At 57.3% G+C, this 57,671-nt stretch carries 52 protein-coding genes and 1 pseudogene (1 of these 53 running past the window's edge); 52 read left to right on the top strand and 1 reads right to left on the bottom strand.

The window, feature by feature from the left end; translation table 11 throughout:
- The 10 genes and pseudogenes from rsmA to ACFFSY_RS00220 form a co-directional block, all read left to right on the top strand.
- Nucleotides 1-655, top strand: partial view of a 16S rRNA (adenine(1518)-N(6)/adenine(1519)-N(6))-dimethyltransferase RsmA gene (gene rsmA / locus ACFFSY_RS00265; RefSeq protein WP_377488162.1) — the 3' portion only. Its footprint begins 224 nt before the window's first position; the window shows 655 of its 879 coding nt (coding positions 225-879); the start codon falls outside the window, past its left edge; its stop codon occupies nt 653-655.
- 812 nt (nt 656-1,467) lie between these two features.
- A complete protein-coding gene (yabG, locus tag ACFFSY_RS00260; protein ID WP_377488159.1) occupies nt 1,468-2,352 on the top strand; it encodes a sporulation peptidase YabG in 885 nt (294 codons plus the stop codon).
- Nucleotides 2,353-2,502: 150 nt separating this feature from the next.
- Entirely contained in the window at nt 2,503-2,775 is a 273-nt protein-coding gene (veg, locus tag ACFFSY_RS00255; protein ID WP_377488156.1) for a biofilm formation stimulator Veg, read from the top strand.
- A 214-nt stretch (nt 2,776-2,989) separates the two neighbouring features.
- Nucleotides 2,990-3,163: pseudogene (locus ACFFSY_RS00250) on the top strand (small, acid-soluble spore protein, alpha/beta type); the annotation flags it as partial.
- Between the two features lie 611 nt (nt 3,164-3,774).
- A complete protein-coding gene (ispE, locus tag ACFFSY_RS00245; RefSeq protein ID WP_377488153.1) occupies nt 3,775-4,629 on the top strand; it encodes a 4-(cytidine 5'-diphospho)-2-C-methyl-D-erythritol kinase in 855 nt (284 codons plus the stop codon).
- 95 nt (nt 4,630-4,724) lie between these two features.
- Nucleotides 4,725-5,570: a pur operon repressor gene (gene purR / locus ACFFSY_RS00240; protein WP_377488150.1), complete on the top strand. Its 846-nt coding sequence runs from the start codon at nt 4,725-4,727 to the stop codon at nt 5,568-5,570.
- A 168-nt stretch (nt 5,571-5,738) separates the two neighbouring features.
- Nucleotides 5,739-6,131, top strand: coding sequence for a RidA family protein (locus tag ACFFSY_RS00235; protein WP_377488147.1), 393 nt, complete (start codon nt 5,739-5,741; stop codon nt 6,129-6,131).
- A gap of 129 nt (nt 6,132-6,260) precedes the next feature.
- Entirely contained in the window at nt 6,261-6,545 is a 285-nt protein-coding gene (spoVG, locus tag ACFFSY_RS00230) for a septation regulator SpoVG (RefSeq protein ID WP_018759486.1), read from the top strand.
- Between the two features lie 252 nt (nt 6,546-6,797).
- Nucleotides 6,798-8,198 carry a bifunctional UDP-N-acetylglucosamine diphosphorylase/glucosamine-1-phosphate N-acetyltransferase GlmU gene (gene glmU / locus ACFFSY_RS00225; RefSeq protein ID WP_377488142.1) on the top strand — a complete coding sequence of 467 codons (1,401 nt, stop codon included), beginning with the start codon at nt 6,798-6,800 and terminating at the stop codon, nt 8,196-8,198.
- Between the two features lie 234 nt (nt 8,199-8,432).
- On the top strand, nt 8,433-9,086 hold the full coding sequence (locus ACFFSY_RS00220; protein WP_377488139.1) for a 50S ribosomal protein L25/general stress protein Ctc: 654 nt from the start codon (nt 8,433-8,435) through the stop codon (nt 9,084-9,086).
- 130 nt (nt 9,087-9,216) lie between these two features.
- Here ACFFSY_RS00220 and ACFFSY_RS00215 read toward each other — a convergent pair whose 3' ends face one another.
- Complete coding sequence (locus ACFFSY_RS00215; protein ID WP_148933547.1) at nt 9,217-9,417, bottom strand: hypothetical protein; 201 nt, start codon at nt 9,415-9,417, stop codon at nt 9,217-9,219.
- Between the two features lie 175 nt (nt 9,418-9,592).
- On the opposite strand from ACFFSY_RS00215, the gene pth reads away from it, so the two are divergent.
- The 42 genes from pth (at nt 9,593) to lysS (ending at nt 57,353) form a co-directional block, all read left to right on the top strand.
- A complete protein-coding gene (gene pth / locus ACFFSY_RS00210; protein ID WP_377488136.1) occupies nt 9,593-10,153 on the top strand; it encodes an aminoacyl-tRNA hydrolase in 561 nt (186 codons plus the stop codon).
- A gap of 77 nt (nt 10,154-10,230) precedes the next feature.
- Nucleotides 10,231-10,461: an anti-sigma-F factor Fin gene (gene fin / locus ACFFSY_RS00205; protein ID WP_377488133.1), complete on the top strand. Its 231-nt coding sequence runs from the start codon at nt 10,231-10,233 to the stop codon at nt 10,459-10,461.
- Nucleotides 10,462-10,714: 253 nt separating this feature from the next.
- Entirely contained in the window at nt 10,715-14,239 is a 3,525-nt protein-coding gene (mfd, locus tag ACFFSY_RS00200) for a transcription-repair coupling factor (RefSeq protein ID WP_377488130.1), read from the top strand.
- Nucleotides 14,226-15,368, top strand: a complete 1,143-nt coding sequence (locus ACFFSY_RS00195; protein ID WP_377488127.1) for a peptidylprolyl isomerase — start codon at nt 14,226-14,228, stop codon at nt 15,366-15,368. Before mfd ends, ACFFSY_RS00195 begins: the two co-directional genes overlap by 14 nt.
- A gap of 123 nt (nt 15,369-15,491) precedes the next feature.
- Nucleotides 15,492-16,547: a lactonase family protein gene (locus tag ACFFSY_RS00190; RefSeq protein ID WP_377488124.1), complete on the top strand. Its 1,056-nt coding sequence runs from the start codon at nt 15,492-15,494 to the stop codon at nt 16,545-16,547.
- 444 nt (nt 16,548-16,991) lie between these two features.
- Nucleotides 16,992-17,534 carry a stage V sporulation protein T gene (gene spoVT, locus ACFFSY_RS00185; protein ID WP_377488121.1) on the top strand — a complete coding sequence of 181 codons (543 nt, stop codon included), beginning with the start codon at nt 16,992-16,994 and terminating at the stop codon, nt 17,532-17,534.
- A 147-nt stretch (nt 17,535-17,681) separates the two neighbouring features.
- Complete coding sequence (locus ACFFSY_RS00180; RefSeq protein WP_377488118.1) at nt 17,682-19,508, top strand: oligosaccharide flippase family protein; 1,827 nt, start codon at nt 17,682-17,684, stop codon at nt 19,506-19,508.
- Nucleotides 19,509-20,015: 507 nt separating this feature from the next.
- The gene (locus ACFFSY_RS00175; RefSeq protein WP_377488115.1) at nt 20,016-21,500 is read left to right on the top strand and encodes a serine hydrolase domain-containing protein; all 1,485 of its coding nucleotides are present in this window, start codon (nt 20,016-20,018) and stop codon (nt 21,498-21,500) included.
- Between the two features lie 59 nt (nt 21,501-21,559).
- Nucleotides 21,560-23,050, top strand: a complete 1,491-nt coding sequence (yabN, locus tag ACFFSY_RS00170) for a bifunctional methyltransferase/pyrophosphohydrolase YabN (protein WP_377488112.1) — start codon at nt 21,560-21,562, stop codon at nt 23,048-23,050.
- Between the two features lie 168 nt (nt 23,051-23,218).
- Entirely contained in the window at nt 23,219-23,491 is a 273-nt protein-coding gene (locus ACFFSY_RS00165; RefSeq protein ID WP_148933556.1) for an HU family DNA-binding protein, read from the top strand.
- Nucleotides 23,492-23,494: 3 nt separating this feature from the next.
- A complete protein-coding gene (locus tag ACFFSY_RS00160; protein WP_377488109.1) occupies nt 23,495-23,773 on the top strand; it encodes an RNA-binding S4 domain-containing protein in 279 nt (92 codons plus the stop codon).
- Nucleotides 23,774-24,020: 247 nt separating this feature from the next.
- Nucleotides 24,021-24,308, top strand: coding sequence for a sporulation protein YabP (yabP, locus tag ACFFSY_RS00155; RefSeq protein ID WP_377488106.1), 288 nt, complete (start codon nt 24,021-24,023; stop codon nt 24,306-24,308).
- A complete protein-coding gene (gene yabQ / locus ACFFSY_RS00150) occupies nt 24,305-24,937 on the top strand; it encodes a spore cortex biosynthesis protein YabQ (RefSeq protein ID WP_377488103.1) in 633 nt (210 codons plus the stop codon). Before yabP ends, yabQ begins: the two co-directional genes overlap by 4 nt.
- Before the next feature lie 45 nt (nt 24,938-24,982).
- Nucleotides 24,983-25,291: an FtsB family cell division protein gene (locus ACFFSY_RS00145; RefSeq protein ID WP_377488100.1), complete on the top strand. Its 309-nt coding sequence runs from the start codon at nt 24,983-24,985 to the stop codon at nt 25,289-25,291.
- Nucleotides 25,292-25,463: 172 nt separating this feature from the next.
- The gene (locus ACFFSY_RS00140; protein WP_377488097.1) at nt 25,464-26,021 is read left to right on the top strand and encodes a S1 domain-containing RNA-binding protein; all 558 of its coding nucleotides are present in this window, start codon (nt 25,464-25,466) and stop codon (nt 26,019-26,021) included.
- A 1,019-nt stretch (nt 26,022-27,040) separates the two neighbouring features.
- A complete protein-coding gene (gene spoIIE, locus ACFFSY_RS00135; protein WP_377488094.1) occupies nt 27,041-29,536 on the top strand; it encodes a stage II sporulation protein E in 2,496 nt (831 codons plus the stop codon).
- A gap of 345 nt (nt 29,537-29,881) precedes the next feature.
- Nucleotides 29,882-30,610 (top strand): hypothetical protein, encoded by a 729-nt coding sequence (locus ACFFSY_RS00130; protein ID WP_377488091.1) that lies wholly within the window; start codon nt 29,882-29,884, stop codon nt 30,608-30,610.
- Complete coding sequence (locus ACFFSY_RS00125) at nt 30,594-31,520, top strand: protein kinase domain-containing protein (protein ID WP_377488088.1); 927 nt, start codon at nt 30,594-30,596, stop codon at nt 31,518-31,520. The genes ACFFSY_RS00130 and ACFFSY_RS00125 overlap by 17 nt, the downstream gene beginning before the upstream one ends.
- A gap of 45 nt (nt 31,521-31,565) precedes the next feature.
- Nucleotides 31,566-32,984 (top strand): tRNA lysidine(34) synthetase TilS, encoded by a 1,419-nt coding sequence (gene tilS / locus ACFFSY_RS00120; RefSeq protein WP_377488085.1) that lies wholly within the window; start codon nt 31,566-31,568, stop codon nt 32,982-32,984.
- 69 nt (nt 32,985-33,053) lie between these two features.
- A complete protein-coding gene (hpt, locus tag ACFFSY_RS00115) occupies nt 33,054-33,593 on the top strand; it encodes a hypoxanthine phosphoribosyltransferase (protein ID WP_377488082.1) in 540 nt (179 codons plus the stop codon).
- Between the two features lie 143 nt (nt 33,594-33,736).
- Nucleotides 33,737-35,737 carry an ATP-dependent zinc metalloprotease FtsH gene (ftsH, locus tag ACFFSY_RS00110; protein WP_377488079.1) on the top strand — a complete coding sequence of 667 codons (2,001 nt, stop codon included), beginning with the start codon at nt 33,737-33,739 and terminating at the stop codon, nt 35,735-35,737.
- A gap of 382 nt (nt 35,738-36,119) precedes the next feature.
- Complete coding sequence (locus ACFFSY_RS00105) at nt 36,120-37,208, top strand: BMP family lipoprotein (protein ID WP_377488076.1); 1,089 nt, start codon at nt 36,120-36,122, stop codon at nt 37,206-37,208.
- A gap of 197 nt (nt 37,209-37,405) precedes the next feature.
- On the top strand, nt 37,406-38,926 hold the full coding sequence (locus tag ACFFSY_RS00100; protein ID WP_377488073.1) for an ABC transporter ATP-binding protein: 1,521 nt from the start codon (nt 37,406-37,408) through the stop codon (nt 38,924-38,926).
- 12 nt (nt 38,927-38,938) lie between these two features.
- Complete coding sequence (locus ACFFSY_RS00095) at nt 38,939-40,069, top strand: ABC transporter permease (RefSeq protein ID WP_377488070.1); 1,131 nt, start codon at nt 38,939-38,941, stop codon at nt 40,067-40,069.
- Complete coding sequence (locus ACFFSY_RS00090; protein WP_377488067.1) at nt 40,066-41,028, top strand: ABC transporter permease; 963 nt, start codon at nt 40,066-40,068, stop codon at nt 41,026-41,028. The genes ACFFSY_RS00095 and ACFFSY_RS00090 overlap by 4 nt, the downstream gene beginning before the upstream one ends.
- Nucleotides 41,029-41,272: 244 nt before the next feature.
- Complete coding sequence (nadA, locus tag ACFFSY_RS00085) at nt 41,273-42,211, top strand: quinolinate synthase NadA (RefSeq protein ID WP_377488064.1); 939 nt, start codon at nt 41,273-41,275, stop codon at nt 42,209-42,211.
- Between the two features lie 42 nt (nt 42,212-42,253).
- Complete coding sequence (nadB, locus tag ACFFSY_RS00080) at nt 42,254-43,876, top strand: L-aspartate oxidase (protein ID WP_377488061.1); 1,623 nt, start codon at nt 42,254-42,256, stop codon at nt 43,874-43,876.
- The gene (nadC, locus tag ACFFSY_RS00075) at nt 43,866-44,756 is read left to right on the top strand and encodes a carboxylating nicotinate-nucleotide diphosphorylase (RefSeq protein ID WP_377488058.1); all 891 of its coding nucleotides are present in this window, start codon (nt 43,866-43,868) and stop codon (nt 44,754-44,756) included. The genes nadB and nadC overlap by 11 nt, the downstream gene beginning before the upstream one ends.
- Nucleotides 44,756-45,523 (top strand): type III pantothenate kinase, encoded by a 768-nt coding sequence (locus ACFFSY_RS00070; protein WP_377488056.1) that lies wholly within the window; start codon nt 44,756-44,758, stop codon nt 45,521-45,523. Before nadC ends, ACFFSY_RS00070 begins: the two co-directional genes overlap by 1 nt.
- Before the next feature lie 12 nt (nt 45,524-45,535).
- Entirely contained in the window at nt 45,536-46,432 is an 897-nt protein-coding gene (hslO, locus tag ACFFSY_RS00065; protein WP_377488053.1) for an Hsp33 family molecular chaperone HslO, read from the top strand.
- 15 nt (nt 46,433-46,447) lie between these two features.
- A complete protein-coding gene (locus tag ACFFSY_RS00060; RefSeq protein WP_377488050.1) occupies nt 46,448-47,428 on the top strand; it encodes a peptidylprolyl isomerase in 981 nt (326 codons plus the stop codon).
- A gap of 140 nt (nt 47,429-47,568) precedes the next feature.
- Nucleotides 47,569-48,507, top strand: coding sequence for a cysteine synthase A (gene cysK, locus ACFFSY_RS00055; RefSeq protein WP_377488047.1), 939 nt, complete (start codon nt 47,569-47,571; stop codon nt 48,505-48,507).
- 182 nt (nt 48,508-48,689) lie between these two features.
- On the top strand, nt 48,690-50,282 hold the full coding sequence (locus tag ACFFSY_RS00050) for an anthranilate synthase component I family protein (protein WP_377488044.1): 1,593 nt from the start codon (nt 48,690-48,692) through the stop codon (nt 50,280-50,282).
- An 84-nt stretch (nt 50,283-50,366) separates the two neighbouring features.
- Nucleotides 50,367-50,948: an aminodeoxychorismate/anthranilate synthase component II gene (gene pabA, locus ACFFSY_RS00045; protein WP_377488041.1), complete on the top strand. Its 582-nt coding sequence runs from the start codon at nt 50,367-50,369 to the stop codon at nt 50,946-50,948.
- On the top strand, nt 50,945-51,820 hold the full coding sequence (locus ACFFSY_RS00040) for an aminotransferase class IV (protein ID WP_377488038.1): 876 nt from the start codon (nt 50,945-50,947) through the stop codon (nt 51,818-51,820). Before pabA ends, ACFFSY_RS00040 begins: the two co-directional genes overlap by 4 nt.
- Nucleotides 51,821-51,878: 58 nt before the next feature.
- Complete coding sequence (folP, locus tag ACFFSY_RS00035; protein WP_377488205.1) at nt 51,879-52,724, top strand: dihydropteroate synthase; 846 nt, start codon at nt 51,879-51,881, stop codon at nt 52,722-52,724.
- A 2-nt stretch (nt 52,725-52,726) separates the two neighbouring features.
- A complete protein-coding gene (gene folB / locus ACFFSY_RS00030; protein WP_377488035.1) occupies nt 52,727-53,092 on the top strand; it encodes a dihydroneopterin aldolase in 366 nt (121 codons plus the stop codon).
- On the top strand, nt 53,092-53,643 hold the full coding sequence (gene folK / locus ACFFSY_RS00025; RefSeq protein WP_377488032.1) for a 2-amino-4-hydroxy-6-hydroxymethyldihydropteridine diphosphokinase: 552 nt from the start codon (nt 53,092-53,094) through the stop codon (nt 53,641-53,643). Before folB ends, folK begins: the two co-directional genes overlap by 1 nt.
- Nucleotides 53,595-53,798, top strand: coding sequence for a helix-turn-helix domain-containing protein (locus ACFFSY_RS00020; protein WP_148933582.1), 204 nt, complete (start codon nt 53,595-53,597; stop codon nt 53,796-53,798). The genes folK and ACFFSY_RS00020 overlap by 49 nt, the downstream gene beginning before the upstream one ends.
- 82 nt (nt 53,799-53,880) lie before the next feature.
- A complete protein-coding gene (gene dusB / locus ACFFSY_RS00015; protein WP_377488029.1) occupies nt 53,881-54,915 on the top strand; it encodes a tRNA dihydrouridine synthase DusB in 1,035 nt (344 codons plus the stop codon).
- 326 nt (nt 54,916-55,241) lie between these two features.
- A complete protein-coding gene (greA, locus tag ACFFSY_RS00010) occupies nt 55,242-55,721 on the top strand; it encodes a transcription elongation factor GreA (protein ID WP_377488026.1) in 480 nt (159 codons plus the stop codon).
- A 126-nt stretch (nt 55,722-55,847) separates the two neighbouring features.
- Nucleotides 55,848-57,353 (top strand): lysine--tRNA ligase, encoded by a 1,506-nt coding sequence (gene lysS, locus ACFFSY_RS00005; protein WP_377488023.1) that lies wholly within the window; start codon nt 55,848-55,850, stop codon nt 57,351-57,353.
- The last annotated feature ends 318 nt before the right edge of the window (nt 57,354-57,671 follow it).

The raw sequence follows: 57,671 nt of genomic DNA, 5'->3' as shown, positions 1-57,671 counted from the left end.
GACAGCCATTGAGATTGACGATCGCTTAATCCCGATCCTGGGCGATATTTTCGCGGATACGGATAACGTGCATATCGAGCATGGCGACGTGTTGAAGCTGAACTTGAGCGAGCTCATGGCACGGCAGTTCGAAGGGCTGAGCGGCGTCAGCGTCGTGGCCAATTTGCCGTATTACGTGACCACGCCGATTCTCATGAAGCTGCTCGAGGAGAAGCTGCCGCTCGAGAACATCGTCGTTATGATCCAGAAGGAAGTGGCTGAGCGGATGGCGGCCAAGCCGGGCGGTAAGGAGTATGGGAGCCTCAGCGTCGCCGTACAGTATTACTGCGAAGCAGAGCTTGTCTGCATCGTGCCGCATACGGTCTTCATCCCGCAGCCGAACGTCGACTCCGCGGTGATTAAGTTAGCCGTGCGCAAGCAACCGCCGGTACAGGTAGAGGACGAGGGACATTTCTTCCGCACCGTTCAGGCCTGCTTCGCGCAGCGCCGCAAGACGCTAGCCAACAACCTGACCGCCTACGTGGGCAAAGCCAACCGGGAGCAGCTCGGCCCGATTCTCGCCTCTATCGGCATCGATCCGTCCCGCCGGGGCGAGACGCTCTCGCTGGAGGAGTTCGCCGCGCTCAGCCGGGCGTTGATCGCCGCGGGGTTTTAGGGAGCTCCAGAGTTAGCTGCAAGGTAACCGTGCCGAACAGGCACGGTTTTTTGGCGTTTCAAGACGCAAGAGAGCGGCGACTTCCGGAAGTCGACTAAGGCCAGCCGAAAGGGAGGAGGGCAGCGCCCTTGGAGCCCCTGGCGGAGGGGGAATGCTGTCAGGTTAAGGAAAAACGACCGATGAAGCCATAATGTCTTAGGATGGCCTTCAAGACCCACTGAAGCTTTGTCCGACAGGACAAAGGCGTGCCCGCTCGAAGCAACCCGCCGCTCACGAGCCATAGTGGCTGCACGAAGAAGGGAGTCCAGAGGGCGAAGTCCTATGGTTCCCCTCAGCTGAGGGGGAAGGGCAATGCTGTTAGGTTAAGGAAAAACGCCGGTTGAAGCACCAACGGCCTATAGTCGACAGACTTAGGCTTTCGAACTAACATCAAAACCAACTGAAGCCTTGTCCGCGAGGACAAAAGCGTGCCACGTTCGAACCCACCCGCCACCCGCGAACAAACGTGTCAGCACGAAAAAGGGAGTCCAGAGGGCGAAGTCCTCTGGTTCCCCTCGGCGGAGGGGGAAGGGGCGAGGGGCAACAAAAGCGGGGTCAAAGGGGCGGAGCCCTTCTTAACCTGACAGCATCGGGGGGAAGGGGGAGGGGGCAACAAAAGTGGGGTCAAAGGGGCGGAGCCCCTTTTAACCTAACAGCATTGCGGCGGAGGGGGTGGGGGGAGGGAAGCAGGGCAGCCGCCCTCGAAATAGGCCTATGGCAGGGGCACCAAACGCCCCCCCTTCCCATACGATAGACGAAGAGGTGATTTGCCCATGAAGCAAGGGGACCTGGTCGTCCGCAAATCGTATGGCGGGGACGTCCTATTTCGCATTGCATCGCTACACCATCAGTCGGCTATGCTAAAAGGAACGGACTATCGGCTGCTGGCCGACTCGCCTATGGACGACTTGGCGATTGTGCCTAATCCGGAGTATAGCGGCGCGGCCAGGATGGCGCGCGTGAAGGAATACGAGTCGCTTCAGCGGATGCAGGAGCAGCGGGAGCAGCAGGCGATGAAAGGGGATGTAGGGCAGCGACTGGCGCTGACGGAGACGAAGCATCCGTTCTTCGAAATGCCAGGCAAGGTGCTGCATCTGGACGGGGATGCGAACTATTTAAAGAAGAGTATGCAGTTGTACGCCCAAATGAGGGTGCCGGCGCACGGCGTTTATGTGCACGAGTCGCAAATGGCGGAGACGGTCAGGAGCCTGCTGCCGCAGTTACACCCGGATATTGTCGTCATCACCGGCCATGACGGGGTGCTGAAGAACCGGATGACGAACGATTTGTACAGTTTGGCCAGTTACAAAAATTCGCAGAATTTCGTCAATGCTGTCCGGATTGCCCGGGACTACGAGAAAAGCCGCGATGGGCTAATCGTCGTAGCAGGGGCCTGCCAGTCCCATTTCGAGGCGCTGCTGTACGCAGGCGCGAATTTTGCGAGTTCGCCGGGTCGCGTGCTCATTCACGCGCTGGATCCGGTGTATATTGCGATCAAATCGGCCTTTACGCCGATTAAAGAGACGATCAACCTGCCAGACGTCATTCAAGGGACTATCAGCGGCTTCGACGGCGTAGGAGGAATCGAGACGGTTGGCAAATACCGGGTGGGCCTGCCAAAGCCCAAAACGCTGACGGGCGTGAAGCCAACTGTTTAATATACCGCAACTTTAGTCAAATATGCATGAACCCGAAAAACTCTACAAAAAATTTATTGACAGATTATTTTGTTCGCTGTTATAATATAAATTTTTGACAAACCACCTCAGTCGCGCTATAATGGACAAGGAAAGAGGTGGTAGTGGACAATGGCAAAAAATGCGCTGTTGGAAATCAAACGCAGTCTGGAAGCCCATGTGGGCGCCAAGATTCGGCTTCGAGCTAACGGTGGTCGGCGAAAGACCATCGAACGTACCGGTGTGTTGGAAGAGATCTACCCTTCTGTATTCATTGTGAAACTGGACCAGGAGGCGCACGCGTTCAAGCGGGTGTCCTACAGCTATGCGGATATTTTGACCGAGTCGGTCGAGGTAACCGTGGATAGCGACGACGGCCAGATTCGCATAACCTATTTGCAATAAACGTTCCCTTCCACATAGCACGACAAGCAAGAACGCGATTGCTTCGCGCGGCTTGAACAACGCGATTAATCCTTTAGGGGATGTCCGGGGCTCAAGCGGCGCGAAGCAGCTCGCGTTCTTTTTGTGCTGGATAAAAACGGCGGGAGGCCGGCGCATAGGCGAACGCGAGGAGCACACACTAGAGCGTAAAGAGGCATAGAGGAGGACAAGGCAAATGAGTCGCAGACGCAGAAGCACAATGAGCGAGCAATTAAAATACGAGCTGGCGAAAGATCTGGGCTTTTACGAGACCGTCCAAAAAGAAGGTTGGGGCGGCATACGCGCGAAGGACGCAGGCAACATGGTGAAGAGGGCCATCCAGCTGGCCGAACAGGCAGCCGCCAAGCAATATGAAGACACCAAAGCGGCGGAACGGGCCGACGCGGTAGCACGCCGTTATACGCAGCAGCAACAACAGCAACGGCAAACGACCGACTACGCGGTGCAGTCTTCGAGCCAGGGAGCTCCGGGGCGCGAGCAGCCTGTATATGCGGCAAGCGCCGTACCAGCAAGCAATCTTGGCGCACCGGTGCACGCGACGACCATGCCTGCCTACGCGGGATCGACATTCTCGAGCGGAGCGACGGTAGGCGGCTACGCGCAGCCGGCCAACCCGAACCCCCAACGGCCGCAAGCGTATACGCAGCAGAGCCCGTATATAGCCCGCTCTCAACGCGCACAGGAAGATGCGCAGGCTGGCTTTATCCCGTTCGGGGCTATGCCGCGTCAAGGCGCAGACCAAAGCGCATATCGCAATTAATGGACCGAATACCCGCCACCATAAGCTAAGATGCCTCAGACCCGCAGGATGAAGCCGCGTGCAGCTCGATTCGAGGGGCTGCCCGCAAGAAGCGGGAGCGGTGTCTTAGCTTTTCTTTTGCCCTTTTGTTAAAATAGGGATAAATGGTGTTTCGCGCGATATTGGCGCGGAGTGAAATGGGAATGAGCGGGTGACGACGAATGAAAATTTATGAGAAAGCTCCGGCAAAAATCAATCTAATGCTCGACGTGCTGCGCAAGCGCGAGGACGGCTTCCATGAGGTCGAGATGGTAATGACCATGGTTGATCTCGCCGATCGCCTGACCATGGAGGAGATGCCCAGAGACAGCATCGTGATTTCCAGCCAGGCCGGTTATATTCCGCTGGACGAGAAGAATCTAGCCTTCCAGGCTGCGCAGCTGATCAAGGAGCGCTACGACGTGCGCAAGGGCGTGTACATTCACCTGGACAAGAATATCCCGGTGGCCGCAGGCCTGGCGGGCGGAAGCAGCGACGCGGCGGCGACGCTGCGCGGGCTTAACCGACTGTGGGGACTGGGCATCTCCACGGAGGAATTATGCGAGCTCGGAGCCGAGCTGGGTTCGGACGTGCCGTTCTGCGTAACGGGCGGTACGGCGCTGGCTACGGGACGGGGCGAGAAGCTGGAGCGAATCGCGAACCCGCCGCAATGCTGGGTCGTGTTGGCTAAGCCGCCGATTAACGTCTCGACGGCCGATGTATACGGGCGGCTGCGGGCAGCCGAGCTGAAAGAGCATCCGTCGGCCGCGGATATGCTGGATGCCATTGAACGAGGTTCGTTCACGGACATTTGCGACCGGCTTGGCAACGTGCTGGAGAACGTGACGCTCGGTCTGTATCCGGAAGTGCTGCAGGTGAAGGAAAGCATGGAGCGCTTGGGGGCCGACGGCGTGCTTATGTCAGGCAGCGGGCCGACCGTTTTCGGCCTGGTCAGCAAGGAAGCGAAGGTGTCGCGGATTTATAATGGACTGCGCGGATTTTGCAAAGAAGTGTACGTGGTAAGAATGCTGACATGAAGGCTAACATGAACCAGACGTATGCCTTGATTAAATCCGTATAAAAATGATATATTGTCTTTATATTATTCGGATTTAGCCAGGGGTGAATCGCATTGAAGAAATTAAAACGAAGTGCAAGGCTTGTAGAGATGACGCAATATTTGCTGAATCGCCCCCATACGTTAATTTCGCTGACAGCCTTCGCCGACCGCTACCAATCTGCCAAGTCTTCGATCAGTGAAGACCTCGCCATCATTAAAGAGGTGTTCGAGGAAGAGGGCTTAGGGGAGCTTCATACGCTCGCGGGAGCGGCAGGCGGCGTGAAGTATACACCGAAGATGCATGTGGAAGAAGCGCGCAAGATCATGGAACGCGTCTGCGGCCAGCTGGAGCAGCCGGAGCGCGTGCTGCCGGGCGGGTACCTATATATGACCGACATGCTGGGCCAGCCCGGTCTGCTCGCCGATATTGGGCGGATGTTCGCAACCGCTTTCGCGTCCAAGGAAATCGACGTCATTATGACGGTGGAGACGAAGGGTATCCCGCTCGCTTATGCGACGGCGGCGTCCATGAATCTGCCGGTCGTGATCGTCCGCCGCGATAACAAGGTGACGGAAGGTTCCGCGGTCAGCATTAACTACGTCTCCGGGTCGAACAAGCGGATCCAGACGATGTCGCTGGCCAGACGCGCGCTGAGGGAGCAATCCCGCGTGTTGATCATCGACGATTTCATGAAGGCCGGCGGCACGATACAGGGCATGATGGACCTGCTGCACGAGTTTAACGCGCATGTCGCGGGCGTCGGCGTATTCGTCGAGTCGGGCGAGCTGGAGAACGAGGAGCGTCTATTCGAGGACTACGTTTCGCTGGCGAAATTGACGGCAGTCGATTTGAAGACGAAGCAAACGACGATCGTGCTGGGCAATTTTTTTGATCAACATAAAGCGGACCCGAGCTAAGCGGGGCAATGGAAGGACGTGCCGGATGGCGCGTCCTTTTCGCCATGAAATCGCAAACGCTCGGTGTGCCGTCTGCGGACGGGCTTTGCAATCTGCCGCGGGTTATGGTCTAATTCATCTGAAGTCTTGATTGTATAAACCTTACAAAACCGAAGGAGGCACACTTACATGAAACTGCAACCGCAATCGATCGCGACGGATAAAGCGCCAGCGGCGATCGGCCCTTATTCGCAAGCGATTAAATTAGGCAATCTTCTATTTACGTCCGGCCAAATCCCGCTGAACGCAGCCGGGGAATTGGTGGAGGGCGGCATCGAGGAACAGACACATCAGGTATTCCGCAACCTCGAGGCGGTACTGGCTGAAGCGGGCGCGACGTTCCAGGATGTGGCCAAAGCGACCGTGTTTATTAAGGATATGAACCAGTTCGCAGCAGTGAACGCGATCTATGCCTCTTACTTCGGCGACCATAAACCAGCTCGCTCGACGGTAGAAGTAGCACGGCTTCCGAAAGATGTACTTGTCGAAATTGAACTGATTGCATCGATCAACGTCGAATAGAATCGAAAAAGTTTTGAATAGAAAAAATATTTTTAAAGTTGGCGTTAATTTACCAAAATCATGAAGGAATTTGAAAGGCCATGTGGAAATATAAAGCAAGTCTTTGAAAGGCAAAGGTGGTGAACACAAGTGCAAATTACCGATGTCAGACTCCGCCGCGTAAATTCCGAAGGCCGCATGAAAGCCATCGCATCCATCACCATTGACAATGAATTTGTTGTTCACGATATCCGCGTGATCGACGGCAACAATGGTATGTTCGTGGCAATGCCGAGCAAGCGGACTCCGGATGGAGAATTCCGCGATATCGCGCATCCAATCTCTTCGACGACCCGTGAGAAAATTCAAGCGGCGGTGCTCGCCGAATACGAGCGCGCTGCGACGGAAGAAGAAGTGATTGAAGAAGGAGCGTAAGTGATGTAAGAGGGGTTTCGTGCAGCATGGACCACCGTCCGCTTTCGGAAGGGAGCTTTGCCTGCAGATTTGCGTCTGAATACCGGGCGCATGGAGCGCCCCGCGCATTCTTTCGCGGGAGAAGAGAGCCGGTCACCGGCTCTCTTTTCTTTTGGGAAGATATAAGCTATGCTCAATAGAGCACATGTTGCGGTAAGCCGCATGTAATATAGAATGCGCAAGGCTCTAGGATTCTCAGGGGGGATTACGTTCATGAAAGTGATGGCAATCGTGCTTGCGGCCGGTCAAGGCAAGCGGATGAAATCAAAATTGTATAAGGTATTGCACCCGGTATGCGGTAAGCCGATGGTTGGCCACGTGCTGCAAACGGTGAAGGAAGCCGCCTGCGAGCGCACAGTCGTGGTCGTCGGCCACGGCGCGGAAGCCGTTCAAGCCTATGTGGGCGATGGCGCGGAATTCGTGCTCCAGGAGACGCAGCTGGGAACAGGCCATGCCGTTCGCCAAGCGGAAGCGCTGCTCGGCGACGAAGAAGGCACCACTGTCATTCTGTACGGCGACACGCCGCTGGTCACGAGCGGCACCATTCAATCGCTGCTCGACCTGCATGCGGAGCGCGGAGCGGCAGCGACCGTGTTGACCGCGGTCGTACCGAACCCGCAGGGGCTTGGCCGCATCGTGCGCGGAGAAGACGGTCGCGTGCAGCGGATCGTCGAGCAGAAGGACTGTACGCCGGAGCAGGCGGCGATTACGGAAATCAATACCGGCATGTATTGCTTCGATAACAAGAAACTGTTCGAGGCGCTGAAGCTTGTGACGAATGAGAACGCGCAAGGCGAATATTATTTGACTGACGTGCTCGAGATTCTACGCAAGGCGGGCGAGACAGTGGAAGCGTACGTCGCGCCGGACTTCGCGGAAGGCGTCGGCGTGAACGATCGCGTCGGTCTGGCGGAGGCGGAGCAGCTGATGCGTGCACGGATCGTGCGGGCTCATCAGATCGGCGGCGTCACGATTATCGATCCGGCCGCGACTTATATTGAAGCCGATGTCGTGATCGGTTCCGACACCGTGGTCTACCCGGGCAGCATGCTGCGCGGCAAGACGGTCATCGGGGAAGATTGCATCATCGGACCCGGCGCGGATTTGACGGATACGATCGTAGCAAGCGGGGCAGAAGTCAAACACTCGGTTATCGCCGAATCATCGATCGGCGAGGGAACGTCCGTCGGACCGTTCGCCTACATTCGTCCGGGCTCCAAGGTCGGGAAGGATTGCAAAATCGGCGATTTCGTCGAGCTGAAGAACGCGGAGTTGGGCGACGGCTCGAAAGTATCGCATCTGAGCTATGTCGGCGACGCCAAGGTCGGCAAGGACGTCAATATCGGCTGCGGCGCAATTACGGTCAACTACGACGGTTTCAACAAGTCGCTGACCGAGATCGGCGATGGGGCCTTCGTCGGCAGCAACGTCAACTTGATCGCGCCGGTGAAAGTCGGCGACGGCGCATACGTGGTGGCCGGTTCAACGGTCACGCATGACGTACCGGCGGGCGACGTGGCGATTGCGCGTGAGCGCCAAGTGAACAAGGCCGGCTACGCGGACAAAATCCGGGCTCGCGCTAAAGCGAAGAAGGAAAGCGCGAAGAAGAACTAGGCGAGCTGGCGCTCATTCGAGAGCTGTCTCTATCCATAACGTGAAGGAACACCGATCCTATTTGGACGGTGTTCTTTTGCATTTCGTCGGCATACAGCGCTGTGCGTTGACCATGGCCTGCGATTGCCGCAGTGGCTTGTTGGTTATTCTGGGGCCAAATTGGGTAAGAATATATGGAAATCACGTGTCCAAGTTTGCGGCGACTGCACGCATACACTATAGGAGGTTTTGCACATGGCGATTCCATTTAAGGCTCAAGAAAGAACGGTTAAGACACGCGGCGAGCTGAACCAACTGCGGAAGAAGGGGACGGTGCCGGGCGTCGTCTACGGCAAGAAGCTGGCGGCTCCGGTAAGCATCGCAGTGGACGAGAAGGAATTGCAGCAGCTCCTTCGCACGACCCCTCACGCCTTGCTCGAACTGGAAGTAGGCGCAGCCGGCAAGCAGCCGGTGATGCTCACGGAAGTGCAGCGCGATCCGATTTCGCGGTCGGTGATTCATATCGACTTCCACCAAGTCAACATGAACGAGGAAGTACGGACGCAGGTGCGCGTTGAGCTGACGGGCGATTCGGCGGGGGTGCGCGAAGGCGGCATTCTGCAAGCGATGATCCACGAGCTCGAAATCCACTGTCTGCCGAACAATATTCCGGATGTAATCGAAGTCGACGTATCCCAGCTGCAAATCGGGGAGAACCTTCTTGTAGTCGACCTGCAGCTGCCGAATGGGGTCACGACGAAAGTGGACCCGGCCCAAGTCATCGTGACGATTCTGGCGCCGCAGAAGGAGCTGTCCGCGGAAGAAGCGGCAGAGGCGGAAGTGGAACAGAAGGAAGCGGCGGAGCGTGCGGAAGAGGCCAACATGGAGGACGTACATACTTCCGTCTAATAGCGTAACGGATGATCGGGGACAAGGCGGCGCCGCCGCCGGTTCCCGTGCGCATACGAAAACAAACAAGGGCTGCCGCGCGCGGCCCTTGTTTGCGTTGAAGCCCATTATCGGGCGATGGCGTTATTTTTCAATATCCCGGCCGGGACACGAAGGTGAATTGCCTCCGGTTGTAGAACACATTATTGACCTTGACGAACACTTCGGAATAATTCTCCACGTAGCCAATATCGCTATGATGACGGCCGTGATAAATTTGAATCGGAACTTGATGGTCGCAGTGATCCTGAAATTGATCATCCTTGTGAAGCAGTTGTCCATTCTGATACATGTGCAAGACGCTCCTTCGCTTGTTTTGGATTGCAGGGCACCATAAGCTCTATCTATACTAAGAAGACAATCGAGAAGGGCAAATCGTTGCATGAATTACAAAAAGATTACACCTTTGGGCTTGAAGTCCTGTATAGGCATTCAGCCCGCGAAGCTTGAGAAGTGAGGGAAGCAGCATGAAATGGATCGTAGGGCTCGGCAATCCGGGCACGCAATACGCGGGTACGCGCCACAATGTGGGCTTTATGGCGATCGACGAGATGGCCAGACGGCATGGCATTAGCGTAACCCAAAGCAAGTTCAAAGCGCTGGTGGGGGAAGGTCATATTGCCGGGACTAAAGTCGCGCTCATTAAGCCGATGACGTATATGAATTTATCCGGCGAGACCATTAGAGCCTACATGGACTTCTACAAAGCGAGTTTATCCGACCTCATCGTCGTGTATGATGACCTGGATACGGAAATCGGCAAGATCCGTCTTCGGTATCAAGGCAGCGCCGGTGGCCACAACGGCATCAAATCGATCATTCAACATACCGGCACCCAGACGTTCGATCGAATTCGAATGGGCATCTCCCGCCCCAACCCGGGACAGAACATCGCGGACTACGTGCTGTCCAACTTCCCGAAGAGCGAGCATGACAAGCTGGCGGGAATGGTGGTGGAGACGTGCGATGCGATGGAGTTCGCGCTGACCAACTCCTTCGAGAAGACGATGGCCAAGTATAACCGGTAGGAGGAGGCAGGCAAGCCGTTAGATTCCGGCCAAAGCGGGCATACTGAGGGTATAACAAATCCTCGGGAGGCATACACATGGCTGTAAACTATATCTGCCGGCATTGCAAAAGCCAAATCGGGTCGATCGACAGCGCGCAAGTATCGGAACTGCAGCTTGGTTTCCATTTCTTGACCCCTGAAGAGCGCAGCGATATAATAGCGTATAACCCAAACGGAGACGTTACCGTCAAAGTGGTATGCGACTATTGCCGAGAGGCGCTAGAGGCCAATCCGGAGCTTTCGCTGGTCGCAAGTCCGCTGCAATAGCAAGAGGAGCCGCGCGCGGCGCGGGGAAGAATGCAAGGGAGTCTTGGCTTTTCGGCCGAGGCTCCTTTTGTGAACTTTCCGGCGGGCGGGCTCTTCGGCGGCAGGACGCACATATAGCCATTCGGGGCTGCGGGCGCAGCGACCACTACTGCGACGCGTAATAGAATTTTAGTTCGTTAATGTGCGAAAGCGTCTAACCGGCGCATTCGGTATAGGAATACTTTTTTGCGGAATGAAACGGGGTGCCAGTACGTTGAAACCATTATTAACGGCTTATGCCGCGGATGCCGATTTCCAATCGGTCTTATCCGGTGTTAGAAAAGGGATGCAGGAGCAGCTGATCTCCGGATTGGCGGGCTCGTCGCGGCAGGTGATGCTGGCGGCGCTCGCGCGCGAGCTGGACCGCCCGATGCTCGTCGTGACCCACAATATGTTCGCGGCTCAGAAAGTAGCGGAGGATTTGACGGAATGTTTGTCCCCCGGCGAAGTGCTGTTGTACCCAGCCAATGAACTGGTTGCGGCGGAAGCCGCCATATCGAGCCCCGAGACGCTTGCCCAGCGGATGGATGCGCTTATCCGCCTGTCGCAAGGGTTTCGCGGGGTTGTTGTCGTGCCGTTCTCCGGCGCCAGAAGGTATTTGCCGCTACCGGAAGTGATGGCGGCAGCGCGCGTGGAGATTCGGGTCGGCGAGACAGTTCCGATGGAAGCGTTTTTACACCGGCTGATCGAGCTCGGCTACGTGCGTACCGACAAGGTTGAGACCAAAGGCGAGATGAGCGTGCGCGGCGGCATCGTCGATCTGTATCCGCTCACCTCTGCGCATCCGTACCGGATCGAATGGTTCGATGACGAGGTCGATTCCATCCGCTCGTTCGACGTGTCGGAGCAGCGGTCCATCGAGAAGCTGGAGAGCTACGTCATCCCGCCATGCCAAGAGCTGTTGGCGGACAATGCCCGCATGGAGCAGGCGGCGCAGCGCGCTTCCGAGCTGCTGGAGCAACAGCTGCAGAAGATGACCGACCGCACCGCCAAAGACCGGCTGCGCGCCGAGATGGGCGGCGAGCTGGAGAAGCTGCGGGAGCATCAGTATTTTACCGAGCTGTACAAATACGTGGCGCTGCTCTATCCTGAGCGCAAGACGCTGTTCGATTATATGCCAAGCGATACGCTGCTTATCTACGACGAGCCGACGAGGTTGATAGAGACCGGCCGCCAGCTGGAGCGGGACGAGGCGGAATGGGCCACGCACCTGCTGTCTAATGGCAAATCGCTGCCGGGCTTCGTTTTGGCGCGTCCGTCGGATGAAATTCTTTATCAGCGGCCGTTCCCAACGTTGTTCATGTCGCTGTTCTTACGTCAGATCCCGCATACGCACCCGCAGAACATCGTCAACGTGGTCAGCCGGGCGATGCAGAATTTCCACGGCCAGATGAACGTGCTGAAGACGGAGATGGAGCGGTGGCGCAAGGCGAACGCGAATATTATCATGGTAGCCGGGAATGCGGAGCGCATAGATCGGATGCGCCGCGTTCTGCAAGACTACGACATTGAACCGCCGACGATGGTGGAGGGTAATCTGCAGGCGGGCTTCGAGCTGCCGTCGATCCACCTAATCGTCATCACTGAAGGCGAGATGTTCTCGCAGAAGCAGCGCAAAGTCCGGCGCGCCGACAAGAAGGTCGACAACGCCGAGCGGATCAAGAGCTATACCGAGCTGAAGGTCGGCGATTACGTCGTCCACCAGAATCATGGCATCGGCAAATACGTCGGCATCGGCACGCTGGAGATTGCCGGTATTCACAAGGACTACATTCATATTTTGTATGCGGGCGGCGACAAACTGTCGGTTCCGATCGAGCAAATCGACCTCATCCAGAAGTACGTCGGTTCGGAGGAGAAGGAGCCGAAGGTTTACAAGCTGGGCGGCAACGAATGGACGCGCGTGAAGAGCAAGGTTCAGTCGTCCGTGAAGGACATCGCCGACGATTTGATCAAGCTGTATGCCGATCGGCAGGCCACGACGGGATTCGCGTTCGGACAGGATACCAGCTACCAGCAGGAATTCGAGGACATGTTCCCGTACGATGAGACGCGCGACCAGCTGCGGGCGATCGAAGAGATCAAGAAGGATATGATGACCCCGCGTCCGATGGACCGGCTGCTCTGCGGCGACGTTGGATACGGCAAGACGGAGGTCGCCGTGCGCGCGGCGTTCAAGGCGGCGATCGAGGGCAAGCAGGTGGCGATCCTCGTGCCGACGACGATTTTGGCGCAGCAGCATTACGAGACGTTCCGCGAGCGGTTCTCCGAATTCCCGTTCAAAATTCAAGTGCTCAGCCGCTTCCGCTCCCGCAAAGAGCAGAACGAGACGATGAAAGGCATCAAGGACGGCTCCGTCGATGTCGTCATCGGCACGCACCGCCTGCTGTCGCAGGATATTACGTTCAAGGATCTCGGCCTGCTCATCATTGACGAGGAGCAGCGGTTCGGCGTGTCGCACAAGGAGAAGCTGAAGCGGCTGAAGACGAACGTCGACGTGCTCACGCTGACGGCGACGCCGATTCCGCGGACGCTGCACATGTCGATGCTCGGCGTGCGCGACCTGTCGGTCATCGAGACGCCGCCGGAGAACCGGTTCCCCGTGCAGACGTACGTCGTCGAGTACAGCCCGGCGCTCGTACGCGAGTCGATCGAACGGGAGCTGGCGCGGGGTGGACAGGTGTATTACATGTTCAACCGGGTGCAGGGCATCTACCAGATGGCGGAGCAGATCAACATGCTCGTGCCGGACGCGAAGGTGGCGGTCGCCCATGGCCAAATGTCCGAGCAGGAGCTGGAGAAGACGATTCTCGATTTCCTGGACGGCGAATCGGACGTGCTCGTCAGCACGAGCATTATCGAGACGGGTGTCGATATTCCGAACGTCAACACGCTGATCGTGCACGACGCGGACAAGATGGGGCTGTCCCAGCTGTATCAGCTGCGCGGCCGCGTCGGCCGGTCCAACCGGATCGCGTATGCGTATTTCACGTACCAGCGGGACAAGGTGCTCACCGAGGTGGCGGAGAAGCGGCTGCAGTCGATTAAGGAGTTCACGGAGCTCGGGTCCGGCTTCAAAATCGCGATGCGCGACCTGGCCATCCGCGGAGCGGGCAATCTGCTCGGCGCGGAGCAGCACGGGTTCATCGCCTCGGTCGGCTTCGACCTGTATTCGCAGATGCTGGCCGACGAGATCGCCAAGCGGAAGATCGGCATGGATGGCGCTCCGGCGCCGGTCAAGGAAATCGTGACGATGATCGATATCAGCATCGACGCGTACTTGCCCTCGGCTTACATTTACGATAGCATACAGAAGATAGAGATTTACAAGAAAGTGGCAGCGGTTCGTTCCGTGGAGGAAGGCGAAGATTTGCGCGAAGAGCTGATCGACCGCTTCGGCGATTTGCCGCAGGCCGTCGACAACTTGCTGTCGGTCGCGCGCGTGAAGACGCTCGGATCGGCATGCGGTATTGAGCAAATCAGCCAGAAGGGCGATGACCTCATCCTCAAATTCGCGGAGCGGGAGAAGCCGCGTTTCGACAAGAAGAAGGTCGATCTGCTCTGCCTAACGTTCGAGAACCGGTTCGTCCGTCATCCCGACGGCGATCCGAATCCCCTTGTGCAGCTGCGGGGCAAAGGCCTTGCCATGGATCAGAAGATGGAGCTGCTGGAGCGCTTTTTGACGCAGTATAAGGACACCATTCAATCGAAAGGGGAACTACAAGATGTTGCGCATTAACTGGAAGAAGGGGACGCTCCTTGCGATGACGGCGGTCCTCACGCTTGTCCTCGCGGCAGGCTGCGGCAAGAAAGACGAGCAAGGAAGCGGCGCAAGCGCCGTTCCTGGAGCCAGCGACACCAAGATCGTGGCTGAATATAAAGAGGGCAAAGTAACGGAAGAGGAATATGCCAAGTACACGGCGTTCTTCAAAATCGTCAATCCCGACGTGGCCAGCTACCTGCAAATTCCACAGCTGCAAGAGCAGTTCCTGAAGGAATACGTCGGCTACAAGATTCTTCAAACTCGCCTGCCGGAGCAGACGGACGAAAAGAAGAAGGAAACGGATACCAAGACGAACGAATTCTACAATCAACTCACGGAGGCCGAGAAGACAAATGCCGATCTGAAGAAGCAGGTCGAGGATGCGAAGCTGTCGGAGGCCGATATTAAATATTTCTACGGCTTGATTACGTCGATCATGGCCAACGAGCAAGACAAAGTGACCGACGAGCAAGTGAAGAAGAAGTATGAAGAGACCAAGAACGATTACAACATCGTGACGCTGCGCCACATCCTTGTCGCGACGACCGATTCCAACACGGGCAAGGAGCTCCGCACGGAAGAGGAAGCGCTGAAGCGCGCGCAGGAAGTCAAGAAGAAGCTCGATGCGGGCGGCGACTGGACGGCGCTGGCGAAGGAATACTCCGACGACCCGGGCTCTAAGGACAAAGGCGGCCTCTACGACGCCGCCGCGGTTGGCGGATACGTCGCCGAGTTCAAGGATGCTGCCAACAAGCAGGAAATCGGCAAAATCGGCGAACCGGTCCTGACGCAATACGGCTACCACGTCATTAAAGTCGAGAAGCGCGAAGCGACGGCGTTCGATAAGCTGACGGACGAGCAGAAGACATCGATCAAGCAATCGGTCGCTTCCGCGGCGTTGAACGATTTCATGACCAAAGAGCTGCCGGGCCTCATTACGAAAACGAACCTGCCTCAGACGTCGACGGAAGGCACGACGAACGGCGGTGCGACGAATAGCGGTACGACCGAAGGTGGCGCAACGAACGGCGGCGCGGCCAAAGAAGGGACAACCAATAGCGGCGCGTCCACGAACGCCGAGAAGAGCACGGAAGAGAAGAAATAGCACGCCTCATGAGCATCAGCGAGCCTAGCCGGGAAGCCCCGGCTGGGCTCGTGCTGTTTCAAAAGCGGCTAGCGGTCGTAAGAGTACGCGAAATACGCAGGATATGAAGAAGGAGCGATAGGGATGAAGCAATTATTTTATGTCGGGTCTTATGCGCAGAAGAACGAAGAAAGCCTATATGCGTATGTGCTTGATACCGAGACGGGCGCCATGACGAAGCAATACGGCGTGAAGGGAATCGAGAACCCGTCATTCCTGACTCTCGGCCAGGATGCTTCCCGGGTCTATGCCGTGGGCGAGACGACGGACGAGCGTCCGGGCACATTGAGCGCGTTCGTCGTCGATCTGAACGGCCAGGGGCTTACCCCGCTGAACGAGCAATCCTCGCTCGGTTCCGCGCCGTGTCATGTCGTGCATGATCCCGAGGAGAAGTGGCTGGTGGTCGTCAATTACGGCGGCGGCACCTTGTCCTTATATCCGGTCATGGCCGACGGTTCGATAGGTCCAACGGCAGACCATGTGCGCCACGAGGGCGCAAGCGTCATGGCGGACCGTCAGGCGGGACCGCATCCTCACTCGTCCATCCTCGATGCGCAAGGCCGTTATGTGTTGGTGGCCGACTTGGGCATCGATAAGATCGTGCATTATGAGCTCGACCGCCAGGCGGGCAAGCTCGTCAAGCGGGGCGAGACGGACGTTGCGCCCGGCATGGGGCCGCGGCATATGGATTTTCACCCGTCCGGGAAGTGGCTCTACCTGGTGGGCGAGCTGAACAATACGGTCTGCGTGTACGAATATCGGGCGGAGGATTCGGCGCTCGCGCTGGTGCAGACGGTCTCGACGCTGCCTGACGGCTATGATGGCGTCAGCTGGAGCGCAGATATCCATCTGTCTTCAAGCGGTCGCTACTTGTATACGTCCAACCGCGGGCATGACAGCATTGCCGTGTTCGAAGTCGGTGAGAATGGCCGGCTGACGCCAGTCGAGCACGTATCCACCGAGGGTAGTTACCCGCGCAATTTCGCGATTACGGCCGATGACCGTTGGCTGCTGGCGGCCAACCAGCAGTCCAATTCGATCGTCAGCTATCGCATTGATGAAGCGAGCGGCCGCTTGACGCCGACGGGACATCGTGCCGAGCTCGGCGCGCCGGTATGTATTCGTTTCGTGAAAGACTAACACCTACAGGTAAGGAGCGCCGGGCGGCAACCGGCGCTTTTTCGCATGGATACAGCCAACTGTGGCGGGATGTTGAGAATCGTCGGACTACCACCCGAATGGACACCGGAGGGAAAGGGGACTGTAAGAGCGTGGCTGTGTTGGAACGTTTTGCGGACGCTCGCGGACCAATAGGGCAAGCGCCGTACGCAGCTGTTGCCGGCCGACCGGATTTGGAGCGGAGAAAGAGGGTCGTGGGAGTTGGTTCCAGTCGGGTAAATTCAGCAAGGAAGCGGTTTTGGGCCGTGCATAAGAAATTGGGAGGGGATGAATACTATGGTCAGATTCGAATCACCATCTAGTCCAGGATCTTCTCCTCTTGAGCGATAGAAAAAAGCACAACAACCATTACCGCAGCCATCTGTCGAAATTCAAAATCTTCCAAGAAAGTGGGGCAACTAGAACATGAAAGCAACTGGTATTGTTCGCCGCATCGATGATCTCGGCCGCGTCGTGATCCCGAAGGAGATCCGCCGCACGCTGCGCATTCGAGAAGGCGACCCGCTTGAAATTTTCGTCGACCGCGACGGAGAAGTGATTTTGAAGAAATATTCGCCGATCGGAGAGCTTGGCACGTTCGCCAAGGAATACGCGGAATCGCTTTCGGAAAGCACGGGCCATATCGCATTGATCTCGGACCGCGATAACATCATCGCAGTGGCCGGTGCGTCCAAGAAAGATTATTTGGAAAAGCAAATCGGTCAATTGCTCGAGAGCTGCATGGAGAACCGGAAGGCGGTGTCCGAATCGGGCGGCGGTTCCTTCGAGGTCATCAAGGATATCGGCGAAACATTCAGTTCCATCGTAGCGGCTCCGATTGTGGCCGGCGGCGATCCGATCGGGACTGTCGTGCTGCTGAGCAAGGAAGAAGACACGAAGATGGCGCAAATGGAAACGAAAATGGTCGAGACCGCTGCCGGTTTCCTGGCCAAGCAAATGGAGCAATAGCAAGTTGTTCAGCTTCCTTGAAGAATCTGTCTTCCGGGAAGCTTTTTATTTTGTCCGAACGCGGAAGGTTCGCCGAAGCCACGCGCCGATTCGCCTGCCGATCGGTTATAATGGATGCAGCGAATGGACGGGCAGGTGCGGTTGAACGTGTCAAGAGAAAGCAAGGAGACCGGAACTCGGGTTCAAATGGATAAAGCCATAACGAAAGAACAAGGAATCGGCAGGATGCATGCGGGCGTGAGCGTGGGCGCTACTGCACTGACGGATGCCGACATCGGGGCGAAGCTGGTGGACGAGGGTAGCGCCGGAGGCGCAAGCGGCTCGGAATCCCGTAGGGGAGATCACGGAGGGCGCAGGCCATCGATGGTCAAAGGGGCCGCCATTCTGGGGGTTGCCGTCATTTTGGGCAAGCTGCTGGGAACGCTTCAGAAGATTCCGCTGCAGAACCTCGCGGGCGACCGCGTATTCGGCATCTATAATGCGGTCTACCCGTTCTACCAGCTGCTGTTGGCGGCTGCGACGGCCGGTGTGCCGGTAGCGGTCTCGATTATGGTCGCCGAGCAAGCGGCGGTCGGCGGTCGGCGCGCCGTGTACCGGACGCTGCAGGTCAGCACGCTGCTGCTAGCGGTGGCGGGCGTCGCGGGATTCGGCCTTATGTGGGCGGGTGCGGACCCGATCGCGCGATGGATTGGCGACCCGGCCGCTTCCCGGGCCATCCGAGCCTCGGCGCTCGCGCTGTGGGTTGTGCCGGTCATGGCCGCGCTGCGCGGGTATTATCAAGGGCTTGGGCGTATGCTGCCAACAGCCGTCTCTCAGCTGGCGGAGCAGACCGTACGGGTTGCGGCGATGCTCTCGCTGCTCGTGACCGGCCTTGCGCTCGACTGGTCGGACGGCATGCTCGCCGCCGGCGCCACGGCGGGATCGGCGGCGGGCGGGATGGCAGGACTCGCCGTCCTGACGTGGTTATGGGCTCGAGAGCAGCGTAAGGTTGATGACCGGCGAGCCTTGGCAGCCGAGGAGGGAGCGATAGAAAAGCGTGGAGGAAGGCGCATCGCGCGCAGGCTGATCGGCCTGGCAGTTCCGGTGACGCTCGGCGCGCTTGCGCTCCCGGTGCTCGGCGTCGTGGATTCGTTGTCCGTGCCGCCGCTGCTCACGGCGGGCGGCATGAGCGGGGCAGAGGCGATGGCGCAATTCGGACTGTACAGCCGGGGTCAGCCGCTCGTGCAGCTCGTTGTCATGATCGCCGGGGCGGTTGGGGGGGCGCTGGTGCACGGGCTGGTCTCGGCTCGCGCCCAAGGAGACGAGGCAGCCGCTCGCGCGCAGGCTGCTCTCGCCATGAAGGGGGCCTGGTGGATCGGTTCCGGCGCAGCATGCGGTCTGGTGCTGCTCGCCCCTGCGATGAACCGGATGCTGTACGCGGACGAAGCCGCCACCACGACCTTCGCGCTGGTCGGCCTGGGCGCGGTGGCGGGGACCGTCAGCGCGATCGCGGCCGCGGTGCTGCAGGGCGTCGGCGTCGTGCGCGCTCCGGCGCTGTACATGCTGGCGGCGGCCGCGCTGAAGGCCGCGCTCAACGCGGCGATCGTGCCGGCCTACGGCATCGCCGGCGCCGCAGGGGCGGGCCTCGCCGCGCTCGGCGCGGCCGCGCTGCTGAGCGCCGCCGCCGTTCGCCGCGCATGCGCGGCGCGGATGCCCGCGCGGAGCCTCGCGGGCCTGGTCCTGGCGCTGGCGGTCATGGCCGCCGCGCTGACAGTGCTCGAGCGCGCCGCCTACCCGGCGCTGCTCGAATGGCTGCCGCCGAGGGCGGCAGCCACGGCGCTCGCGCTCGGCGGCACCGGCCTCGGCGCGGCGCTGTTCCTCGCCGCCGGGCTGCGCTTCGGCGGCGTGAGCGCGCGCGACGTGCGCGCGCTTCCGGGCGGCGCTAAGCTGGCCGCCCGCCTCCGGCGGCTGCAGCTCCTGCCGCCGGGCGACTAGCCCTCGCCTTGGCTCGCGTGCCGAGGCCCGCGCCGAGCATCATGCCAGCGTTTTTGCCGGCAAGCTCACGCTTTGGCGCAAGCCTCCTGGCGTTTAGACCTCCAACCTAGGCCCGCCGTACGCCGAGGCCCGCGCCCTAGCTCATGCGCCGAGCTCGTGCCGCACATACCCGCTGCGCAGCGGCTTATCCTTCCTCGCTGCACCACCCCTTCACCCTACGGCGCCCGCCGCACTTGCGTTGCGGCGGCGCGTTCCCTACAATTGGTGTATGCAACGTTTTTTCGAGATCAAGACTTTATAAATTCACGCTTGTAATTCACCTTGCATATCTCCATCGCGGAATGCTGCCTTCTCAATCTTCGGATTGTGAACGCAAACCAATCCGCTGATCCGGAATGAGTACGCGACGCGCCGCTAAGACAGCGTCAACCGGTGCACCTTGAAGCAACGTAGTCGGCGGGTTCGCTTGCAAGCGAGACCCGTCGCGCAATAGAGGAGGGATTCACGATGGTTGCTGCACAGAGCAATCAGCGGCTGCCGCGGAGCGAGCCGGAGGCATTCGGCGTATCTTCGGGCGCGATAACCGCGTTTGTGGAAGCGGCCGAGGCGACGGGACAGGAGCTGCACAGCTTCATGCTGCTGAAGCGCGGCACGGTGATCGCCGAAGGCAGCTGGCAGCCGTACGAGGCCAGCCGCAAACGGTTGTCCAACTCCGTCAGCAAAAGCTTCACGTCCGCGGCAATCGGCATGGCTGTGGCAGAAGGTAAGCTGTCGATCGAGGATACAGTCGTCTCGTTCTTCCAAGACGTGCTGCCCGAGCAGCCGGATCCGAAGCTTGGCAGCATGCGAATCAAGCATCTGCTGACCATGTCCACCGGACATGACATCGACACCGTCGTGCCGGTATTGAAGTCGGGCGAGACGGATTGGGTGCGCGCTTTCTTGGCGCTGCCGCTTGCTTATGAACCCGGCGCCGCGTTTAAATACAATACCGGCGCTACGTACATGCTTTCGGCCATCTTGCAGCGGGTGACGGGCGAACGGCTCGTCGATTACTTGCAGGATCGTCTATTTGCCCCGCTAGGGATGGACAAGCCCGTCTGGGACAGCTGCCCGTCGGGCATCACGGCCGGCGGATGGGGGTTGTCGCTGACCATCGAAGAGATGGCGAAGTTCGGTCAGTTATACTTGCAGCATGGCCATTGGCAGGGCAAGCAGCTTATTCCCGCGGAATGGGCGAACGCGTCGGTATCGCCGCAGATGGCCAACGGGGACGAGCCAGACTCCGACTGGTCGGCCGGCTACGGCTATCAATTCTGGTGCAACCGGCATGGCACGTACCGCGCGGACGGGGCGTACGGCCAGATCATTCTGGTGATGCCCGCGGAAGAGGCGGTGCTCGCGTTCACCAGCTCGCTGAGCGACTTGTCGCAGATTCTGAACGCGGTATGGGCGCACTTGCTTCCCGCGCTGCGCAAAGGGAGCGAGCCGCTGGCGGACGCGAACCAAGCGTTCGCGGCGCTTCGCGCCAAGCTGGCCTCGCTGACGATTGCCCCGCCTGCGGCGAGCGGCGTCCCGCATAACCGCGCACGCGCGGAATATCGATTCGCAGACAACGCGCTCGGCCTTGTCAGCCTGCATTTGCACGGCGAGGATGAAGGCTGTACGATCGAGTGGACGCTGAGCGAGAAGAGATACGTGTTCGAAGCGGGCGGCGAAGCTTGGGCTATCAGCCTGTGGCCGAGCGCGCCCGAAGTGTATCATGCTAAGGCCAAGCCCGTTCCGGCGGATGCCGCGGCGGTCGGCAGGTGGCAGGAAGACGGCTCTTACCTCATCGCCATTCGCTTGCTCGATACGGCTTATCACGATACGGTCCATGTCCGCTTCGAGGAAGAATGCCAAGCATCCGTGACGTTCTCGCGGAAGTTCTCGGTGACGCCGCTTCATGTCGGCACGCTGCACGCTCATCTGGCGCAAGCCGCATGCCGGTAGGGCCGCGTCGCCGCCGTCGCGCAAGCCATAGTCTCTATTCCAATCCGGAAGGATGAACCATGTATATGACTACATCCGCGATCACCGTCGTCGGTCTCGGCTCGGGCGACGCCGACCAGCTGACGCTGGGCGTATGGCGCCTGCTGCAGCAAGCGAAGCGCGTCTTCGTGCGGACCGACCAGCATCCGATGATGCGTTTGTTCCAAGAGAACGAACTAACCTATGCCTCGTTCGACGAGCTCTACGAGCAGATGGATTCTTTCCCCGACGTCTACGCCGCGATCGCGGATCGGCTGATCGCCGAGGCGAAGTCGGCCTCCGATCCAATCGTGTACGCCGTACCGGGCCATCCCATGGTCGCCGAGCGCACAGTCCAGCTTCTGCGCGAACGGTGCGAGCCCGAGGGCATCGCGCTGCGCATTCTGGGCGGCGAGAGCTTCCTCGATCAGGCGTTCACGCGTCTGGGCTTCGATCCGATCGAAGGCTTCCAGCTGCTTGATGCGGCAAGCATGAAGGCTTCGCTGCTGCGACCGGAGCTGCATACCGTCATCGGCCAGGTATACGATGCCTTCACGGCCTCGGACGTCAAGCTGACGCTGATGGAGCTGTATCCGGACGAGCATCCGGTCGTGATCGGCCATGCGCTAGGCGTTCCGGGCGAAGAGCAGATCGTGACCGTCCCGCTCTATGAGCTCGACCGCGCGCCGGGTTACGGCAATTTGTCGCTCGTCTGGGTGCCGCGCTCAGATGACGCTGTGCTGCGCAACCGGACGTTCGACCGGCTGCACGAGATCGTCGCGGTGCTTCGCAGTCCCGAAGGTTGCCCGTGGGACCGCGAGCAGACGCATCAGTCGATTCGCAAGAACTTCATCGAAGAGACGTACGAGGCCATCGAAGCGCTCGACAATGACGATCCGATCGGCATGCAGGAAGAGTTCGGCGACGTTATTTTGCAGGTCATGCTTCACAGCCAGATGGAAGAGGAGGTCGGCTCCTTCTCCGTGTACGACGTCATCCAGACGCTGAACGAGAAGTTATTGTTCCGCCATCCGCACGTGTTCGGCGACAAGGACGCTGGCAACTCGCAGGAGGCGCTCCAGAACTGGGAGCAGATGAAGGCCGAGGAGAAGAAGCGCAAAGGGATTGATCCGGCTGCGCAGTCGCTGCTGGACGGCATCCCGCCCGATTTGCCGGCGCTCATGAAGGCGTACAAGCTGCAGAAGAAGGCGGCCAAGGTGGGCTTCGACTGGGATCAGATCGGACCGGTGCTGGACAAGATCCAGGAGGAACTAGTCGAACTGCGCGAGGCGATAGCTGTCAAGGACCGCGAGGAGCAGGCTGGAGAACTAGGAGACCTATTGTTCGCCACCGTGAACGCGGCGCGGTTCATCGACGCCGATCCGGAGGAAGCACTCGCCCGCACGAATCAGAAATTTAAGAAGCGTTTTGCGTATATTGAGCAGCAGCTCCGTATAAGCGGGCGAACCTTTGACCAGACTGATTTAACAGAAATGGACCGATTTTGGGAGGAAGCGAAGAGATTGCCCTAGGCATTTCGTCAAATTTCGTCTAAAATCTACATAAAGATCAAAATTTATTTACCAAATAGCAGGATTTTTTTAGCATCTGCGCGAATACGTCACGTTAGTAATCGAAACCATCATCGGCAGCAGATGCCGCCAATATGAAGAACAACTAAATTCGGGAGGCTATTTAGCATGAACAAGAATGATCTGATCACGAACATCGCAACAAAAAGCGGATTGACGAAACGCGACGTGGAGTCCGTCCTGAACGGCTTCATGGATGAAGTCACGGAAGCGCTGGCGAAAGGCGACAAAGTCCAGCTGATCGGCTTCGGCAACTTTGAAACAAGCAAACGCGCAGGCCGCACAGGCCGCAACCCGCAAACGGGCGAGCCAATGACGATCGCAGAATCGATCGTACCGAAGTTCAGCGCCGGCAAAAAACTGCGCGACGCGATTAAGTAAGTCATGCGCCTGGATAAATTCTTGAAGGTGTCAAGGCTGATCAAGCGGCGCACCGTGGCGAAGGACGTGTCCGATCAAGGGCGCGTGTGGATCAACGGCCGCGAAGCCAAGGCCAGCAGCACCGTCAAGGTAGGCGATGAACTGACGGTTCAATACGGACAGAAAGTCGTCACGGTCCGCGTTGAACGTCTCGTCGAGACGACGAAGAAAGACGAAGCCGCGACCATGTACACGTTGGTGAAAGAAGAAACGCGCCAGCGCGAGGACAAGCTGGAGTGGTAATCGTCTTACATAGCTTTGCCGCCGTATGATTACGGGTTAGCTCGTACTCGGCGTACTAGATCGGTCTCTCCAGCCACAGCGCGGGAGGGGCCGATTTGTTTTATCCTGGCCGCACGTACGCCATCCGCTCCCGCCGTCCGCCGAAACACCTGTTTCCGATGCCGATTCGTCGTTCTTTGCTGGCCAACGGCTTGTTCTAAATCCACTTGTCCCCCCATAGGCTAGTCATAAAAGGAGGGACAAGGCAATGATCGACCAAGGGAAGGGACAGAAACGGCAGGAAGTGAAAATGCTCAATCGCAAGCTCCTGGAGATTACCGGCGTGCAAAACGTCGAAAGCTTTGACAGCGAAGAGTTTTTGCTCGAGACCGATCTCGGCTTTCTAGCCATTCGCGGGCAAAATTTGCATATGAAGCATTTGAGCTTGGAACAAGGCCTCGTCGCCATTGAAGGGCTCGTCCATTCGCTCGCCTATCTGGACGGCAGCAACGCGGCCAAATCCTCCAAAGGTTTCTTCGGGAAGCTGTTCAAGTGAGCCTGAGCGTGCAATGGATGACGATGGCGGCCATGCTGCTATCGGGTATTGGCATGGGTGTCGTGTTCGACGGCTACCGGGTCGTATCCGATGAGCTGAAGATCAGCCGTTGGTGGATCCCCGTATTCGACCTGCTCTATTGGATCGCCGCCACGATCATCGTCTTCCAAGTATTGTCCGCAAGCAATGAGGGCGAGGTGCGGACATACGTATTCATCGGGCTGCTGCTGGGGATCGGCGCCTACTATTGGTTGTTCAGCAAAATCGTCGTTCGGCTCGTGCATGGAATAATTCGGCTCATCCGGGCGCTTATCGATTTGACGATCAAGCTGTTCGTCATCATCGTCATTCGCCCGCTGCTGCTATTGTACAAGCTGGCGAAGGTGCTGCTGGCGTTTTTGCTGGCTGTAACTATGTTCCTGCTCAAAATTATGGTACAATTGGTTCGTCCTATCGGGCTGCTGCTATGGTGGATGATCCGCCCGGCAGTTCGGCCGCTGATCAAATGGATCGACGGATGGGCGCGCCCGCTCGCGGTCCGGCTTCGTCTGAAGGGGCGGACAGCTATCGTCGCGAATTGGGCGATTACGGCGTGGCGGCGGGTTTTCAAACGCGGGCATAACGGTTAATACTGAATAAGCTATATCATGGCGCCGAGGGAGGGACATCGAATTATGGCGGCACCATCCAGCAAGTCAACCTCAAATCAAGGCACGAAGCGCAGGCTGAAGATTTGGTTCTTCTTTGTCGCCATATTCATGCTCTGGGCGTCTTATACGCTGTTCGATCAGCTGGGCAAGCAGGAGGCGGCGGCGGCCAAGCTGAGCGAGGTAGAGCTGAAGATCGAGTCGGCCACGAAGCAGATGAACGATCTCAAACTGCAGGTCGACCGTCTCAACGATCCGGAGTATATCCAGCAGGTCGCACGCAAGGAACATAACATGATTATGCCTGGGGAGCAGTCGATTCATGTCGCAGAATAGGCGGTTTCCGTGGGACATACGTCTGTTGACCTTGCTTCTGCCGTTCGAGTATAATCACGGTAGGAAACGTTAGATAATAACTTTAGATGCTTTTATTGTGTGCGCGTTACTTACGTTATCCATCTCGAAGCACAATGCTTCGCATAACGGTTAGGGAGGAACATTTTTATCTATGGCAATTGAAGTGGGCGCCAAGTTAGAGGGTAAAGTGACAGGCATTACGCATTTCGGAGCATTCGTCGACTTGTCGGGGGGTGTTACGGGGCTCGTTCACATTTCGGAAATTGCCGATAATTACGTCAAAGACGTTAAGGATCACTTAAAGCTGGACGACGTCGTCACGGTGAAGGTCATCAACGTTGATAAAGACGGGAAGATCGGACTTTCGATTAAACAGGCTGTCGACCGGCCTGAAGGCTCTCAACCGCCGCAGCGTGAACGCGGTGCAGGTGGAGGCTTTAACCGTGATCGCGGACCAGGCGCAGGCGGTGGTGGCGGTGGATTCAACCGCGGACCAGGCGGCGGCGGTGGTGGTGGTGGATTCAACCGTGGGCCAGGTGGCGGCGGCGGTGGACGTCCATTCAAATCGCAGTCCGGCAAACCCTCTTACGGCAAACCGTCCTTCGAGGACAAAGTGTCCCGCTTCTTGAAAGATAGTGAAGAACGTATTTCCTCTCTGAAGAAGAATACCGAGGGTAAACGTGGCGGACGCGGCGCAAAACGGGTCTAATATAGATAGGCAAACAGAGCATTCCGCTCCCCGACAGGGGGGCGGGGTGCTTTTTTTGTTCAGACGAATCTCGCCATCCTTCATTGTTCCGTTGAAGAATACCTCCATCCCTCCCGGTAACACAAGGCCGTCCGGTTAAGAAGGGGCTCCGCCACTATGACCCCACTTATGTTTCTACCTCCCCCTTCCCTCTCCGCCGAGTGGAACCAAGCATATGCTTCCGAAGTGCGCTTTCCGTTGGAAAGCGCTCAGACTTCGCCCTCTGGACTCCCTTCTTCGTGCAGCCACTATGGCTCGCGGTCGGCGGGTCGGCAAGAGCTGGGCACGCTGTTGTCCTCGCGGACAAAGCTTAAGCGGGCTCTGAAGATTTCATCATACGATCCGCCCCTGTCGCGTCTCGCTCGGCCACTCAGCGCTCTATGACCCCACTAGCCATCTTCGCCTGCGTCTTCCGCGTGGCTCCCTTGCCCCGCTTGGTCCCGTTCCCTTCAATACGATAGCAGCAAGCCGCGCAATCTGAGCATGTTGCCTCGGTTTCGTTACGCGCTTCCCTGCCTTCACCCATCTGCGCGCCGACCGACAAAATGACAGCGCTTCCCCACGCCGCAATGTCGGAAACACGGAACAATCGTCCGCGAAGGGGGCGCATTCCCGTTACGTTCCGTGGCATAAGTACGCTTTCCGCCGCCTATACGCCGATCACAACAAGAATATGCCTCCGCCAAACAAAAACTTTCTATTACGACTCCACCATTCCCGACAGGTTCGGACGGCGGTTCGCCATGAAATCGCCGCGTACGCGCGCCGATTTTTTGTTGAATGGTTGCTTTCATCGGGCCGGCAGACGGGGTGAAACCCTTGCGCCGCGTACACTTCGGGAGAAGTGACATTTCCCACGATCCACGAGCGCCCATGTCGGAAAAAACTTCGGAACCCGCAGCGCTTTCTGACAAACTTTCACGCAAGCCCCCTCCTATAATGAGAACACAATCAAACGGAAATGGTGGTGCTGTGAACGGATGGACAAGCATAACGTGGTGATGTTTCCGGGTGTGGCGAAGAAGACGAGCGCGGTTCAGAAGACGGTACGCAAAGGCTTGGACTGGGCGGCAGCCCGTAGGTGGGTGCAGATCGTCGCGGCAAAAAAGTGGACGTTCGTGCTGATGGCGGTGGGGGTGCTGCTCGGAAGGGCCGTCATCTTGGAGTCTCTCGCCCCGTTTGCGGTTTCCTTCTTCGCAGTTGTCTATTTCCTGAGGCGGGATGCGCTCATCCCGGTGGCGCTCTCGATCGTGGGCGGCAGCTTTCTCGCGATCTCACCCGAACCGATGTGGATCGCCATGGAGCTGGCCGTCATCTACCTGCTCATTCGCGGGTTGGATGCCTACGAGAAGGCAGAGCTCAATTACGCGCCGCTGCTTGTCCTAATAACCACGTTGGTCGTGCGATTATTCGATTCGGTGATCGCGGACTCGCTGGGTTGGTACCAATTGATGATGGTCGGTGTAGAGGCAGCCCTTGCTTTCGTACTGACGCTCGTCTTTGTGCAAGCAGTGCCGGTTCTGACGATGACCCGCAAGACGTCGCAGCTCAAGAACGAAGAGATCATCTGCCTGATGATCATGCTCGCCTCCGTCATGACCGGGGCCGTTGGCTGGGTCGTCTATGGGATGTCGGTGGAGCACGTCATGTCGCGTACGATGCTGCTGCTCTTCGCGTTCGTCGGCGGAGCACCGCTCGGGGCATGCGTGGGCGTCGTAGCAGGCCTGATTCTAAGCTTGGCTGACTTAGGCGCCATCGTACAGATGAGTCTGCTTGCATTCGCCGGCTTACTAGCGGGCTTGCTTCGGGAAGGGGGCAAACTAGCGGTCGCCTTCGGCATGCTGCTCGGTACGTCAATCCTCTCCATCTATATCGGCACGCAGACGGACGTACTGACCTCGACGTGGGAGTCTGTCGCCGCCGTCTCACTTTTCTTGCTCTTGCCGCGCTCCATCGTGCGGATGGTCGCCAAATACGTGCCAGGCACGCAGGAGCATGTGAAGCTCCAGCATGAATACGCCAAGCGGGTGCGGGATGTCACCGCACAGCGCGTCACGCAGTTCTCCGAGGTGTTCCGTCAGCTGTCGCGCAGCTTCGGCCAAGTGAGCGGCGCAGGCGAGCCGATCAAACGGGATGATGCGGTCAATCATTTCATGAACGCGGTAGGCGAGAAGCAGTGCAGCAGCTGCTACCGCAAAGATTTGTGCTGGGAGGGGCGATTTTACGATACGTACAAAATGATGACCGAAATGATGACGGTCGTCGAGGAGGGACATCAACCGACGGGGAAGGAAATTCAGAAGCAGTGGGGATCGCACTGCAACCGGGCGCCGCAAGTGCTCGGGGTCATGTACCAACAGTACGAGATGTTCAAGAACGATCTGCACTGGCGCAAGCAGCTCCAGGATTCGCGCCAGCTCGTGGCCGAGCAATTGTCCGGCGTGTCCCAGGTGATGGAGGATCTGGCGCGCGAGATTAAGCGGGAGGGGCAGCAGCTGCATTTGCAGGAGGAGCAGATTCGGGAGGCATTGGAAGGACTCGGCTTGTCGATACAGGGAATCGACGTCGTTAATTTAGAAGAGGGGAATGTTGAAATTGAAGTCTACCATACGTTCGGCCGTCGTTACGACGAATGCCGCAAAATTATCGCGCCGCTCTTATCCGATATCCTGGGCGAACCCATCGCCGTTATGTCTGAACGCTTCGCGGACAAGCAGGGGGAGCCTGCGCTCGTCGTCTTCGGCTCTGCCAAAGCCTTCGAGGTCGAGACCGGCATCGCGGGTTTAGCCAAAGGGGGCGATCTGCTCTCCGGCGACAGCTTCAGCACGAGCGAGCTGGGCAACGGCAAGTTCGCCGTGGCGATCAGCGACGGTATGGGCAACGGGGAGCGCGCGAAGCTCGAGAGCAGCACCGCGCTGACTGTCTTGGAGCAGCTGCTGCAATCGGGCATGGACGAGAAGCTCGCGATCAAGTCGGTCAACTCGATTCTGCTGCTCCGTTCGCAGGACGAGATGTTCGCGACCGTGGACGTGGCGCTGATCGATATGTATACGGCGAAGACGACGTTCATGAAGATCGGCTCGACGCCAAGCTTCATTAAACGGGGCAATGACGTCATTCCCATTACGGCCAGCAATCTGCCGGTCGGAATTCTGAAGGAGATCGATGTCGATCTCATCCGCGTGCAGCTCCAGCCCGGCGATACGCTCATCATGATGACCGACGGCATCTATGATGCGCCAGGCCATGCGGTCAACAAGGAGCTGTGGATGAAGCGTGTCATTCAGGAGATCGCGGCGGAGGAGCCGCAGCAAATTGCCGATGCCCTGCTCGATCGGGTCGTCCGCTACCACAAAGGGGAGATTGTCGATGATATGACGGTTGTTGTCGCTAAGGTGGAGCGCCACCAGCCGGAGTGGGCGACGTTCCGCTGGCCGGGGATGACCAAGGTCGAGCGCCCAAGGACGGTGAGCTGATTCTCTTATGCTGCCCATAGCTGCCGCCAGAGGAGGATGCCGGTCCGGACCGCAAGCTTTGCACGCGCGCAAGAGGCGCGGGCTGCAAGCTCTGCGGCGGACCGGCATGCTCTTTTTTCTGTTCAGCTACAGCAGCGTGTTAAGAGTAGAGGCGTCAGCTTGTTCTGAGAGGCTAGATTAGGTAAGCTTAAGATCGACCCTTGTGGATTCGCGGCGAGTTCGCCGCGGGTAATGAAGGTTGCGGTGCACGTCCGAAGCACCTAGCAGAGAAGATTAAATCCTCCCATTTATGGCTATGCTGATAGAGACAGTTGGCGATAGATTCCATAACTTGGGGGAATGAGCATGAAGCAGATTTTGCTGATAACCGACGGATGTTCGAACGTTGGCGTAAGTCCGGTCGTCGCGGCAGCGCAAGCGCATGCCGAAGGCATCACCGTGAATGTGGTCGGGGTGTTGGATCAGGGGGACCTGGGCGAATTCGGCTCGGCGGAGATCGAGGAGATCGCCCGGGCGGGCGGTGGCCTAAGCCGGCTGGCGCATACCCGGCAGCTCTCGCAGACCGTCCAGATGCTGACGCGCAAGACGGTCGTTCAGACCATTCAGCATGCCGTCCACCGCGAGCTCAAGCAGGTGCTCGGCGCCTCTTCGATCGAGGAACTGCCGCCGGAGAAGCGGGGCGAAGTGGTGCGGGTGATGGATGAATTGAGCGAGACGAGCAAGCTGCGCGTGGCGCTGCTGATCGATGCGAGCGCCAGCATGAAGCCCAAGCTTGCGGCCGTGGAAGAGGCGATACGGGATTTGGCGCTAAGCTTGCAAGCAAGACAGGGGCGCAGCGAGATCGCCGTATTTCACTTTCCGGGATCGGCGCACGGCGACGAGTGCGTGCTCGATCTGGACTGGACGACCGACGTACGCGGCGTCCATCAGTTTTTGCCCCGGCTCCAAATGCGCGGGACAACCCCGACGGGACCGGCGATTATGCACGTGGTGGACTGCTTCCGCTCCCCGGTTCAGCGAAGCTACCGCAATCCCGATGAAACGGACGGTCAGATGAGTGACTACGTCGTTTGATTGGCGTCTCCCGCGCGGGACGCAGATCCGGGGCAAATGGAAGCGGTCCAGCTACAGGGTAGATCGTCTGTTGGGTGAAGGTGCCAACGGCAAAGTGTATCTCGTAGAGCGGCAGCGCACGTGGTATGCCATGAAAATCGGGGCGGACGCGGTTGATCTGCAGTCCGAGATCAACGTGCTCCAGGCCATCGCCAAGGCGAAATTGGTGAACCGGTCCGAGCCTTATCTCGTCGAGGTCGACGACTTCAGCGCGGCGGATGGCAAAGATTATCCATTCTATGTGATGCGCTATATCCGGGGCGCGACATTATCCGACTTTCTGTCGAATCGCGGGATGGAATGGTTCCCGGTAGCCGGATACAGCCTGCTGGTGAAGTTAAGCGAGTTGCATGCCGGCAAATGGACATTCGGCGACTTGAAAGCAGAGAACGTGCTGGTGTCCGAATATGGCCGGGTTGAACTGGTCGACTATGGGGGCGTAACGGCATTCGGCAAGAGCGTTCGTCAGTTCACGGAGATCTACGACCGCGGATATTGGAATGCCGGGTCACGTTCCGCCGATGCGGGATATGACCTCTTTTCGTTCGGCGTCCTCTGCATTCAGGTCTACGATGCGCGCCGGTTGGCGGCGCTGGCCGGGTCGCTGCTCCCGCAGAACCGTTCGCCGGAGGAATTGCTGAAGCTGGCCGCTTCGATTCCGGCGCTCAGGCCGCTCGGCGATTGGCTGGCCAAGGCGCTGCGCGGCACGTTCTCGGGCGTGGAGGAAGCGGCCCGAGAATGGCAGCAGTGGCAGCGGCGGAGCAGCGTGCGGGCTTCGGCGGCCGTCCCGAGGTGGATGAAAGGACTATTCGTCGCGTCGGCGGCGCTGCTGGCCACGACGATTTATTGGTTGCTTCGTACGGGCGTGTGAACGTCGGGAACGAAGGCGTAGTAATTAGCGGGAGAGGCTGGATTCGTGGACGAACAAGAACTTATACATAAGGTGAGGACGCAAGCGGCAGCCAGGAAGCTGTGGGAGCGGGGGGACACGATCATCGTCGCTGTCTCCGGCGGACCGGATTCCACTGCGCTGCTCGATCTGCTTCACCGGATCCAAGGCGACGAAGGGCTTCGATTGGTCGCAGCCCACGTGGACCACGGGTTTCGGGGAGAAGAATCGGCGGCGGAAGCTGTGGCGGTCCGTCGATTCGCGAAGAATCTTGGCATCCCCTGCGAGTCGGTTTTTATCGATCTCCCGGTATATATAGAAGAGACGGGTATGAATTCGCAGGCGGCAGCGCGCGAGAAACGGTACGACTTCCTGCTGCGGACTGCCCGCAAGTATGGGGCGCGGCGAATCGCGCTGGGCCACCATGCGGACGACCAGGCTGAGACCGTGCTAATGCGTCTTCTGCGCGGTACGGGAACGACCGGACTGGCTGGCATCGCCTTCTCGCGCGATGAAAAAAACGTGCAACTCATTCGCCCGCTGCTCCGTATTACCAAGACGGCCTTGGTGCAATATTGCAAGGCGCGCGGACTTACCGTAACTGACGACAGCAGCAACCACAAGCGGGACTATACCCGCAATCGAATTCGCCTCGACCTGATGCCCGTTCTGCGGAGCTTCAATCCTCAATTGTCTGATTCGCTGGTCCGATTATCGGATATTGCGGCCGAAGAAGATGATTGGATGGAGTCCGAGGCGAAGGAAGCATTTCGCCGCCTGGCGGTGGCGGAAGCGGACGGTTACCGATTGGAACGCGGCGCTTTGCTTGGCCTTCATGTCGCTTTACAAAGGAGATTGATTAAACTAATATTGATTCATATGGGCATGGAAAAGGAAACCACTCCGTTCGATACCGTTGAAAGCATGCGTGAAGCGGCCCGCGAAGACGCGGCTTCCACATGGCGGATCGATGCGGGCGGCGGAATTCGTTTCGCGAGGGAATACGAAGTACTGCGCTTTTGGCGGGGTGGTGTTCACGCCCCGGGTGCTTATCGCTACGAACTGGAAGCAGCCGTGAATCAGCTGTATATAGCGGAAGCGGGGATCGCGCTATCGCTAACCCTGGAACAAGCCGCCGGAACGACCAAGCCTGCAGGCCGCTGCGAAGCGATGTTCGACGCGGAGCGGCTGGAATTTCCGCTCGTCGCGAGGAATAGACTTCCGGGCGACCGGATGCGCGTGCTTGGTTTAAACGGCACCAAAAAAGTGCAAGATATGTTCGTTGATGAACGGATCCCGCCGTCCAGACGGGGACTCATGCCGCTTCTGGCCGACGCTTCGGGGGACATCATTTGGATTCCGGGAGTCAGGCGAGGAGAAGCCGCACAGGTGACGGAGGTCACGCGGCAGGTGCTTCGCATTCGGGCCCGATTTGACGACGCGTAAGGCAGAATTGTCCGAATAAGAAGCGACCAAGATTTCATAGTATAGGTAAAAACATGGGAGGTCCCGGCATTGCTGAATGACATTCAAGAAGTACTATACGACACGGACCAGATTCAGCAGAAAGTGAAGGAGCTTGGCGAGACGATCAGCGCGAAATTCGAAGGGCGCAATCCGCTCGTCATTTGCGTGCTGAAAGGCGCATTCATTTTCATGGCAGATTTGGTGAAGAACATTACGATTCCGCTGGAGATCGATTTCATGGCGGTGTCGAGCTATGGCCATTCGACGAAGACATCGGGTGTCGTGAAGATCATCAAGGATTTGGATGTACCCGTGCAAGGCCGGGAAATTGTGATCGTCGAAGATATCATCGATAGCGGTCTGACGCTGAGCTACCTGATCGACGTTCTCGAAAGACGCAACGCGAAGTCCATCACGCTCGTTACCTTGTTCGACAAGCCATCCGGCCGCAAGGTAGAGCTCAATGCCGATTACAGCGGATTCATTCTGCCGGACGCGTTCGTCGTGGGATACGGGCTCGATTATGCGGAGAAGTACCGCAATCTGCCGCTCATCGGTATTTTGAAGCCTGAAGTATACGAGAAATAAGGCGAAGGGAAGCTGCCTGCTTCCCGCCGGCCCATCTTTCGCGAACGATGCGATTCGCCGTACATGCACCCTCCCTGACGCGGTTTGTGGTGGAGATTCATGATATGGTAAAATATCTTAAGCGTCTTGAGAGGAGGTAGGGGATGAATCGGATCATCCGTAACACTGGTTTTTATTTAATCATCTTTTTAGTGACTGTCGGGATATTCCAATTTATCAGCAGCCAAAACGATAGCAGCGTCGAAATCCGTTACGACCAGCTACAACAGGAATTAGCTAACGATAACGTAAAGGTAATCACGCTGCAGTTCGAGAATTATTCCTACTTGGTCACTGGTGAATATAGAACGCCTCCCGCAGGCAGCAAGGATCCTGAACAGAAGAAGTTCTACACCCATACGAACGTAGAGGAATTCGTCATCGCGGACATTTTGTCCGAGGCGGAGAAGCACGGCGTCGAGGTGAGGAACAAACCGATGAAAGGCGACAGCATTTGGCTGACCTTTCTGACTTCGATCATTCCGTTCGTGATTATCTTCATTCTGTTCTTCTTCTTAATTAATCAAGCGCAAGGCGGCGGCGGCAAGGTGATGAACTTTGGCAAGAGCCGGGCACGCTTGTATAACGAAGAAAAGAAACGCGTGACGTTCGAAGACGTCGCCGGCGCAGACGAGGAGAAGCAAGAGCTCGTCGAAGTCGTCGAGTTCCTGAAGGATCCTCGGAAATTCGCGGCGGTCGGCGCTCGCATTCCGAAGGGCGTTCTCTTGAACGGACCTCCAGGTACGGGTAAAACCTTGCTGGCTCGTGCTGTCGCAGGCGAAGCAGGCGTTCCGTTCTTCAGCATCTCCGGTTCCGACTTCGTCGAGATGTTCGTCGGTGTCGGCGCATCCCGCGTCCGCGACTTGTTCGAGAACGCGAAGAAGAACGCGCCGTGCATTATCTTCATCGACGAGATCGACGCCGTCGGCCGTCAGCGCGGCGCCGGACTCGGCGGCGGGCATGACGAGCGCGAGCAGACGCTCAACCAGTTGCTCGTTGAGATGGACGGTTTCGGCGCGAACGAAGGCATCATTATCGTCGCGGCGACGAACCGGCCGGATATTCTGGACCCTGCCTTGCTCCGTCCAGGCCGTTTTGACCGTCAGATTACCGTAGACCGTCCAGACGTGAAGGGCCGCGAAGCAGTACTTAAAGTACATGCGCGTAACAAGCCGCTTGCGAAGGACGTCAAACTCGATATTATCGCCAAGCGTACGACGGGCTTCACCGGCGCAGATCTGGAGAACCTGTTGAACGAAGCGGCACTGCTTGCGGCTCGCCGCAACAAGAAGGATATCGCGATGGTCGAAGTGGACGAAGCGATCGACCGCGTCATCGTCGGTACCGAGAAACGCAGCCGCGTCATCAGCGACCGCGAGAAGCGCATCGTGGCTTACCATGAAGCCGGTCATACGATTATCGGCTACTTCTTGGAGCATGCCGATATGGTGCACAAAGTCACGATTATCCCTCGTGGCAAAGCAGGCGGTTATGTCATCATGCTGCCGAAGGAAGACCGAATGCTGACGACCAAGCAAGAATTGCTCGACAAAGTAACGGGCCTCTTGGGCGGACGTGTTGCCGAAGAACTCTTCATAGGGGAGATCGGCACGGGCGCTTACAGCGACTTCAAGCATGCGACGAGCATCGTGCGCGCCATGATCATGGAGTACGGCATGAGCGAGAAGCTTGGACCGCTGCAATTCGGCAATTCGCAAGGTCAAGTGTTCCTGGGCCGCGATATCGGCCATGAACAGAATTACTCGGATGCAATTGCATATGAGATCGATCAAGAGATGCAGCGCATCATCAATGATTGCTATACGAGAGCAAAGAACTTGCTGAACGAGAAATCCGACGCGGTTCACCTGATTGCCCAGACGCTTCTTCGCGAGGAGACGCTGGAACTGGAGCAAATCAAACGCCTGATCGACAGTGGTTCCATCAATGGCGGCGGCGACGCAGCCGGGGAATCTGCAGAAGAAACAACGGCGGATCCGATCGTAGATACGATCGGCGGCGTGAAAGTTCGCATTCAATCCCGCGAACCGGGAGAAGGAACGCCGAATAGCGATCCAGACGACGGCTCGAACGGCAACGGATAGTGCGATGAAGCTGTTTCAATTGACGCTTGCCCCTTCACAGGGGAAGCTCGATTGAAACAGCTTTTTCATGTGAGGACAGGTCTTGATCTAAAAAGGAAATATGTTACACAGTAATAACATTTAGTGCGGGATATACTACTTATATAATCTTTTCTGACGATTTTGATGTGATTTTAATGGTATTAATGCGTTATGTTAGTTGACATATTTTAGATTGACGAAGACATGCTTTTCGAAGATAATAGGTAAAGTATCGGCGATAGGCAGATATAGGTTGTAATGGCCATTGCCTAGCTTCCGGCGAAGCCGGTTGCAGCATTTGGTCCGTCCTGTAGCATGCGAATCTGCTGGAACTTTTACCAAGAATAGGAGCGATTATCACATGAAGAAGCGTCTGATGTGGGTAACAGTGGTCGCGCTGGTGCTAACGCTTGCACTCGCAGGCTGCGGCAGCAAGAACAACACCGAGAACGGTGGGTCTAATGCAACAACGAACAATGGCGCGACCGGTAACGGTGGCACGAACGCCGATAAAGAGACAGAAGGCGGCGCAAGTGGCAAAGACATTCGTATCGGCATGGCGACAGACGTCGGCGGCGTAAATGACAAGTCGTTTAACCAAAGCGCTTGGGAAGGTCTCCAAGAAATCGAGAAAGCGACTGGCGCATCCGTTAAATATCTCGAATCCAAAGGCGAAGCTGACATGGAGCCGAACCTGAATAAATTCGTTAAAGAAGGCTATGATCTGACTTGGGGTATCGGCTTCTTGTTCGAGACGGCGATGAAGAACGTTGCTTCCCAGAATCCAGACGCGAAACTCGCACTGATCGACAGTGTAGTTGACGCTCCTAACGTAGAATCCGTAACATTCGCGGAGCACGAAGGTTCCTACCTCGTCGGCGTGGTTGCGGGTCTGATGACCAAAACCGGCAAGATCGGCTTCGTCGGCGGCATGGACATCCCGGTTATCAAACGCTTCGAAGCTGGTTTCAAAGCAGGCGTACTGGCGGTTAAGCCGGATGCAGACATCAAAATCAACTACACAGGCGACTTCTCGAAGCCTGACCTTGGTAAAGCGGCAGCGTCGACGATGTACAACGACGGCGTCGACATCATTTTCCACGCAGCAGGCGCTACGGGTAACGGCGTGTTCACCGAAGCGAAAGACCGCGTGAAGAACGGTACGCAAGTATGGGTTATCGGCGTCGACAAAGACCAATCGCTCGAATTCGGCGACGAAGTTACGCTGACGTCCATGATGAAGGGCGTTAAGCAAGCGGTTGAGAAAGTATCCAACGATCTGATCGCAGGCAACTTCGCCGGTGGTACGACAACGGTTCTTGGCCTGAAAGACGACGCTGTAGGTCTGCCGGAGACATCGACGAAGAACGTTCCGAAAGAAGTTCTGGATAAAGTCGAAGAGTACAAGCAAAAAATCATCAGCGGCGAAATTACGGTTCCTACGGAATAACACCTATCGAAGAAGCATCGCTTCCGCGAGATGGATTGAAGACCGGCTCTCGAGCCGGTCTTTTTTAAAGAGCAGGACTGGACTAATAAGGAAATAATTGCTATTAAAAAATGGATTTCAATGCTAGTATACGCTTACATATTTGATGAAGTATACTGGTCAATGGGTAAAAGGTTAAGAAAGGAGATGGCCATCTCATGGAACAGAACGCGACAGCGGTCGAGCTGATTGGCATCACCAAGCGTTTTCCGGGTATTGTTGCCAACGACGGAATCAGCTTCAAGCTTCGCAAGGGCGAGATTCACGCGCTGCTTGGGGAGAATGGTGCCGGCAAATCAACGCTGATGAACATATTGTTCGGCTTGTATCAACCGGATGAAGGCGAAATCCGGGTTAATGGCGTGCCTACCGTTATTGACGGTCCTTCCAAAGCGATCGAGCTTGGCATCGGCATGGTGCATCAGCACTTCAAACTCGTTCAGCCTTTCACCGTAGCGGAGAATATCGTGCTGGGCAGCGAGCCGTCTAAGGGCGGCGTTATTAATTTGAAGCAAGCGAACGAGAAGGTGAAGCGGCTTTCCGAGCAGTACGGTCTGCAGGTAGACCCAAAGATGCGGATCGAGGACATCACGGTCGGCATGCAGCAGCGGGTTGAAATTCTGAAGACGCTGTATCGCGGTGCCGACATTCTCATCTTCGACGAACCGACGGCGGTACTTACCGTGCAGGAGATTGAAGAGCTGCTCGAGATTCTTCGCAGTCTCGCGGCGGAAGGCAAATCGATCATCATTATCACGCACAAGCTCAAGGAAGTTATGGCGCTCTCTAATTCCGTGACGGTCATCCGCCGAGGCAAGGTAGTCGGCACGGTGGAAACCAAATCCACGAACGAGCGCGAGCTGGCGGAACTGATGGTAGGCCGCAGCGTAAGTCTACAGACCGAGAAAACGCGGCGCGAAGTCGGCAAGGTGATTTTCTCCGCGAAGGATCTTCAACTGAAGTCCAACCAGAATAAGTCGGTGCTGAACGGCGTTAGCCTGGAGATTCGTGCGGGCGAAATTCTCGGCATCGCGGGTGTCGACGGCAACGGCCAGTCGGAGCTGGTGCAGGCGATTACCGGCATGGTGAAGCTGAGTAGCGGTCAAGTGTCGATCAACGGCAAGGACATTACGAACCACAGTCCCCGCCAAACGGGATTAGCCGGCATAAGCCACATTCCGGAGGATCGACACAAACATGGCTTAGTACTGGACTTTACGCTCAGCGAGAACGTCGTACTCGGGAACTACTTCCAGAAGCCGTTCAATAATGGCGGGTTCCTGAAGTACGAAGAGATGGACAAGCTGGCGCATAAACTGACGACGGAGTTTGACGTGCGTTCGTCCGGCATTCATACGCATGCCCGTTCCCTCTCCGGCGGTAACCAGCAGAAGGCGATCATTGCACGTGAACTGTGGCGTGACCCTTCGCTGCTGATCGCCGTACAACCGACGCGCGGCTTGGATATCGGCGCGATTGAGTATGTCCAACAGCGGCTGCGTCAAGCGAGGGATGAGGGGAAGGCCATACTGCTCGTTTCCTTCGAACTGGACGAGCTGTTTGAATTATCGGATCGAATTGCCGTTATGTACGAAGGGCGAATCGTCGGCGAGGTTGATCCGCTCAACCGCGACAACCAGCGCCTGGGCATGCTGATGGCGGGCGACACCAACGCGTAGGGGGGTGAAGGTATGGAATCACCAGAGAAACAATATAACAAGGCTTTAGGCAAAGGCATCAAGATTTTCACGAAGTCCTCTTCGCTCGTCCCGATCGTCGCTATTATTCTCGGTCTGATTACCGGTGCCATCGTGATGCTGGCCGGCGGCTTTAATCCGCTCGTCGCGTACGGTTCGCTGTTCGGTAAGCTGATCGACAGTCCTTACGATATCGGCGAGACGATTCGCGCGATTACGCCGTTGATTTTCACAGGCTTGTCCGTCGCCTTCGCGTTCCGGACGGGGCTGTTCAACATCGGCGCTGAAGGACAATTCGTCATGGGTATGCTCGGCGCGACGCTTATCGGCGTGAAGCTGGATCTGCCATGGTTTATTCATGCGCCGCTGGCGATGATCGGAGGAGCGGTGTTCGGCGGCATCTGGGCTGGCATCGTCGGCTATCTGAAAGCCAAGCGCGGCGTGAACGAAGTTATTTCGAGCATCATGATGAACTGGATCGGTCTCTACTTCGCGAACTACGTCATCAGCACATGGCTTAGCGAGAAAGGACAGCAGAAGTCCATGGAAGTGCACGAATCGGCTTCATGGTCTATTGGCTGGTTATCCGAAGCCATGGATCATGCGCGCATGCACGGCGGTACGATCGTCGCGCTGCTGTGTGTCGCCATTTTCTATATCCTGTTGTGGAAAACGAAACAAGGGTACGAGCTTCGCGCGGTTGGTCTCAATCCGGATGCCGCGCATTACGCGGGGATGAACGTCGGCCGCACGGTCGTCAAATCGATGTTCATCGCTGGCGCGTTCGCCGGTCTGGGCGGCGCGTTCGAGGTGCTCGGCGTATTCGGTTTTCAAACGATTGCGTCGGCGTCTCCAGGCTACGGGTTTGACGGCATCGCGGTATCGCTCCTGGGCGGCAACACGCCAATCGGCATTTTGCTGGCGGCCATTCTGTTCGGCGGGCTGACTTACGGTTCGGGTGGAATGAGCTTCGAGGCCGACGTGCCGACGGAAGTCGTGCGTATCGTCATCGGCGCGATCATCTTCTTCATCGCTTCGCATGGCATCGTGCGCCTCATCATGAAGCCGTTCTCCTTCCGTAGAAACAAGCCGGCCGACGGCAGCAAGGAGGCGTCACGCACATGAACGTAATTGAAATTCTCGGTCAATTGATGAACACGACGCTCGTGTTCTCGACCGCACTTATATTCGTCGCGCTCGGCGGCTTACTGTCAGAGCGCTCCGGCGTTGTTAATATCGGACTGGAAGGACTCATGACCGCAGGTGCCTTCGGGGCGGCGGTCGGCGCCGACTATGCGGCGCGCAGCGGCATGGGCGGAATGTCCGCGGCATGGGTAGGCATCGTCGCGGCGATGGTATTTGCCACGCTCTTTGCCTTGCTGCACGCGCTGGCGACGATCACGTTCAAAGCGAATCAGGTCGTCGTTGGTACGGTCATCAACTTCCTGGCGCTCGGCTTCTCCCTCTACCTGGTGAAAAGCCTGTACAATGGGGCCGGCGAGACGGATTCGGTCGAGATGTTCTCCAAATATGCGATTCCGGGATTGTCGGATATTCCGCTCATTGGCGAAGGTCTGTTCACGGCGTATCCGACCACGTATCTCTGTATCGTCATGATCGCGGTTGTATGGTTTGTCCTGTTCAAGACCCCGTTCGGCCTGCGCCTTCGCGCGGTTGGCGAGCATCCGGGCTCGGCGGACACGGTCGGTATCTCGGTTACGAAATATCGCTACATCGGCGTGTTGCTCAGCGGCGTAATGGCGGGCCTTGGCGGCGCAACGATCACGCTGACGACGACGGGCACGTTCGCGCATAACACGATTTCCGGTCAAGGCTTCATCGCGTTGGCGGCCGTTATTTTCGGCAAATGGCATCCGCTCGGCGCAGCCGGCGCGGCGATCTTCTTCGGCTTCGCCATCTCGCTTCGGAACTTCGCGCAGCTGTTCGAGTTCTCGCAGCAGATTCCGGATGAATTCTTCTACATGCTGCCTTACTTATTGACGCTGCTCGTGCTTGCGGCGGCGGTTGGTCGTTCCCGTGCGCCCGGCGCGCTGGGCGAGCCTTACGATCCGAGCAAACGCTAAGCGATATACGAGAGTACCATTTCAAGCCAAATTGGTCCATCCTGATGGCTGTGCGCCCTCATGCTTTCGAATACGCGAAGGCATGGGGGTTTTTCTTGTGGCGTCTTTATTGACAGCGTTTCGCCCCTTGTGTAAATTAATTCTTAATCAAATGAATTTCCCCGAGATGGTTCACACTATATCTGTTTTTATCGATAAGTTTGTGCATCTGTTCACAAAGTGGAAAAAGAGGAGAGGTCACGACATGGAAGCATTGGCACTCGAGCGCAAAGCCGAACAGAATCGGGAGCTGCGCGAACGCCTGATGCAATTAAAGAAAGAGCGTAATGCCATCATACTCGCTCATTATTATCAGCGCGACGAAATTCAGGAAGTGGCGGATTTTCGCGGGGACTCCTTCCTTCTGGCACAGAAAGCGGCCCAGACGGATGCGGATGTAATCGTCTTCTGCGGCGTGCACTTCATGGGCGAGAGTGCGAAGATTCTGGCCCCGAACAAGACGGTCATTATCCCCGACGAGCGGGCCGGCTGCCCGATGGCGGACATGGTGAACGTGGACGGTCTTCGCAAGCTGAAGGCACAGCACCCGAACGCGACCGTCGTGACGTACATTAACTCGTCGGCCGAGATTAAGGCGGAGACCGATATTTGCTGTACATCGGCCAATGCGGTACGCGTCGTCAATTCCGTCGAATCGGACGAAATTATTTGGGTGCCGGATAAGAACCTCGGCCACTATGTGCAGCAGAAGACCGACAAGAAGATGATCATTTGGGAAGGCTACTGCAACACGCACGACATGTTGACTGTCAAAGACGTGGAAGAGATGAAAGCCAAATACCCGAATGCCGAGTTCGTCGTCCATCCGGAATGCCGGCCGGAAGTCGTGGCGCTGGGTGATTTCGTCGGCAGTACGACCGCTATCATCAAGTATTGTAAAGAATCGCCAAATAAAGAATTTATCGTGGGAACGGAAGACGGTACGGGTTATCAGCTGCGCCTAGACAGTCCAGACAAGACTTTCCACTTCGCGACCAAATATCTCGTTTGCCCGAATATGAAGGTCAACAACTTGAAGAAGTTGGTCAAATGTCTGGAGACGATGCAGCCGCAAATTTACGTGCCGGAAGAAGTCGCAGATAAAGCCCGTTTATCCTTGGAGCGCATGTTACAGGTGAAGTAGCATGCGCTACTCTCTTTCCATAGAAAGGAACGAAGAGACCCGATGATCCCACGCTATTTAGTAGATATCGATCTATCCGAGCTCCCTGTCGTCGAGAAAGACGTCCTCGTCATCGGCGCCGGCATTGCGGGCTTATTCACCGCGCTGAAAGCAAGCAAGACCCATGACGTACTCATGATTACGAAGAAGTCGCTTATGGATAGCAATACCCGTTACGCGCAGGGCGGCATCGCTGCGGTTATTGCCGAGGACGATTCACCGGCATACCATCGCCAGGATACGCTCGTCGCGGGCGCGGGCCTCTGCTCGGAAGCAGCCGTGGACGTGCTTGTCCATGAGGGGCCCAAAGGGGTCGAGGATCTGGTTCGGATGGGCACGCAGTTCGACCAGGAGAATGGCGAATACGAGTTGACTAAGGAAGGCGCGCACAGCCATCGGCGTATTTTGCATGCCAACGGGGACGCGACCGGCTTCGAGATCGTACGCGCGTTGTCGGAGAAGGCGACGGCGGAACCGCGAATCGAGGTGTGGGACGACCACTTCGTCATCGATCTGGTCACGGCCGACGGCGAGTGCAGCGGCGCGATCGTGCAGAAGCCTGATGGCAGCCGGCTGTATGTACGGGGCAAGGCAACCGTGCTGTGCTCCGGCGGGACGGGGCAGCTTTATCGCTATACGACCAACCCGGACGTCGCGACGGGCGACGGCGTTGCCATGGCCTATCGCGCAGGCGCTTACATACAAGACATGGAGTTTATCCAATTTCACCCGACGTCGCTCTGTTACCCGGGCGCGCCGCGCTTCCTCATCTCGGAAGCGGTACGCGGCGAGGGCGCGGTGCTTCGCAATATTCGCGGCGAGCGGTTCATGGACCGTTATCATGAGCAGCTGGAGCTTGCGCCGCGCGACATCGTCGCACGGGCGATTATCAGCGAGATGGAGGCAACCAAGTCGACGTTCGTCTATTTGGACATTACCCATGAATCGGCGGATATGGTGCGCCACCGGTTCCCGAATATTTATGAGTTTTGTTTGAGCTACGGGCTCGATTTGACCACGGATTGGATTCCGGTCGCGCCTGCCGCGCATTATATGATGGGTGGGGTCAAGACCGACCTGCACGGCGAGACGAATATTCCTCGCTTGTTCGCGTGCGGCGAATGCTCGTCCACGGGGGTGCACGGGGCGAACCGGCTGGCGAGCAACTCGCTTTCGGAAGCGATCGTGTTCGGCCGCCGGATCGTCAAGCGCATTAACGAGTTATCACCGCTGCAGATTGGGCTTTGCGATCAGCCGATCTCGCTGCAGCGTACCCAGGCGCCAATGCAAGCCGTCGTCGAGAAGCGGCTCAAACTGCAGAAGGTGATGGTACGGAATGTCGGCCTGCGCCGCGACGGCAAAGGCTTGGCGAGGGGACTCGAAGAGCTGAAGCGCCAGCTGCCGTTCTTTCAGCATATACTGCGCACGCGCGAGGAATATGAATTTGCGAATTTGCTTACCTGCGCTATGCTGACCGCGGAAGCAGCGGCTGCGCGGGAAGAGAGCAGGGGCGCGCATTACCGGGAAGATTTCCCGGAACGCGACGATCAGGTGTGGCGTACCCATACACTGCTTCACCGGGAGCACGGGTTATCGAAAGGAGTGTCGGAGCGGCATGATCAATAGCGACTTGTCCGCGATCGGCGGCAATGCCGACGCGCTGCGGCAGCAGATTAAAGCTTGGCTGGCGGAGGATGTCGGCGCGGGGGATGTCTCCAGCTGGTCGACGATTCCTGCAGGACGTCAAGCCAAGGCAGTTATACATATGAAGGATGACGGGATCATCGCCGGCATTCCGGTTGCGCGGCTCGTATTCGATACGGTCGATCCTACGCTGGTTTTCCATCCTCGCGTATCGGATGGAGAGAGAGTCGAGCGCGGGAAGATCATCATCGAAGTGGAAGGCAGCACGCACAGTATTTTGACCGGGGAACGCCTGGCGTTGAACCTGATGCAGCGGTTGTCCGGCATCGCGACCAAGACGCGCAGCTACGTGGATGCGTTGGGCGGGCTTCCGACACGCTTGGTCGATACGCGCAAGACGACGCCGGGCCATCGGCTGCTGGAGAAGTATGCCGTGCGCGTCGGCGGCGGCGCGAACCACCGGTTCGGTCTCTATGACGCGGTCATGATCAAGGATAATCATATTAAAGGTGCGGGCGGTATCCGCGAAGCGGTCGAATCCGCACGCCGGCAAATTCCCCATACGATGAAGATCGAAGTGGAGACGGAGTCGATCGCGCAGGTGGAAGAAGCGCTTGCATGCGGCGCCGATATCATCATGCTGGATAATATGAAGCCGGATCTCATGCGCGAAGCCGTCTCCCGTATTAAAGCGCATTCGCCTCATGTTATTGTAGAAGCATCAGGAGGCGTGAACCTGACGACGATTCGCGGTATCGCCGAGACGGGCGTGGATGTCATTTCGGTCGGCGCGCTCACCTATTCGTTCCAGTCGCTCGACATCAGTCTGGACCTGAACGAGAAAAAGGGAGGCCAAGGCTAGTGATACTGGTTGTAGATGTAGGTAACACGAATATCGTGCTTGGTATTTATGATAAGAAGACGCTGCTGCACCATTGGCGGCTCAGCACGAACCGTTCCGCCACAGTGGACGAGTACGGCGTGCTCATTCACAATCTGTTTCACATCGCAGGCGTGAGCGTGAAGGACGTAGAAGGCGTCATTATCTCCTCTGTTGTGCCACCGCTCATGCGCACGCTGGAACAGCTGTGCGAGCAATATCTGCATAAGGCGCCGCTCGTCGTAGGGCCGGGAGTCAAGACGGGGCTCAACATCCGTTACGAGAATCCGCGGGAAGTCGGGGCGGATCGGATCGTTAACTCCGTCGCCGGGATCGAGAAATACGGCACGCCGCTGATCGTGGTCGACTTCGGGACCGCGACGACGTTTGATTATATCGACAACGGCGGAAACTATCTAGGAGGAGCCATCGTTCCAGGTATCGGCATTTCGACGGAGGCGCTCTACCAACGCGCCGCGAAGCTGCCGCGCATCGAGCTGGTGAAACCGAAGAGCGTCATCGGGCGCAATCCGGTCACGTCGATGCAGGCTGGCATTATTTTTGGCTACGCCGGACAAGTGGATGGCATTGTAAGACGCATACGTTCGGAATTTGGCGTAAGTCCTCGCGTTATCGCGACCGGCGGACTCGCGGAGCTGATCGCTGGCGAGTCGGAGACGATCGAATTGGTCGATCCGCTGCTGACGCTGGAAGGACTGCGCATTATTTACGAGCGGAATCAGGATTAAGGAGAGAATCAAGTGGAGACAAACAACGATATACTGGTGCGCGGGACGGCTTGGGGCGGCAAGCTGCGCGTCTTTGCCGTGCGCACGACGGAGCTGGTGCGGGAGCTCGAGACCCGTCACGAATCGATGCCGACAGCGACAGCCGCGCTTGGACGGGCGGCGACGGCCGGAGCAATGATGGGCGCCATGCTCAAGGGCGAAGAGAAGCTGACGATTCAGGTCAAAGGCGATGGGCCGATGGGGCAGATCGTCATTGATGCCAACGCGAAAGGCGAAGTACGCGGCTACGCGGAGCATCCGCAGGTGCATCTGGCGAGCAATCCCCAAGGCAAGCTGGATGTGGCGGGCGCGGTGGGCCGGAGCGGCTTTATCCATGTACTTAAAGATCTGGGACTGAAGGAACCGTATCGCGGCAGCGTACCGATTATTTCGGGCGAGCTGGGTGAGGACTTTACCTACTACTTCGCTTCCTCCGAGCAAACGCCTTCGGTTGTTGGCCTTGGCGTGCTGGTTGGGCCGGACGGCGTCATGAACGCGGGCGGGTTCATCGTCCAGCTGCTGCCTGGCGTAACGGATGACGATATTACGCGGCTTGAGCGTGCCGTGGCGAACATGCCGCCGGTCACCGCGCTGCTCGATCAGGGAGAGACCCCGGAAGGCATTCTCGGCTTCTTGGTCGGCGATGACCTGAACTTGATGGATGAGATGAATATCGTGTTTCAATGCAAATGCTCGCAGGACCGTATCGAGCGGACGATGATCAGCTTGGGCGAACAGGAGCTGAAGACGATCATCGAAGAAGACGGACATGCGGAGATCGTATGCCATTTTTGCAATGAGAAATATGAATTTGACCGGCCGCAGCTAGAGCGCTTGCTTGAACAGGCAAAGCCGAAACCGATTCAATAGTCGGAGGCGCGAATCATGGGGAAAGACCGGGTGCTGAGGCGGATCGTGCTGCTTCAGGCCGTATGTATGGTGGTGCTCGCGGTGGTAGTCATCACCCGGGTGCTGGCGCCGCAAGGAAGCGGCAAGAACGAAGGCGGCGAGCAGGAAGAGAATCCCGACTTGCAGGAGAAGGGCTCCGCGATCGCGGCGACCGTCGGAGACGAGACGATTACATGGCAGGAATTCGAAAGTCGGCTTAAGGATCAATACGGGGATACCGTGCTGCATACGTTAATGGCTCGTTCCGCCATTCGCCAGGAAGCCGCCGCAAGCGGCCTGGCCGTGGACGAGTCAGAGCTTGCGCAGGAGCTGCAGTCGACGATGGAAGGTTACGAGAGCGAAGAGCAGTATTATAAAGAGATGAAGCAGAGCCTCGGGCTGACGCCGGAAGAAATTCGGGAAGATGCGAAGTATAAGCTGCTGCTCGAGAAAATCGCGACGCGGGACATCGTTATTTCGGACGAGGAGCTGGAAAGCTATATCGCCGACCATCAGGCGCAGTTTGCTTCCGGTATCCAACTCCGGCTAGCGTGGATCGTGACCGAGGGCGAGCAAGCTGCGCGGGAACTGCTCGGACGGCTTGAATCGGGTGCGGATTTCGGTGAGCTGGCACAGTCGGAATCGATCGATCAAGATACTGCTTCAGGCGGCGGCGAGCTGGGATGGATCGAACAAGACGATCCGTTTTTCGAGCAGGATGTGCTGCTGGCTGCATCTTCCCTAGATCCGGGCGAGGTAACGGGACCGATTCCGGTAGAGGGCGGTCAAGCGATCGTACGATTGGAAGACCGCAGGGAAGAGAAGACAATGGACGAGGAGACGGTTCGTGCGACTGCCCGCAGACAGCTGGCGCTGGAGAAGGCCGAATCGCTGCAGGCTATAGAAGAGAAACTGCTGCGCAAATACGAAGCGAAGATCTTGGTATCCACCGCTACGAATACGGACGCCCACACGTAGGGGCGGCGTTCGTGGCGGGTAGGATGCCGTTATTCCTACTAGCTCGATTCACAAACTACCTATTGACAACTCCCGTAAAACATTGTTAAGATGTAGGTAATACCAACTGAATTAGTCGGAATAAGGAGGCTCATTTTCTCATGGCTAGAATTGTGAATAATGTAACCGAACTCATTGGCGATACGCCGCTTGTTCGCTTGAACCGTCTGGTACCGGAAGACAGCGCAGAGATCTACGTTAAGCTCGAATTCCAGAACCCGGGCGCCAGCGTCAAAGACCGCATCGCGATCAGCATGATCGAGGTTGCCGAACAAGAAGGCCGCATCAAGCCAGGCGATACGATCGTCGAACCTACCAGCGGTAACACGGGTATCGGCCTTGCGATGGTTGCAGCTGCTAAAGGCTACAAAGCAATTCTCGTTATGCCTGAGACAATGAGCATCGAGCGCCGCAATCTGCTTCGCGCATACGGCGCTGAGCTTGTTCTCACGCCGGGGTCCGAGGGCATGAACGGCGCGGTTCGCCGTGCGGAAGAGCTGCAGAAGGAGAATCCTTCCTACTTTATCCCGCAGCAATTCAAGAACCAAGCGAACGTGAAGATTCACCGCGAGACGACAGGTCCGGAGATCGTCGAAGCGATCAACTCCCTCGACGGCAAGCTGGACGCATTCGTAGCGGGCATCGGTACGGGCGGTACGATCAGCGGCACGGGCGAAGTGCTGAAGCAGAACTTCCCGGGCATCAAGATCGTAGCGGTCGAGCCTACGGCATCCCCAATTCTGTCGGGTGGCAATCCCGGCCCGCACAAGATCCAAGGGATCGGCGCGAACTTCGTCCCGGATATTTTGAACCGCGAGATCTACGACCAAATTATTACCGTAGACAACGAGGAAGCTTTCGAGACGGCTCGCCGTTCCGCGAAAGAAGAAGGCCTTCTGGTCGGCATCTCCTCGGGCGCCGCGATCTTCGCCGCGCTGAAAGTAGCCAAAGAGCTGGGCAAAGGCAAGCGTGTCATCGCGGTCGTGCCTTCGAACGGCGAACGCTACCTGTCTACCCCTCTGTTCAACTTCGAGAACTAATAGCGCCGCGCATGCGGTTTCAAGGGGCTCCTTTGGAGTCCCTTTTATTTATGCGTACGAGGCCGAAGAAGATGACTGCGGCCCTTTTCTTTTCAGATGCGATTCGGTATACTAGCAGGCAACAAGAAGCGCTCTCTTGCGGGCGGATTACGGTAGACGAAAGATCGGGGGACGATTGCATCATGACGGTCACTTCATATGAAGAATGGCGCGGCTGGCGGAAGGCGGGATACGAGACGCTGCCTGTCGTACGTAGTTGGCCGCTTCCAGAAGGGGAGAGCGGCAGGCCGGATTCGTGGGAGCGAGCTTGGCAGGAAGCCTCCGACTATGCCTTCGTGCTGGAGAGCGGCAAAGACGGGCGGTATACGTATTTAGGTCTGCAGCCGGCGGCCGTGATCCGCGGGAAAGGCGATCGGGTTGAGGCCTTGGATTTACGTACCGGCGCTAAGACAACCTGGACCGCCCCGCCGCTCGCCGCTGTCCGGCAATGGATGCAGCCTTACCGGACGCCGAGAAGAACGGATGGCCCGAAGTGGACCGGCGGCTGCGTTGGCTTTTGGAGCTATGACGTTATTCGCACGATCGAGCGTCTGCCGGAGTTTGCGTCCGATGATCTGGGGCTGCCGGATTACCTGTTTATGCGCATGAACGAGCTATGGGTCGTCGACCATCAGGCCCGTACGCTGTTTTGCGCCGTGCACGTGGAGAATGGCAGTGCCGATGACGCGGAGCTCGAGAAGCAGTATCGGGCCGCGATCGGACAAGCTGAGCGGATGGTCGGTCTTTGGCAGGCGCTAACCGGCATCGGAGCTGCGGGGCAAGCCGAGCCGGCTATGCTGAAGGAGAAGCGAAGCGCACGAGAAGCATTCATCGGTCAAGATACGCTGCATATCGACGTGGAAGCTATGGAGGGACTGACGTCGCCATTTCGCAAGGAAGCGTTCGAGAAGGCCGTTGAACGGATTCAGGCCTATATCGGCCAGGGCGACGTTTTTCAAGTCAACTTGTCGCAGCGGCAGAGCTTGCGCACGAACGCGGCCCCGGAAGATCTATATGAGTGGTTGCGGTTGGTGAATCCATCGCCGTACATGGGCATGCTGCGGTGTCCGGATTTTCAGCTGGTGTCGGGCTCGCCCGAGCTGCTCGTGGAGATGGTGAATGGCAAACTGGCCACGCGTCCAATCGCGGGAACCCGCCGAAGAGGCCGAACGGAAGAAGAAGACCGGCGGATGGCGGACGAACTGCTCTCGAACGAGAAGGAGCGGGCGGAGCACATCATGCTCGTCGACCTGGAGCGCAACGACCTCGGCCGTATCGCCACCTACGGGTCGGTCCGGGTGGAAGAACTCATGATCATCGAATACTACAGCCATGTGATGCATCTTGTCTCGCAAGTCGAGGGTACGCTTGCAGAGGGCAAAGACGCATACGACGTCATCGCGGCTACTTTCCCAGGGGGGACCATTACCGGGGCGCCGAAGATTCGCACGATGGAAATCATCGAGGAGCTGGAGCCGACAAGACGCGGACCGTATACGGGATCCATGGGCTGGATTGACTATAACGGCGATATGGAATTTAATATAATTATCCGAACGATGGCCGTGAAAGACGGCAGCGTTCATATTCAAGCAGGGGCGGGTATTGTAATCGACTCCGTGCCGGAGCGCGAGTACTACGAATCGCTCAGCAAGGCGAAGGCGCTATGGAAGGCGGTTCAGTACAGTCAGCGCTGGGCGAGTCGGGATGAAGCGGGCGTGCCGTTCAATCGCTGATGCGAGAACGAAGCGTTGTTAGACCCGTTCTCCCGGATGGCGGGAGCGGCAAGGATAGACGGACATTTCAAGGGGGCGAAGCGCATGATTTTGGTCATCGACAACTATGATTCCTTTACGTACAATCTGGTTCAATATTTGGGCGAGCTGGGCCAAGATATTCTGGTGAAGCGCAATGATGAGATTGACTTGGAAGGAATCGCGGCGCTGGCGCCCGACCATATCCTGATATCGCCGGGCCCGTGCAGCCCGAACGAAGCGGGAATCAGCCTGGCGCTGCTGGAGCGTTTTAAGGGCGAAATCCCGATTTTCGGCGTATGCCTGGGTCACCAGTCGATCGGACAAGCATTCGGCGGCGAAGTCGTGCGCGCAGAGCGGCTTATGCATGGCAAGACCTCGGAGATTTTCCATGACGGCCAGACCATCTTCGCGGGCATTCCGTCCCCGTTCACGGCGACGCGATATCACTCGCTGATCGTGAAGCGCGAGACGCTGCCCGACTGTCTGGAGATCACGGCGGAGACCGCCGAGGGCGAGATCATGGGTCTTCGCCACAAACAATATCCGATCGAAGGCGTTCAATTTCACCCGGAGTCGATCATTACCGAGAACGGGCTGACGCTGCTGCGCAACTTCCTCGGTATGCGCGCGGGCGCGGTACGATGAAGATCGGTTGGAACGGAAGCATTATACATGCGGAGGAAGCCGTGATCCCGGTCTATGATCACGGCTTTTTATATGGAGTCGGGTTATTCGAGACGTTCCGTACCTATGGCGGTCGTCCCTACTTGCTGGAGCGGCATTTGGATCGGCTGGCAGAAGGGTGCCGGGAGCTAGGGATTCGGTATGAAATCGAGCTGGACGTCATGAGAGCTTGGCTTGCCGACGTCATGGTCTCCAATAGCTTGGACGAGGCTTATGTACGACTTACCGTCACGGCCGGCGAGGCAGGGCTAGGGCTGCCGCAGCACGATTACGAGTCGCCCAATGCGCTGCTGCTCGTCAAACCGCTGCCGGAGATGAGCGAGCGGCTTTATGAAGAAGGCAAGGAGCTGGCATTGCTCAGCACGCGGCGCAATACCCCGGAAGGCGCGATTCGATTCAAATCGCTGCATTACATGAATAATATTCTCGCCAAGCGTGAACTGCGGGGGAGTGGAGCGGCCGCCAACGCGGAAGGGCTCATGCTGACCCGGGAAGGCTGGCTGTCGGAAGGCATCGTCAGTAATCTGTTCTTCGTGAAAGACGGCATGGTGCATACGCCATCCATCGACACAGGCATACTGCCGGGCATCACCCGGGCACGCGTCATGGAATTGGCAACGGGCGCGGGCTTTTCGGTGCGGGAAGGGCATTATACCTGGGAGGAGCTGACACATGCGCAAGAGATCTGGGTCACGAATTCCATTCAGGAGATAGTCCCGATTTCCACGCTGCGCGCAGGCGACGGCCAGCGGATGCGGGTCGGCGGCGGAACCGCCGGACCCGTAGCGACGATGCTGCTTCAGACCTACCGGTCCGAAACGGCAGCAGACTAACTACCGGAGTGCGGGAACGGTATATAGGAAAGGTGGGGTCACGTTGACGGCAAGCGGGATTAGACGGCAAGTGCCGGAGCGGCATTACAAATTTGGAGACGGAACGGAGCTTACGCTCGGCCGCCGTACGCTAATTATGGGCATTCTGAACGCAACGCCAGACTCGTTCTCCGACGGCGGACGGTTTCAAGCGGTAGAATCGGCCGTCGCGCACGCGCGTAAGATGGCGGACGACGGCGTGGATATGATTGATATCGGTGGCGAATCGACGCGGCCTGGGTTCGTACCTGTGCCGCTCGAGGAAGAGCTGAGCCGGGTGCTTCCTGTCATTCGCGCTGTACGGGAGGCGCTTCCTGGCATGCCGATCTCCATTGATACGTACAAGGCGGAGACGGCGCGAGCCGCGATCGAAGCAGGCGCTCATATTTTGAACGATATATGGGCGCTTAAAGGCGACCCCAAGATGGCTGAAGTTGCCGCGGAATACGGCTGCCCGGTGATTTTGAACCATAACCGTCATGACCGGAACTACGGCGATTTCGTGGCGGACGTTGTCGCGGATTTGCAGGAAAGCGTGGCAATCGCGCGGACGCATGGCATTCCGGAGGCGAACATTTGGCTCGATCCGGGGATCGGCTTCGCGAAGAACTATGAGGAGAATATGACACTTATGGCGCATTTGGACCGGCTCTCGGCTCTTGGTTATCCTGTTCTCCTGGGAACCTCGCGCAAGAAATTCATCCGGGAGACGCTTCAGCTGCCGGTGGATGAATTAGCGTTCGGCACGGCGGCTACGGTTACGCTGGGCATTGCGCAAGGTTGTCAGATTATGCGGGTGCATGATGTGGCCCAGATGAAGCAGAACGCGCGGATGGCCGACGCGATCGTATACGGGAGGGAATAACAATGGACTTGATGTCGCTGAAAGGCATGCGGTTTTATGGTTATCACGGCGTGTTTCCCGAAGAGAACAAGCTGGGACAGCAATTCATCGTCGACCTCGATTTGCGGCTTGACCTTAGCCGGGCGGCCGAGACCGATGACTTGGACTACACCGTCAACTACGCTGAACTGCACGCGAGGGTCAAAGCGATCGTCGAAGGTGCGCCGTTCAAGCTGATCGAGGCCTTGGCTGGTTCCATTGCGTCGCAGCTCCTCGAGGCTTATACTAGTATAAATGAAGTGACGGTCCGCGTAACGAAGCCACATCCGCCGTTCGACATTCATTTTGACGGGGTCACCGTAGAACTGAACAGAAAGCGGGAACGTTAATGGCTTCGATCGACAATCAACCTCAGCCGGCGATCGCCTACATTGCCCTTGGTTCCAATATGGGCAATCGGGATCAGCTTCTCGTGCGGGCGTTGAATCTATTGAATGATAGGCCGGATATCGATGTGCTGCGCGTATCGGGTCTCTACGAGACCGATCCGGTGGGATATACGGACCAACCGCCTTTTCTCAATATGGCTGCGGCGCTGTCTACCTCGCTAGAGCCGGTTGCGCTGCTTCGCGGGATGTTGGCCATCGAGGCCGACCTTGGCCGGAAGCGGGATATCCGCTGGGGACCGCGTACGATCGATTTGGATTTATTGTTGTACGACGATGTTCGAATGGACGAACAGGAATTAACGCTGCCTCACCCGCGTATGTTGGAGCGCGCTTTCGTATTGGTGCCGCTTCGCGACGTAATTACACCCGATCATGAGTTATTTACTCGGGTCGATGGGGAGGCCCAGCGGGCTCTACAGGATGGAGGGGAAGGCATCGCGTTATGGAATACGATCAACTGGCACAACGCGTCCGCGCCTTTAGAAAGCTGAAGGGTTACACGCAGCAGGAACTCGCGGAACGGCTCGACGTCTCGGTGGCGGTGCTCGGCTCATTGGAGCGGGGGACGCGCAAACCGGATCCGAAGCTGCTGGAGAAAATCTCGAGCACGCTCGGTATCAGCTATGACGAATTGACCAATCAATGACGACGGACGATACGAACGCAAGGAAGTTAATCAACACAGAAGCGGGCCGAAGGCACGCAGGATGGAAGGAGCGAGGAGCGGCATGCTCAAAATCGGGAACATCGAGATGAAGAACAAGGTCGTGCTGGCACCGATGGCAGGCGTGTGCAATCCGGCTTTTCGACTGATTGCCAAGGAATTCGGTACCGGTCTGGTATGCGCGGAGATGGTTAGCGACAAGGCCATTTTGCACGGGAACAAGAGAACGCTAGAGATGCTGTACGTCGACGAGCGGGAGAAGCCGCTGAGCCTGCAGATTTTCGGCGGAGACAGGGAGACGCTGGTGGAAGCGGCGAAGGTCGTCGACAAACAGACGAACGCGGATATTATCGACATCAACATGGGTTGCCCGGTGCCGAAAGTAACCAAGTGCGACGCGGGCGCGCGTTGGCTGCTTGATCCGAACAAAATTTATGAGATGGTGTCCGCCGTCGTCGACGCGGTCGATAAACCCGTCACCGTCAAGATGCGGATTGGCTGGGACAGCGAGCACATCTACGCGATCGAGAACGCCCAAGCGGTCGAACGCGCCGGCGGCAGTGCGGTAAGCGTGCATGGTCGTACGCGGGAGCAGCTGTATACCGGCAAGGCGAACTGGGATATTATAAGAGATGTTAAGCAGGCTGTATCCATCCCCGTTATTGGCAATGGCGATGTGGTCACGCCAGAAGACGCGAAGCGCATGCTCGAGCATACGGGCGTCGATGGCGTCATGATCGGACGTGGGGCGCTTGGCAATCCATGGATGCTGTATAGAACCGTTCAGTACCTCGGTACGGGCGAGCTGCTCGGCGATCCGACGCCGCGTGAGAAGATGGAAGTCGCGATTTTGCATATGGACCGGTTGGCGGCTCTTAGGGGCGAAGCGGTCGCGGTTCGCGAGATGCGCAAACATCTGGCCTGGTACTTGAAGGGCTTGCCTGGCGCGGCACGCGTGAAGGACAACATCATGGAAGAGACCAGCCGTGACAAGATGGTGTCCCTCCTGGAGCAATACATTCTCTCTCTCGGCGAGGATAGCGACAGACCCGCGCCGTCGGCTCCAGTCGAAGCGGGAGAGGCCGCCTATAGCGGGTAAGGGCTCACGTGGCAAGGCGAAGAGCCGGTCTGGATTCCGCGGGCTTAGAATTGAAGATTCGTGTGGTCGGTTTGCTGGCTTTGCTTGCACCGGCCTTTTCTTCTACATACAAGTGAAGCGTTTTCAACGGGCGGTTGGCTTTCGTTGACATTTGGTCCAATATTGCAATATAATCTTTCAATAATCGCTATGCATAGGATGGAAACAGGTTCCAACCGGCAGATTATTCGGTAAGAGTGTCATCAAGAGATACGTGTCATATAGTGACGTGGCCTTAAGGTCCGCGCACCCCGTTAACCAATTTTCACATGACAGGAGAATTTCTAATGAGCGATAAAGAGATCATCCTCACGCAGGACGGCCTGAAGAAGCTGGAGGAAGAGCTGGAGAACCTGAAATCGGTCAAGCGCCGCGAAGTCGCCGAGCGGATCAAGATCGCCATCGGCTATGGCGATATTAGCGAGAACTCGGAGTACGAAGACGCGAAGAACGAGCAGGCGTTCATTGAAGGCCGCATTATCACGCTGGAGAAGATGCTCCGCAACGCGCGCATTATTAACAACGACGAGATTGATATTGATACCGTAAGCATCGGTTCCACTGTTACTGTGGAAGATATCGAGTTCGGCGACACGATGGAGTATACGATCGTCGGCACGGCGGAATCCGATCCTTCGCAGAACCGGATTTCCAACGAGAGCCCTGTCGGCAAGGCGATCCTGGGCAAGAAGAAAGGCACGATCGTCGAAGTTAGCGTACCTGCGGGCGTCATTCAATATAAAATTGTCGACATTAACAAAAAGTAACATTGGGCCTATCACATGGAAAGCTTCCTAGGGAAGCTTTTTCATCTATTATCGGTTAAACTTATGAGAGCCATATAACTGAAGCCTGGTTAGGGGCTTCGCAGATTACGTTAGGAGATGAAGGTAGTGGAGCATCAAACGCAAGAGCAAGAATTAAGCGAGCTGCTGCAAATTCGCAGAGACAAACTGGACCAGCTGCGCGGGCTTGGCATTGACCCGTTCGGCGGCAAATTCGAACGCACGCATCAAGCGAAGGACATTCTCGAGGCGTATGAGAACACGTCCAAGGAAGAGCTTGAGGAGCAAGCTAACGAAGTTACGCTGGCCGGCCGCATCATGCAGAAGCGCGGCATGGGCAAAGCCAGCTTCGCGCACATCCAGGACCTCAGCGGCAAAATTCAAATCTACGCGCGCAAAGACACGGTTCCGGAAGCGCAGTACGAAGCGCTGGATCTGCTCGACCTTGGCGACATTATTGGCGTGCGCGGCGTCGTGTTCAAGACGAACACCGGCGAGACGTCCGTAAAGGCGAAGGAAGTCGTTGTCCTGTCCAAATCGCTGCTCCCCCTGCCTGAGAAGTATCACGGGCTGAAGGATGTCGAGCTTCGTTACCGGCAGCGTTACGTCGATTTGATTATGAATCCGGACGTGCAGCAGACGTTTATTACGCGCTCGCGCATTATTCAATCGATGCGCCGCTACCTGGATTCGCGCGGTTATTTGGAAGTCGAGACGCCGACGCTGCATTCCATCGCAGGCGGCGCAGCGGCGCGTCCGTTCATTACGCACCACAACGCGCTCGATATGCAGCTGTACATGCGTATCGCGATCGAGCTTCACTTGAAGCGTCTGATCGTAGGCGGCATGGAGAAGGTGTACGAGATTGGCCGCGTATATCGGAATGAAGGCATCTCCACGCGTCACAATCCGGAGTTCACGATGATCGAGCTGTATGAAGCTTATGCCGACTACAAAGACATCATGGCGCTGACGGAAGCGATGGTGGCGCATATCGCCCAAGAGGTGCTGGGCACGACCAAGATTACGTACCAAGGACATGAAGTCGATCTGACGCCGTCGTGGCGCCGCGTCTCTATGGTAGACCTCGTGAAGGAATTGACGGGTGTTGATTTCGGCGCGCAGATCACGAACGAAGAAGCCCATGCAGCGGCGAAGTCACATAACGTTAAAGTAGAACCGCATTGGACGACGGGCCATATTCTGAACGCGTTCTTCGAAGAATTCGGCGAACCTACGTTGATTCAGCCTACCTTCGTAACGGGACATCCGGTGGAGATCTCCCCGCTCGCGAAGAAGAACGATCAGGATCCGCGTTTCACTGACCGGTTCGAGCTGTTTATTGTAGCGCGTGAACATGCCAACGCCTTTACGGAGCTCAATGATCCGATCGACCAGCGTCAGCGTTTCGAAGCACAGTTGCTCGAGCGCGAGCATGGTAACGACGAGGCGCATGAGATGGACGAAGATTTCATCCGCGCGCTGGAATACGGCATGCCGCCTACAGGCGGTCTTGGCATCGGTATCGACCGTCTGGTCATGCTGCTGACCAATGCTCCGTCGATTCGCGATGTGCTGCTGTTCCCGCATATGCGCGATCGTGCGAGTGAATAACGATATGACAAGGTAGGGAATCCAGCGGATTTCCTACCTTTTTTTAATTCGAAGAGCTGATATAATTTAATTTCGAAAAAAAGGGTTGCAATCGCCTAACGGTCTATGGTATCTTATAAAAGTCGCCGCTGAGCAACACGGACGACAACGACAAAAGAAACAACTTGTTCCTTGAAAACTGAACAATGAGCGATATGTCAAAGCTAGTGAAGTAATGAGCTAAACAAGCACTTCTCGACAAAATGCTGCTCGTAACCTCCGGTTACGGCAAACCAATTTGTCTTTTATGGAGAGTTTGATCCTGGCTCAGGACGAACG

The organism is Paenibacillus aurantiacus, assembly GCF_042431225.1.
Classification (GTDB): domain Bacteria; phylum Bacillota; class Bacilli; order Paenibacillales; family Paenibacillaceae; genus Paenibacillus_Z; species Paenibacillus_Z aurantiacus.
The sequence above is the reverse complement of the archived record's forward strand: the minus strand, read 5'-3'. Positions and strand labels throughout refer to the sequence as shown.

Coding starts and splice junctions, on each gene's coding strand:
- ACFFSY_RS00050 (WP_377488044.1), top strand. CDS start 48,690: ATGACGGTCACTTCATATGAAGAATGGCGCGGCTGGCGGAAGGCGGGA.
- ACFFSY_RS00195 (WP_377488127.1), top strand. CDS start 14,226: ATGTTGCGCATTAACTGGAAGAAGGGGACGCTCCTTGCGATGACGGCG.
- greA (WP_377488026.1), top strand. CDS start 55,242: ATGAGCGATAAAGAGATCATCCTCACGCAGGACGGCCTGAAGAAGCTG.
- yabG (WP_377488159.1), top strand. CDS start 1,468: ATGAAGCAAGGGGACCTGGTCGTCCGCAAATCGTATGGCGGGGACGTC.
- folB (WP_377488035.1), top strand. CDS start 52,727: ATGGACTTGATGTCGCTGAAAGGCATGCGGTTTTATGGTTATCACGGC.
- spoVT (WP_377488121.1), top strand. CDS start 16,992: ATGAAAGCAACTGGTATTGTTCGCCGCATCGATGATCTCGGCCGCGTC.
- ACFFSY_RS00220 (WP_377488139.1), top strand. CDS start 8,433: ATGGCGATTCCATTTAAGGCTCAAGAAAGAACGGTTAAGACACGCGGC.
- ACFFSY_RS00235 (WP_377488147.1), top strand. CDS start 5,739: ATGAAACTGCAACCGCAATCGATCGCGACGGATAAAGCGCCAGCGGCG.
- ACFFSY_RS00175 (WP_377488115.1), top strand. CDS start 20,016: ATGGTTGCTGCACAGAGCAATCAGCGGCTGCCGCGGAGCGAGCCGGAG.
- ACFFSY_RS00215 (WP_148933547.1), bottom strand. CDS start 9,417: ATGTATCAGAATGGACAACTGCTTCACAAGGATGATCAATTTCAGGAT.
- pth (WP_377488136.1), top strand. CDS start 9,593: ATGAAATGGATCGTAGGGCTCGGCAATCCGGGCACGCAATACGCGGGT.
- ACFFSY_RS00140 (WP_377488097.1), top strand. CDS start 25,464: ATGGCAATTGAAGTGGGCGCCAAGTTAGAGGGTAAAGTGACAGGCATT.
- yabP (WP_377488106.1), top strand. CDS start 24,021: ATGATCGACCAAGGGAAGGGACAGAAACGGCAGGAAGTGAAAATGCTC.
- ACFFSY_RS00090 (WP_377488067.1), top strand. CDS start 40,066: ATGAACGTAATTGAAATTCTCGGTCAATTGATGAACACGACGCTCGTG.
- dusB (WP_377488029.1), top strand. CDS start 53,881: ATGCTCAAAATCGGGAACATCGAGATGAAGAACAAGGTCGTGCTGGCA.
- ACFFSY_RS00020 (WP_148933582.1), top strand. CDS start 53,595: ATGGAATACGATCAACTGGCACAACGCGTCCGCGCCTTTAGAAAGCTG.
- veg (WP_377488156.1), top strand. CDS start 2,503: ATGGCAAAAAATGCGCTGTTGGAAATCAAACGCAGTCTGGAAGCCCAT.
- glmU (WP_377488142.1), top strand. CDS start 6,798: ATGAAAGTGATGGCAATCGTGCTTGCGGCCGGTCAAGGCAAGCGGATG.
- ACFFSY_RS00040 (WP_377488038.1), top strand. CDS start 50,945: ATGAAGATCGGTTGGAACGGAAGCATTATACATGCGGAGGAAGCCGTG.
- yabN (WP_377488112.1), top strand. CDS start 21,560: ATGTATATGACTACATCCGCGATCACCGTCGTCGGTCTCGGCTCGGGC.
- pabA (WP_377488041.1), top strand. CDS start 50,367: ATGATTTTGGTCATCGACAACTATGATTCCTTTACGTACAATCTGGTT.
- nadC (WP_377488058.1), top strand. CDS start 43,866: ATGATCAATAGCGACTTGTCCGCGATCGGCGGCAATGCCGACGCGCTG.
- nadA (WP_377488064.1), top strand. CDS start 41,273: ATGGAAGCATTGGCACTCGAGCGCAAAGCCGAACAGAATCGGGAGCTG.
- fin (WP_377488133.1), top strand. CDS start 10,231: ATGGCTGTAAACTATATCTGCCGGCATTGCAAAAGCCAAATCGGGTCG.
- ACFFSY_RS00190 (WP_377488124.1), top strand. CDS start 15,492: ATGAAGCAATTATTTTATGTCGGGTCTTATGCGCAGAAGAACGAAGAA.
- spoIIE (WP_377488094.1), top strand. CDS start 27,041: ATGGACAAGCATAACGTGGTGATGTTTCCGGGTGTGGCGAAGAAGACG.
- cysK (WP_377488047.1), top strand. CDS start 47,569: ATGGCTAGAATTGTGAATAATGTAACCGAACTCATTGGCGATACGCCG.
- ACFFSY_RS00145 (WP_377488100.1), top strand. CDS start 24,983: ATGGCGGCACCATCCAGCAAGTCAACCTCAAATCAAGGCACGAAGCGC.
- ftsH (WP_377488079.1), top strand. CDS start 33,737: ATGAATCGGATCATCCGTAACACTGGTTTTTATTTAATCATCTTTTTA.
- ispE (WP_377488153.1), top strand. CDS start 3,775: ATGAAAATTTATGAGAAAGCTCCGGCAAAAATCAATCTAATGCTCGAC.
- ACFFSY_RS00105 (WP_377488076.1), top strand. CDS start 36,120: ATGAAGAAGCGTCTGATGTGGGTAACAGTGGTCGCGCTGGTGCTAACG.
- ACFFSY_RS00100 (WP_377488073.1), top strand. CDS start 37,406: ATGGAACAGAACGCGACAGCGGTCGAGCTGATTGGCATCACCAAGCGT.
- folK (WP_377488032.1), top strand. CDS start 53,092: ATGGCTTCGATCGACAATCAACCTCAGCCGGCGATCGCCTACATTGCC.
- ACFFSY_RS00160 (WP_377488109.1), top strand. CDS start 23,495: ATGCGCCTGGATAAATTCTTGAAGGTGTCAAGGCTGATCAAGCGGCGC.
- ACFFSY_RS00165 (WP_148933556.1), top strand. CDS start 23,219: ATGAACAAGAATGATCTGATCACGAACATCGCAACAAAAAGCGGATTG.
- nadB (WP_377488061.1), top strand. CDS start 42,254: ATGATCCCACGCTATTTAGTAGATATCGATCTATCCGAGCTCCCTGTC.
- ACFFSY_RS00095 (WP_377488070.1), top strand. CDS start 38,939: ATGGAATCACCAGAGAAACAATATAACAAGGCTTTAGGCAAAGGCATC.
- ACFFSY_RS00060 (WP_377488050.1), top strand. CDS start 46,448: ATGGGGAAAGACCGGGTGCTGAGGCGGATCGTGCTGCTTCAGGCCGTA.
- ACFFSY_RS00130 (WP_377488091.1), top strand. CDS start 29,882: ATGAAGCAGATTTTGCTGATAACCGACGGATGTTCGAACGTTGGCGTA.